The organism is Rothia sp. HMSC062F03 (genome assembly GCF_001836905.1).
Taxonomy (GTDB): Bacteria; Actinomycetota; Actinomycetes; order Actinomycetales; family Micrococcaceae; genus Rothia; species Rothia mucilaginosa_A.
The window spans coordinates 65,016-122,686 of sequence record NZ_KV830898.1 but is presented as its reverse complement, the minus strand read 5'-3'; the positions used below and the strand labels follow the sequence as shown (position 1 = coordinate 122,686).

At 62.2% G+C, this 57,671-nt stretch carries 44 protein-coding genes (1 of these 44 only partly in view); 3 read left to right on the top strand and 41 right to left on the bottom strand.

What is annotated here, in order from left to right:
• The 23 genes from hemW to pyrR all read right to left on the bottom strand — a co-directional run.
• Window positions 1-415, bottom strand: partial view of a radical SAM family heme chaperone HemW gene (gene hemW / locus HMPREF2674_RS08090; protein WP_070825389.1) — the start only. 869 nt of this gene lie to the left of the window's left edge; only the first 415 of its 1,284 coding nucleotides appear in the window; it begins with the start codon at window positions 413-415; its stop codon lies off the left edge, out of view.
• 311 nt (window positions 416-726) lie between these two features.
• Complete coding sequence (locus HMPREF2674_RS08085; RefSeq protein WP_168168041.1) at window positions 727-2,625, bottom strand: DUF262 domain-containing protein; 1,899 nt, start codon at window positions 2,623-2,625, stop codon at window positions 727-729.
• A gap of 225 nt (window positions 2,626-2,850) precedes the next feature.
• A complete protein-coding gene (gene lepA / locus HMPREF2674_RS08080) occupies window positions 2,851-4,692 on the bottom strand; it encodes a translation elongation factor 4 (RefSeq protein WP_371441261.1) in 1,842 nt (613 codons plus the stop codon).
• Window positions 4,693-4,788: 96 nt separating this feature from the next.
• Window positions 4,789-5,811 carry a PAC2 family protein gene (locus HMPREF2674_RS08075; protein WP_070825386.1) on the bottom strand — a complete coding sequence of 341 codons (1,023 nt, stop codon included), beginning with the start codon at window positions 5,809-5,811 and terminating at the stop codon, window positions 4,789-4,791.
• A gap of 508 nt (window positions 5,812-6,319) precedes the next feature.
• Window positions 6,320-6,583, bottom strand: coding sequence for a 30S ribosomal protein S20 (gene rpsT / locus HMPREF2674_RS08070; protein WP_049346199.1), 264 nt, complete (start codon window positions 6,581-6,583; stop codon window positions 6,320-6,322).
• Between the two features lie 272 nt (window positions 6,584-6,855).
• Window positions 6,856-7,491, bottom strand: coding sequence for a type II toxin-antitoxin system PemK/MazF family toxin (locus tag HMPREF2674_RS08065; protein ID WP_070825385.1), 636 nt, complete (start codon window positions 7,489-7,491; stop codon window positions 6,856-6,858).
• A 15-nt stretch (window positions 7,492-7,506) separates the two neighbouring features.
• Window positions 7,507-8,541 carry a DNA polymerase III subunit delta gene (gene holA / locus HMPREF2674_RS08060; protein ID WP_070825384.1) on the bottom strand — a complete coding sequence of 345 codons (1,035 nt, stop codon included), beginning with the start codon at window positions 8,539-8,541 and terminating at the stop codon, window positions 7,507-7,509.
• Between the two features lie 48 nt (window positions 8,542-8,589).
• Window positions 8,590-10,614: a ComEC/Rec2 family competence protein gene (locus HMPREF2674_RS08055; RefSeq protein ID WP_084824467.1), complete on the bottom strand. Its 2,025-nt coding sequence runs from the start codon at window positions 10,612-10,614 to the stop codon at window positions 8,590-8,592.
• Window positions 10,614-11,792: a ComEA family DNA-binding protein gene (locus HMPREF2674_RS08050; protein ID WP_070825382.1), complete on the bottom strand. Its 1,179-nt coding sequence runs from the start codon at window positions 11,790-11,792 to the stop codon at window positions 10,614-10,616. The genes HMPREF2674_RS08055 and HMPREF2674_RS08050 overlap by 1 nt, the downstream gene beginning before the upstream one ends.
• A 405-nt stretch (window positions 11,793-12,197) precedes the next feature.
• The gene (whiA, locus tag HMPREF2674_RS08045; RefSeq protein ID WP_049346692.1) at window positions 12,198-13,163 is read right to left on the bottom strand and encodes a DNA-binding protein WhiA; all 966 of its coding nucleotides are present in this window, start codon (window positions 13,161-13,163) and stop codon (window positions 12,198-12,200) included.
• Window positions 13,164-13,263: 100 nt separating this feature from the next.
• A complete protein-coding gene (yvcK, locus tag HMPREF2674_RS08040) occupies window positions 13,264-14,316 on the bottom strand; it encodes a gluconeogenesis factor YvcK family protein (protein ID WP_049343726.1) in 1,053 nt (350 codons plus the stop codon).
• A 97-nt stretch (window positions 14,317-14,413) separates the two neighbouring features.
• The gene (gene rapZ / locus HMPREF2674_RS08035) at window positions 14,414-15,325 is read right to left on the bottom strand and encodes an RNase adapter RapZ (RefSeq protein WP_049334253.1); all 912 of its coding nucleotides are present in this window, start codon (window positions 15,323-15,325) and stop codon (window positions 14,414-14,416) included.
• A gap of 275 nt (window positions 15,326-15,600) precedes the next feature.
• Window positions 15,601-17,022 (bottom strand): bifunctional phosphopantothenoylcysteine decarboxylase/phosphopantothenate synthase, encoded by a 1,422-nt coding sequence (locus HMPREF2674_RS08030; protein WP_070825381.1) that lies wholly within the window; start codon window positions 17,020-17,022, stop codon window positions 15,601-15,603.
• Between the two features lie 38 nt (window positions 17,023-17,060).
• Window positions 17,061-17,519 (bottom strand): DNA-directed RNA polymerase subunit omega, encoded by a 459-nt coding sequence (gene rpoZ / locus HMPREF2674_RS08025; RefSeq protein WP_049334255.1) that lies wholly within the window; start codon window positions 17,517-17,519, stop codon window positions 17,061-17,063.
• 212 nt (window positions 17,520-17,731) lie between these two features.
• Complete coding sequence (gmk, locus tag HMPREF2674_RS08020) at window positions 17,732-18,289, bottom strand: guanylate kinase (protein WP_049334256.1); 558 nt, start codon at window positions 18,287-18,289, stop codon at window positions 17,732-17,734.
• A 45-nt stretch (window positions 18,290-18,334) separates the two neighbouring features.
• On the bottom strand, window positions 18,335-18,715 hold the full coding sequence (gene mihF / locus HMPREF2674_RS08015) for an integration host factor, actinobacterial type (protein ID WP_049334257.1): 381 nt from the start codon (window positions 18,713-18,715) through the stop codon (window positions 18,335-18,337).
• A 345-nt stretch (window positions 18,716-19,060) separates the two neighbouring features.
• Window positions 19,061-19,918: an orotidine-5'-phosphate decarboxylase gene (gene pyrF / locus HMPREF2674_RS08010; protein WP_070825380.1), complete on the bottom strand. Its 858-nt coding sequence runs from the start codon at window positions 19,916-19,918 to the stop codon at window positions 19,061-19,063.
• Entirely contained in the window at window positions 19,918-23,244 is a 3,327-nt protein-coding gene (gene carB, locus HMPREF2674_RS08005; RefSeq protein WP_070825379.1) for a carbamoyl-phosphate synthase large subunit, read from the bottom strand. Before carB ends, pyrF begins: the two co-directional genes overlap by 1 nt.
• Window positions 23,245-24,432, bottom strand: a complete 1,188-nt coding sequence (gene carA, locus HMPREF2674_RS08000; protein WP_070825378.1) for a glutamine-hydrolyzing carbamoyl-phosphate synthase small subunit — start codon at window positions 24,430-24,432, stop codon at window positions 23,245-23,247.
• 195 nt (window positions 24,433-24,627) lie between these two features.
• Entirely contained in the window at window positions 24,628-25,185 is a 558-nt protein-coding gene (locus HMPREF2674_RS07995) for a PH-like domain-containing protein (RefSeq protein WP_070825377.1), read from the bottom strand.
• Between the two features lie 161 nt (window positions 25,186-25,346).
• Entirely contained in the window at window positions 25,347-26,648 is a 1,302-nt protein-coding gene (locus tag HMPREF2674_RS07990; RefSeq protein WP_070825376.1) for a dihydroorotase, read from the bottom strand.
• A 30-nt stretch (window positions 26,649-26,678) separates the two neighbouring features.
• Window positions 26,679-27,680 carry an aspartate carbamoyltransferase catalytic subunit gene (locus HMPREF2674_RS07985; RefSeq protein ID WP_049350073.1) on the bottom strand — a complete coding sequence of 334 codons (1,002 nt, stop codon included), beginning with the start codon at window positions 27,678-27,680 and terminating at the stop codon, window positions 26,679-26,681.
• Window positions 27,677-28,372, bottom strand: coding sequence for a bifunctional pyr operon transcriptional regulator/uracil phosphoribosyltransferase PyrR (pyrR, locus tag HMPREF2674_RS07980; RefSeq protein WP_084824466.1), 696 nt, complete (start codon window positions 28,370-28,372; stop codon window positions 27,677-27,679). The genes HMPREF2674_RS07985 and pyrR overlap by 4 nt, the downstream gene beginning before the upstream one ends.
• Before the next feature lie 225 nt (window positions 28,373-28,597).
• On the opposite strand from pyrR, the gene HMPREF2674_RS07975 reads away from it, so the two are divergent.
• Window positions 28,598-33,541, top strand: coding sequence for a DEAD/DEAH box helicase (locus tag HMPREF2674_RS07975; RefSeq protein ID WP_070825375.1), 4,944 nt, complete (start codon window positions 28,598-28,600; stop codon window positions 33,539-33,541).
• Between the two features lie 1,166 nt (window positions 33,542-34,707).
• On the opposite strand, the gene nusB is transcribed toward HMPREF2674_RS07975, so the two are convergent.
• The 17 genes from nusB to HMPREF2674_RS09590 all read right to left on the bottom strand — a co-directional run bounded on the left by nusB (window position 34,708) and on the right by HMPREF2674_RS09590 (window position 53,531).
• Window positions 34,708-35,118 carry a transcription antitermination factor NusB gene (nusB, locus tag HMPREF2674_RS07965; protein ID WP_005505934.1) on the bottom strand — a complete coding sequence of 137 codons (411 nt, stop codon included), beginning with the start codon at window positions 35,116-35,118 and terminating at the stop codon, window positions 34,708-34,710.
• Window positions 35,118-35,681: an elongation factor P gene (gene efp, locus HMPREF2674_RS07960; RefSeq protein ID WP_005505932.1), complete on the bottom strand. Its 564-nt coding sequence runs from the start codon at window positions 35,679-35,681 to the stop codon at window positions 35,118-35,120. Before efp ends, nusB begins: the two co-directional genes overlap by 1 nt.
• 200 nt (window positions 35,682-35,881) lie before the next feature.
• The gene (aroB, locus tag HMPREF2674_RS07955) at window positions 35,882-37,006 is read right to left on the bottom strand and encodes a 3-dehydroquinate synthase (protein WP_070825373.1); all 1,125 of its coding nucleotides are present in this window, start codon (window positions 37,004-37,006) and stop codon (window positions 35,882-35,884) included.
• A 38-nt stretch (window positions 37,007-37,044) separates the two neighbouring features.
• Window positions 37,045-38,472 carry a shikimate kinase gene (locus HMPREF2674_RS09170; RefSeq protein ID WP_246826207.1) on the bottom strand — a complete coding sequence of 476 codons (1,428 nt, stop codon included), beginning with the start codon at window positions 38,470-38,472 and terminating at the stop codon, window positions 37,045-37,047.
• Window positions 38,472-39,689 (bottom strand): chorismate synthase, encoded by a 1,218-nt coding sequence (aroC, locus tag HMPREF2674_RS07945; RefSeq protein ID WP_049343754.1) that lies wholly within the window; start codon window positions 39,687-39,689, stop codon window positions 38,472-38,474. The genes HMPREF2674_RS09170 and aroC overlap by 1 nt, the downstream gene beginning before the upstream one ends.
• A 119-nt stretch (window positions 39,690-39,808) precedes the next feature.
• A complete protein-coding gene (locus tag HMPREF2674_RS07940; RefSeq protein WP_070825372.1) occupies window positions 39,809-40,744 on the bottom strand; it encodes a shikimate dehydrogenase in 936 nt (311 codons plus the stop codon).
• Window positions 40,745-40,876: 132 nt separating this feature from the next.
• Window positions 40,877-42,082: an endolytic transglycosylase MltG gene (gene mltG, locus HMPREF2674_RS07935; RefSeq protein WP_049346317.1), complete on the bottom strand. Its 1,206-nt coding sequence runs from the start codon at window positions 42,080-42,082 to the stop codon at window positions 40,877-40,879.
• Complete coding sequence (ruvX, locus tag HMPREF2674_RS07930; protein WP_049346314.1) at window positions 42,079-42,642, bottom strand: Holliday junction resolvase RuvX; 564 nt, start codon at window positions 42,640-42,642, stop codon at window positions 42,079-42,081. The genes mltG and ruvX overlap by 4 nt, the downstream gene beginning before the upstream one ends.
• A 2-nt stretch (window positions 42,643-42,644) precedes the next feature.
• The gene (alaS, locus tag HMPREF2674_RS07925) at window positions 42,645-45,332 is read right to left on the bottom strand and encodes an alanine--tRNA ligase (RefSeq protein WP_070825371.1); all 2,688 of its coding nucleotides are present in this window, start codon (window positions 45,330-45,332) and stop codon (window positions 42,645-42,647) included.
• 165 nt (window positions 45,333-45,497) lie between these two features.
• Window positions 45,498-45,983 carry a hypothetical protein gene (locus HMPREF2674_RS07920; protein ID WP_049343760.1) on the bottom strand — a complete coding sequence of 162 codons (486 nt, stop codon included), beginning with the start codon at window positions 45,981-45,983 and terminating at the stop codon, window positions 45,498-45,500.
• Window positions 45,983-46,372, bottom strand: coding sequence for a DUF948 domain-containing protein (locus tag HMPREF2674_RS07915; RefSeq protein WP_049334273.1), 390 nt, complete (start codon window positions 46,370-46,372; stop codon window positions 45,983-45,985). The genes HMPREF2674_RS07920 and HMPREF2674_RS07915 overlap by 1 nt, the downstream gene beginning before the upstream one ends.
• 297 nt (window positions 46,373-46,669) lie before the next feature.
• Window positions 46,670-47,302, bottom strand: a complete 633-nt coding sequence (gene rpsD / locus HMPREF2674_RS07910; RefSeq protein WP_049334274.1) for a 30S ribosomal protein S4 — start codon at window positions 47,300-47,302, stop codon at window positions 46,670-46,672.
• Window positions 47,303-47,996: 694 nt separating this feature from the next.
• A complete protein-coding gene (locus HMPREF2674_RS07905) occupies window positions 47,997-49,595 on the bottom strand; it encodes a replication-associated recombination protein A (RefSeq protein ID WP_070825370.1) in 1,599 nt (532 codons plus the stop codon).
• A 216-nt stretch (window positions 49,596-49,811) separates the two neighbouring features.
• Window positions 49,812-50,246: a D-aminoacyl-tRNA deacylase gene (gene dtd / locus HMPREF2674_RS07900; RefSeq protein ID WP_070825369.1), complete on the bottom strand. Its 435-nt coding sequence runs from the start codon at window positions 50,244-50,246 to the stop codon at window positions 49,812-49,814.
• A gap of 107 nt (window positions 50,247-50,353) precedes the next feature.
• A complete protein-coding gene (locus tag HMPREF2674_RS07895; protein ID WP_070682025.1) occupies window positions 50,354-50,881 on the bottom strand; it encodes a P-loop NTPase family protein in 528 nt (175 codons plus the stop codon).
• A 215-nt stretch (window positions 50,882-51,096) separates the two neighbouring features.
• The gene (gene aspS / locus HMPREF2674_RS07890) at window positions 51,097-52,869 is read right to left on the bottom strand and encodes an aspartate--tRNA ligase (protein ID WP_049346328.1); all 1,773 of its coding nucleotides are present in this window, start codon (window positions 52,867-52,869) and stop codon (window positions 51,097-51,099) included.
• Window positions 52,870-53,288: 419 nt separating this feature from the next.
• Window positions 53,289-53,531, bottom strand: coding sequence for a hypothetical protein (locus tag HMPREF2674_RS09590; protein ID WP_246826206.1), 243 nt, complete (start codon window positions 53,529-53,531; stop codon window positions 53,289-53,291).
• A gap of 204 nt (window positions 53,532-53,735) precedes the next feature.
• On the opposite strand from HMPREF2674_RS09590, the gene HMPREF2674_RS09585 reads away from it, so the two are divergent.
• Window positions 53,736-54,197, top strand: coding sequence for an endonuclease domain-containing protein (locus HMPREF2674_RS09585; RefSeq protein WP_246826205.1), 462 nt, complete (start codon window positions 53,736-53,738; stop codon window positions 54,195-54,197).
• 279 nt (window positions 54,198-54,476) lie between these two features.
• On the opposite strand, the gene hisS is transcribed toward HMPREF2674_RS09585, so the two are convergent.
• Complete coding sequence (hisS, locus tag HMPREF2674_RS07880) at window positions 54,477-55,838, bottom strand: histidine--tRNA ligase (protein WP_070825367.1); 1,362 nt, start codon at window positions 55,836-55,838, stop codon at window positions 54,477-54,479.
• A gap of 499 nt (window positions 55,839-56,337) precedes the next feature.
• Here hisS and HMPREF2674_RS07875 point away from each other — a divergent pair, with 499 nt between their 5' ends.
• A complete protein-coding gene (locus tag HMPREF2674_RS07875) occupies window positions 56,338-57,606 on the top strand; it encodes a DUF349 domain-containing protein (RefSeq protein WP_049343778.1) in 1,269 nt (422 codons plus the stop codon).
• Window positions 57,607-57,671: the final 65 nt, after the last annotated feature.

The following is a 57,671-nucleotide window of genomic DNA, read 5'->3' as shown; positions in this document are numbered from 1 at the left end:
CCTCGCGGGTCACGGAGTCGGGGTTGGCTTCGGTGGTGACTTCTGCCCCTTCGACGAGGCCGAATACGTCAATGGCGGCTTGCAGGATGCGTACGAGGTCGCGGGCGGGCAGTTTGGTGGGGGTGCCGCCTCCGAAGAAGACGGTGTGCATGGGGCGTTTTGCGACGCCGGATGCCTCGAGGGTGCGGGCGGCGAAGAGGATTTCTGCGATGGCATCGTCGGCGTAGGTGCTGAGGCCGATGCCGTCGCCGAAGTCTTCGGTGGCGTAGGTGTTGAAGTCGCAGTAACCGCAGCGTACAGAGCAGAAGGGGATGTGTACGTAGAGGCTGAAGTCGCGGGTTTCGCATCCTGCCGCGCTGGTGGCGGGGATACGCCCGTCGCGGGGTGCGGGGGCGCCGGTGGGCTGGGCGGGCATTCTGCCTCCTGGAACTAGGTATACGAGTAGAGAATCAACAATAGGAGGTTGATTGTACTGGCTTGACATGATATCACCACGCAGAAGCCTAAAAGAACATTATAAGGTGGGAGATGTAGAGTAAATTAAATTTACCTTCATCCATATTATCTATATTAGGCAATTTAGTGACCAGTCTATATATCCTTTGTCCTAATTGAAAATATTTCACGCCATTCAGCAACGAAAATTGAAGCGTATTGATGCACTTGAGGACATCAATACGCTTCAACACTTTCACATATATAATTAACTAGAGGATATACAGGGAATTATTTACTATTTTTTGAATTATTGTCGGATAAAATTTTATCGTAAACAAATTCTGCCATACGCTTATTTCTATCTTCAACATGCCGAAGAATCTTCTTAAGAGTCTTTTCATCCGCATTTTCTATAGACATATTTTCCATCTCAAAAATCTCTTCAGGGAGAGTATTTGCGTAATCTAAGGTCCTGAAAAATGCAATTTTTTCATTGATATCTTTAGTACCAATGCGTTCATTATCCTTATTCCTCAGGAGAATCAAATTGCCTGGAGAGTCAATTATCTTTCTAATCTGCTCCTTCTCTTCGACGGTAGCTTTAGGGCCTGCAATTTTTCCAACACTAGAGCGAGGAATAATATGTTCAGCAGTCAAAATATTTCCAGGTTTACGTAGAGTTTCTGACTGATATTTCTCTAAGAAATACCTCACTTCAGGATAATACTTCCCGTAGTCCATCTTATCCACAAATTCATTTACAAAGACTTCTTTAGTTATATTCTTCATAAGACCCTGATATTTTTTCTTGAGTCGCTCTTGAATATCAGTAATTTTATTGTTGCCGACGGATTTTCCAGAAGCCTTTGAAAGATTAAACACTTCTTTTGCCATTGAGTTATAGGTATTTGTAAATTTATTTCCAGGCTCACCATGAATAACAGTAAGTACAAAATGAGAATCTTCCATCAGCGAGAAAATATCATTGATTACGGTAGTACCTACAGCTTTATCGCTATCATCGAAATATCGCCTTAAAATTGCGAGTATAAGCGGATGAGGCTGGCTAAGACCAAAGATGTTCAAGGCTTTTAGAGATTCTTCCCAAGTCGCGTGGTTCCTCTTACGTTGGGATTCGCCAGGAATTTTATATTCGGGATCGAAGATAACCCGATATAGGTTAATTTCATAGGCTAGGCGTGTTAGGAGTTTATCTGCATCCTCCGGAGTTTTAACCATCTGCTCATACTCAGCAAACGTCCCCTTCTTGGCTTTTGGTGCACTTCCCCGAGAAACAAGATAGTGGTAAAAGAAATCATCTTCCGAAATTTTTATAGAACCTTCTTTACTGTTATTCTCTGTAATCGATTTGACAAAATCTTCCCATTTTTTTCTGTTTAGGTCGACGCCGTCTTTATGATGGAGATGGCCTAGTATATGACTTTTAATGAGGTCTGACTGCTTCAAATCCATTCCGCGAGAATTCAAAGTATTAAAAACCTTATAGGCTTCTACTATATTCTTCATATTAATATCTACAAATTTTACTTGAAGGATTTTTTTCAGGAGTAATCTAATTTTAATTTCCTGGGGGTTATCTGAAGAGAAATCAGTTTCGTAATCTTTCATTTTTTCTGCAGGTATTTCTTCAGAGACAATCTTCCTAATCTCATCTTTGAAAAAATTATATGATTCAATAACTTTGCGTCCAGCTTCCGTATTCTTTTTAAAACCGGCTTCTCGCTCACTGGATTCCTTATCTTCAACAATCAGTCTATAGTTATCCATGAAGCATTCATCTCCGGTTTCTTGAGATATTTTATAATATTTTTCTCCCATATAATCATTCGGAGTAAGGTACCTTTGGATAGAATTTTTTAAATTGCTTTCACGAGAGATTGTTTCAACATAAACATCCCTTAATGCGGCAAGAAGGATTGATATGGAAGTCAATCGCTGTTGACCGTCGATGATGTCCCATTTAGATTCATTATGCTTTTCGCAACGAATGATTGCCCCTATAAAATGGCCATCACTCTCACCTTTTGAGTTTTCAATATCGCTAATAAGTTCTTTTAGATTTTCCTTATTCCATGAATATGGACGCTGATAGCGAGGGATAAAAAGCTCTTCTCCTGCGTTACTTAAGAATTTTCCAATGGTATTTCCATTTGCAGAAATATCCATATATTTCTCCTTTGAATGTAAAACCGTAGGTGTAATCATCGATGCTACACCCACGCTAACTCTACTCTTTCATGCAGTACCTTGACAAGGAGTAACACACATTACACCCTAATGAATATCAAAATAATGCTGATTACCTACCCCGGTTTAGATACAGCAAAGGCGGCATGCCCCTCCCCCACTTAGAGGTAGAGCACGCCGCCTACATTGGAAGAGCTGAGAAGGCTACTTCTTCTTTTCCTTCTCCTCGCCCGAAGACAGTGCCGCAATGAAGGCTTCCTGCGGAACCTCCACACGACCGACCATCTTCATGCGCTTCTTGCCTTCCTTCTGCTTCTCCAACAGCTTACGCTTACGCGAAATATCGCCACCGTAACACTTCGAAAGAACGTCCTTACGCATCGCTCGGATATTCTCGCGGGCAATAATACGCGAACCGATAGCCGCCTGAATCGGCACCTCAAACTGCTGACGAGGAATCAGCTCACGCAGCTTAGAAGTCATCATCAGGCCGTACGAGTACGCCTTATCGCGGTGAGTAATGGCGCTGAACGCATCCACCTTCTCACCCTGCAGTAGGATGTCGACCTTCACCAGGTCGGCCTCTTCCTCACCGTCGAACTTCCAGTCCAGCGACGCGTAACCGCGGGTACGGGACTTCAGCTGATCGAAGAAGTCGAACACAATCTCTGCCAGGGGCAGGCGGTAACGCATCTCCACACGGTCGGCAGAGAGGTAATCCATGCCACCAATCTGGCCGCGGCGAGCCTGGCACAGCTCCATAATCGCGCCAATGTACTCGCTCGGGGCAATAATCGTACACGCCACCATGGGCTCGCGAATCGTCGCAACCTTACCCTCGGGGAACTCGCTCGGGTTGGTCACGCGCTTAGCGTTACCGGCCTCGTCCACCACGTCGTAAATAACGTTCGGTGCGGTCGAAATCAGGTCCAGGTTGAACTCGCGTTCCAGGCGCTCACGCACAATCTCAAGGTGCAACAGACCCAGGAAGCCACAGCGGAAACCGAAGCCCAGAGCGGCAGAAGTCTCCGGTTCGTAAATCAGCGCGGCGTCGTTGAGCTTCAGCTTATCCAGCGCGTCACGCAGGGCCGGGTAGTCCGAACCGTCAATCGGGAACAGGCCCGAGAACACCATCGGCTTGGGGTCCTCGTAACCGCCCAGGGACTGTTCGGCGGGCTTCGCCGCGGAAGTAACGGTATCGCCCACACGGGACTGGCGCACGTCCTTCACACCGGTAATGAGGTAACCCACCTCGCCCACGCCCAGGCCCTTCGACGGGACAGGCTCCGGCGAAATCACACCGATTTCAAGCAGGTCATGCTCAGTACCGGTGGACATCATCTTAATCTTCTGACGCGGCTGCAAGCTACCGTCCACAACACGCACATAGGTGACCACGCCGCGGTACGAGTCGTACACCGAGTCAAAAATCATGGCACGCGCCGGGGCGGATGCGTCACCCTGCGGGGCGGGAATCGCCTCCACAATACGGTCCAGCAGAGCCTCAACACCCTCACCGGTCTTACCCGATACGCGCAGAACCTCGTCCGGCTCGCAACCAATCAGGTTCGCCAGCTCCTCAGCGTACTTATCGGGCTGAGCCGCGGGAAGGTCAATCTTGTTCAGCACCGGGATGATGGTCAGATCGTTCTCCATCGCCAGGTACAGGTTCGCCAGGGTCTGAGCCTCAATACCCTGAGCGGCGTCCACAAGCAGAAGCGCACCCTCACACGCAGCCAGGGAGCGGGACACCTCATAGGTGAAGTCCACGTGGCCGGGGGTGTCAATCATGTTCAGCGCGTAGGAGGTGCCGTCAACGTCCCAGGGCATGCGCACAGCCTGAGACTTAATGGTGATACCGCGTTCACGTTCAATGTCCATGCGGTCCAGGTACTGCGCCTTCATATCGCGCGGGGCAACCACGCCGGTGGCCTGCAGCATGCGGTCCGCGAGGGTGGACTTACCGTGGTCAATGTGAGCGATAATGCAGAAGTTGCGAATAATCGCGGGGTCGGTCGCCGCCGGAACGGGCGGGTTCTTCGACATGGGTGCCAATCACATCATCCTTTCGAGATGCTGGCTGCGGGTATGGGCATAGTTACCTATCATTTTCCCATACCCGCGCCATATGTGCGAACGGACCTAGCGTTCCGAAGAATCCTCCGCAGAATCCGCACCATCATCGGCAGGATTTACGCCCTCGGAGGCGCCGCTGAGGGAATCCAGGTAGCCCTCAATATCCTCGGCAATCACCTCGCCGGAGACAGTGCGCAGGGTCGAATCCATCTTCTGCTCAATCTCACGCACCAGCTCAACCTTCTCGTAGTCCTTCGCCATTTCTTCGGCGAGCTCCGCCTCCCACTCATCAGCGTGGGTGCGCAGGCGGTCGTACTCCTCCGACTCGACCTTGATACCGAGGATGACCTCCAGCGCCTCGATCAGGCTCACAACCGCGCGCGGGTTCTGCTGGTCAAAGCTCAGATACCCCGGGATGCTCATACGTAGCATGACCGATGAGGGCAGGCCGTGCTCGGCGGCGAGCGCAGACATCGCCATCGTCACCGAGGTAGAACCGGTGAAATACTCGTGCAGAATACCGGGGATAGCCGCCAGCTTCTCGTCGTGAGTGGTCAGCGTGTACGGGTACGGGCGGGTGTGCGCCACCTGATCCTCGAAGGTCTCGACGAAGATCGCGTGGTCCACGTGGAGTTTCTTCACGTACTTGAAGAAGCGGGTCATGAACCGCTGCAGGCACAGGCTCGGGGCGGGTCCGGTCACCACGAGCAGGCGCAGGCGGCGCTTCGGAATGGTGACCATGTTGTAGAACATCTTGGGCCACACCAGGACCGTGGATTCGGAGTCGTCGTTGTTCAGCAGCTGCGGGGCGACGGAACCGTAGTCGTAGAAGTCGTCCATATCGAAGCCGGGGCTCTCATCGCACGGGTCGAAGGCACGGTGAATCACGTCGAGGGCGTCTTCACCGTTGCCCGGGGGTTCCTTGGCGGAGTTGAAACCGACCAGCATGACGGTCGTGTAGTTGTCCTCTTCGGAGGATTCGCCCAGGCCCAGCTTGCCGAGCAGTCCCTTCTTCGCGGGCTGTTCTGTGGAGGCGGGCTTGGCGAAAGCGTCAAAGAGTCGGGCGGGTGGGAAGTTCGGCTGGCTCATCGTTGGTCCTTAGCTCGTGGTCGGTGGTTGTGTGGTGTGTATCGGCGGTGCTCACTCCCCCGGTGCCGTCTATACGGCACTATTGCTAGGGCGTGGGCGGTGTGCGGTACCGTCGATAGTTCCCACTATACGGGCTCCCGCGCGACCCGCAAGCGGTTTCGTCACCGGGCGGGCGCCTCCCCCCCCCCAAAAAAATCCGGGCGCCATAAAACCACGGCGTGCGGGTATAGCAAAAGGCACCCCGCCACTTAGCAGGATGCCTTTCACAAAAGTTATGAGGAGTTAACCGGTGGTGCCTCCGGTGTCTTCTAGACCGAAGCATAAAGCCGCGGCCGCCCGAGCGTTATTGCCACACCAATAGGTGAGGCTCAGGGTTTCAGAGGGGTCGTTTAACTCCTTGAACCCAAGTATACACGAAAAAGAAACCCCCTGCGTTCCCCTTAGAGGAGGGGGAACACAGGGGGTCTCTGCCCTTAAACCAGAGAGGTACTCACGCACCCCGCAAGTTTTAGAAAGCCTTGTTTACCAGCGCAGCAAGACCGGACTTCTTGTTTGCAGCGGTCTTCTTGTGCAGAACACCCTTGGAAACAGCCTTGTCCAGCTTACGGTTCACAAAACGCAGAGCCTCAACAGCAGCTTCCTGGTTCTGTGCCTCAACAGCAGCCTTGACCTTGCGGGTCGCGGTCTTCAGCTCGGACTTTACAGCGTTGTTACGCAGGCGAGCCTTCTCGTTGGTGAGGATACGCTTCTTCTGAGACTTAATGTTAGCCACAATTAAACTTTCTGTTTTGTCTTATTGGTCGGTGAGGGCGACGCTGGCCGATCATCGACTGAGCGGCGTGGGGATGCCTATGGCAACCGGCCAGCAGTGCCCGATGACCATCGGACACTCAACCACACATATTACCAGATGAACAGCCTCCACGACAGACCCCCGCGGAGAGAAAAATACTGTGAAAACCGCTACACGCGGCCCCTACATCCGGCGCAGACCGCGTCGGCTTCTTCCGCACCGGTCGCCGGTGAAACTACCTGCACAGGGCGTTAGCCGTTATGGCGAGTCCACGCACGCTCAATCAGGCGGAACGTATCCTCCGGCATAATCGCACCCTCGCGGCGCATCGAATCCGGGCGAACACGAATTACACGGTTCAGCTTCACCTCAGAGGCACGGCCCTGCGGATCCCACGGACCCGAACCAATATCAAGGTAGTTCGGGTCAGCGTGCTCACGGTTATTGTGGTCCTTGCTGGTCATCATCAGCGCCAGCAGGTACTCACCGTCACGACCCACCAGAAGCACCGGGCGGTCCTTACCCTGCGAGTGGTCCTCCTCGAAGGGAACCCACGTCCACACGATTTCACCCGGGTCAGCGTCGCCGTCCAGGGAGGGCGAGTACTCAAAGTTGATCATGTCGCGGTAATCACCCGGGTAGTCCGAACCGTCGGATGCGACGGTCGAAGCCGGTGCGGAAGGCTTGGGCGCGCTGGACTTTGCCGAGGAAGGCTTCGGAGCGCTCGGCTTGGGCGAAGACTGCGAGGACGCGCGGCGTTCCTCGCTCTTCGATTCGTGCGAGCCGTCGGAGCCCTTAGAGGAGGCCGCCTCGTTGAGCATGTCCTCCGCCGCCTTCTGCAGGTGGGGCAGCAGGGCAAAGAAAATTTTCTTCAGGAATTCAAGCATGCGCACCATTATGCACTAGTCGCGGGCGGGCAGTGCAATCGCCAGCACCGCGCGCTCCACGGCGTACACCGCATCCTGCGATTCTCCCTTGAGCTGAGCGTCGGCATCGGCCAGAAGCTGCACGATATGCGCCAGCTGCGCGCCAGTAAAGCGGCGGCCGTCTCGCTGAGCCTGCTCAACCTGCCACGGCGCCATGCCCACCTCGCGCGCCAGCTCGTTGGCGCTCATGCGCACGTGGTGCACGCGGGCAATATTGCGGATGCGCATGGCGAGCGCGCCGAGCATCGGAATCGGCTCCGTGCCGGTGGCCAATGCGTGGCGGAGCAGGCGCAGGGCCTCGGGAGCGTTACCCGAGATGGCGGCGTCACTTACTCGGAAGGCGGTGACCTCGGTGCGGCCACCGTAATAGAGGTTTACGGATTCCTCGGTGATTTCGCCAGAGATATCGGCGAGCAGCTGCTGGCAGGCGGCGGCCAGCTCGGCGGTGTCCGATGCGGCAGCGGTCAGCAGGGCCAGCGCTCCCCCGGTGATGGGTCGGTGGGCGGCCGAGAACTCGCTGGCCAGGAACTCGCCCTTCTCACGGTCGGTTTTGAGCGCCTTGCAGTTGACGAGGGTGAACTGTGATCGCACCAGGTCGATGAGCTTCTTGCCTCGGTTGCCGCCCGAGTGGTTCAGAATCAGCATGATGTCCGGCTCGGGAGCCTTCAGGTAGGCCAGGGTATCGGTGAGGAAGTCCTCGCTCATGGAGGCGAGGTTCTCCACCTCAATGATTTTGGCCGAACCGAAGAGTGAGGGGGACGCCTGCAGGGTCAGCTCCCCCGCCGTGTAGGTTGCGGCGTTCATCTGCACGCGGTCCACCTCGGGGTGCGCCTCGCGGAAGAGCTCGCGCAGGCGTGCCGCGGCGCGGGAGGCGAAGTACTCCTCGGGGCCGTAGAGCATGACGGCCGGCGCGGGCGTGACAGTACGCCAGGCGGTGTCGAGGGCCGGGCCACCGCGGCGGCTGTATCCTCCTCGGCCACGCTGGGGTGTACGCTGACCTGCCACGCTCATCACTCGCCTTCTGTTGGGTTTATCTCGCGGGGTTCCGCTGAGTATCCATCATAGCCTCTCCGCGCCGGTTGCCTCCTTTCTGCCGGTGATATTTCCGCCTGTACCTCGCGTGCCGGTGCTCCGCGCGACGACCCGCAGGTAGCGGCGGTGGGTTACGGTGCGGTAGCGGCGCGCATCCGCCCACCAGAGCAGTGCGCTAAGCCCCGCAACGGCCGTGATGCTCAGGAGCACCGCCGGGAGGTTGTTCCCCGGTTCCCAGGGGTTTCCGGGGGCTTGGGCCGCGGTGAGGGCGATGCGTTCGATGCCCGCAGCCGCGAGACCCCCGACGCGCAGGCAGAGGTCGGCCAGGGGCGTTATGCCCGTTGCGAGGAAACCCAGGGCGGCCAGCCCAGCGAGCATGCTCACGGGGGCGAGGGGTGCCGCCGCGAGGTTGGCCGGGACCGCGTAGAGCGGCACCTTACCGCTCATCGCCAGAATCAGCGGGGTGCACCACATGGAGGCCACGATGGGGGTTGCGAGCGCGTGCGCCCAGAATCCCGGCAAGGCCCGCATGAAAAGGCGTGCCAGGGGCGGGCCCAATAGGATGAGCGCGGCGGTGGCCGTGACTGAGAGGGCGAATCCGGCGTCCAGGGCGCGATGAGGTGCCAAGAACAGGCAGGCCAGCACGGTAACCTGCAGCGCGGCCAGCGATTGGCGACCCGAGCCGCGCAGCAGGGCGTAGGCACCGAGCAGACCCATGGCGAGGGAACGTACGACCGATCCCTCGTTCTCCAGGAGCGTGGCGTAGGTGAGTACCGCCGCGATGCCGCAGAGCACCACGGCCCGGCGCGGGACGCTCAAGAGGCTCAGCCTGCGTACGAGCGGAGGGAGGGTGGCGCTCGGTGCCGGGTCGGTGGAGGTGACCGTCACGTGCCTAGCGCCGTCGTGCCTCCTCGGACGGGTGCGTGCACCACCCCGCCCGGCGATACCGTGCCGCAACTCTCCCAGCCTCCTCAGCCGCTCGACCCAGGAGCGGTAGTGCAGGTAGCCGGTGGCGATGCGGTAGGGCCGCACGTGTAGCATCAGGCGGTAGGCGGCGGCAAACATGAGGGCGATGTTCGCCCCGGAAACCGCCGTCAGGTGGCTGAGCCCGCTGAGCTTGTACTCTTCACGGATTGTGGCGCTCATGAGGGAGTCGTCGCCGTAGGCCGTGCCCAGAACGATCGCTGTCGAGTCTGCCCCGAGAACCTCCCGGCCGTGGGCTCGTAGCCGCTCCTTAAGGCCGGTCAGCATGCCTCGGGGGTCTGCGCCACCGGGGTTACCGCTCGTTGAGCTGTTGTTCTGTGCGAAGAGCGTTCCGCGCAGGCGAGCCGTCGCGGTGAACGGGCCCTCGCCGAACTCCACGGTGCCGATGGCCGTCACCCTCGTTCCGGGTGGCAGCTGCCGATTCCCCGAGCCTCCCTTCGCGTCTTGGCGGGCCTTGCCGGAGGTCGCACGCGCGTACACCCGCACCCGCTCGTTGACCGCGGCCCGCACGGCACGGCCCTGTACCTCCTCCAGCCTGATGACCGTCAGGGTGGTGCGCGGATCGATAGGGCGCACCTGTTCCACGACGCCGCTCAGGCGAATGGACCGGCCCTGAGCCTGGTGCAGGGTGGCGCGGGAGGCATCCACCCCCGTGGCGCAGAGCAGCACCGCCTGCGCGACGATGACGCAGGCAACCAGCACCCCCTGGCCCGCAAGGCGGAAGAGGAAGGGCCCCCGTGCCTTCGCGAGGCGCGAATCCGCCCCACCTCTCGGCGCCAGCAAGGCTATAGCCAGGCACCCCAGCACCCCAATCAGAACGCACGCCGCCGGGTGGAGTACCGACCATGTTCCACGGTTCAGGGCCAACGCGGTGAACCCCCAGAGGGTAAGCGTGGCCGGGATGAGACGCAGGTCCAGGTGGATAAGGCTCCCCTGGGCCCTCAGCTCCTCGCTGCCTCGGCGTTCTGCCCACCGCTCGGCCTGCACCGCCCAGCCGTGCCGAAGGCTGCCGTAAAGGCCACGCATCCAATTGCCTCCGCGGGCCGGGGTGCGCAAAGTACGAGCCATCAGACCGTCACCAGCGGACGCAGGGTCTCGAGCAGGGTCGGGCCGATGCCGGGCACCGCATCCAGCTCATCCACGCTACGGAAGCCGCCGTGGGCCTCACGCCAGGCGATGATGCGCTGGGCCATGGCCGGGCCGATACGCGGCAGGCTCTGCAACTGCTCGGCGGTCGCGGTGTTGATGTTGACCGGGGCTGAGGCGGCGGAATTACCCGTGCCGCCGGAGGGGGTGAGGGTGCGCTGAGGCTGTGAGCCTCCTCCCCGAGATGCGCCCTGAGCCCCTCCCGGCGCGGTGTTGGGTTGAATGGGCGCCGGAGCGGCGGTTTCCCCTCGGCGCGGAACGTAGAGCTGCATGCCGTCGGTCAGCTCGCCGGCGAGGTTCACCCGATCCAGGTCGGCATCGGCGGCGGCCCCGGATGCGGCGGCGATGGCGTCCACGGCGCGGCCGTTCGCCGGGAGGGTGTACACGCCGGGGTTATTGACGGCCCCGGCCACGTGCACCCGCACCTCGGCCGCCTGACTGGGCTGGGGCGTCGGATGCTCGCTCTCCGCCCCCTGCCCGCTCCCCTGCGCGGTGCCCGAAGCCGGTGCGGGCACCTGGGCTACCGGCTCGCTACGGGGCGCCGCCGAGAACTGCGAGACTCCCCAGATGACGACCGCCAGGACGATGAGCGCCACGAGTACCAGGGCGCGCGGCGAGATGCCCCAGCGCGTTCTGCGGGTGGTGCCGGGCGCATCGGCCTCTTCCCAGTCCTCCCAATCGTCCCACTCTTCCAGGGCCTCTGGCTCTTCCAGAGCGCCCGATTCGTCGGGGGCCTCCGGGCTATCCTCGGCGCGGGATGCGCTGCCCAGGCGCACGGTGTCTTCCCGGTCGCAGTCCGGAATTGCCTCGGCGCGCCCCGAAGGATTGGGCCCGACGGGCCCACCGCTTTCGGGGGCCGCGGGGTTCGCGGGTTCCGGGGCGCGCCCGGGCGTGCGGTACAGGCCGTTCATGAGTTCGCGCGCTGTGCGCGGCGGCACCCCGGTCGGCGTGGTGACGCCCGGTGAATCTGCCACGTGGTACCCGTATTCGGCGGGGACGTCTTCGTCGGCGAACTCGTTGAAAGCCCGCTCGGACGAGGAATCTTCCCGCGGCGGGAGATTCTGAAAGGAAGTGCGGTGGTTGGGGGTCATGCTCGTCATACCTCCACACTAGGCTTGCGCGCGCGGCTATTCCGGAGCGCAGAAAAGCCTGTGGATAACGTCCCTTCCCCGGCGGGAAAAGGCGCAATCCACAGGCTTCTTTTTGAAAAAATCTACCCTTTTATTCAAATATGCACGGCGTGCACACGTAACACGGGGGTCAAAACGTGGCGGCTAGGTCGCGGGTTTTCGGCGTTCTTAAAACCTTCCGCACCCACAAAATAGTTCGGAGTCCTCACGAGTTCCTGGATATCCACGGGAGCCCCCGTGAGAGCACGGTTTCCGTTACGGCGCTCCCAGGCAATTACTCGGCATCCACGCTGGCTCCGGCACCCACAAAATAGTTCAACACCCGTGAAATCGTCCGGCGCCCCCTATCGGCTCGCGGCCTTAGCCAGCCACGCCCTAGTCCTCGCGCGGCAGCTCGGTACCGGGAATACCTAGCTCGGCGGCGCGCTTATCGGCCATGACCAGCAGGCGGCGAATACGGCCCGCAATCGCGTCCTTCGTCATGGGCGGCTCGGCCAGGCGACCCAACTCGTCCAGAGAGGCGTGCTTGTTCACCACACGCAACTCTCCCGCGTAACGCAGGTGTTCGGGGGCCTGATCGCCCAGAATTTCGAGGGCGCGCTCCACGCGGGCGCTGGCCGCCACGGCGGCCTGGGCGCTACGGCGCAGGTTAGCGTCATCAAAGTTGGCCAGTCGGTTGGCGGTCGCGCGCACCTCCTTGCGGGTGCGGGCCTCACGCCAGGTGGTGAGGGTGCCGGTCGCGCCCATGCGCTCGAGCAGTTGCGCAATGGTCTCGCCGTCGCGCACCACCACGCGGTCGGTACCGCGCACCTCGCGGGCCTTCGCAATGATCTCGAGGCGACGGGCGGCACCCACGAGAGCCAGGGCGGCCTCGGGGCCGGGGCAGGTAAACTCCAGTGCGGAGGAACGGCCCGGCTCGGTCAGGGAGCCGTGCGCCAGGAATGCGCCGCGCATGACGGCCTCCGCATCCTGCAGGGAACCGTTGACCACGGCCGGCGGCAGGCCGCGCACGGGGCGACCGCGCACATCCAGCAGACCGGTCTGACGGGCCAGGGCCTCGCCGCCCTGATCCACGCGCACCACGTAGCGGCCACCGCGGCGCAGGCCGCCACCGGTGACGCTGGTGAGCTCGGAGTCGTGACCGTAAATCTCAGAGATGATGCGGCGCATGCGGTGGGCGGTGGGCTCGTGATCTACCTCAGATTCCACCACGATTCGCCCCGAGACAATGTGCAGACCGCCGGTGAAGCGCAGAATCGTTGAAATCTCGGCCTTGCGGGCAGAGATTTTCGGCGCGTCATAGCTGGCGAGTTCGTCTTTGACGAGGGTGGTCAATGCCATAGGTCGGTGTCCTTCTGGGCGGGTAGTCGGCACGGGTGGCCGGAAAAGTTCAGTCTGGTAAAGTTCGGGTCGCCGCTTCCTGAGCGGGCGAAGAGAACCTCTAAGCGCTCAGCTCGAAGGTTTCGTTGTACGCGGAGGCGAGCTTCAGCGGATCGTGCACATCCGGCCGGGTGCTCGAACGCAGGTGCGCCCACACGACCTTCGCACCCATCGAGGCGGCCTCGCGCTCGAGTCCCGCGCGGTGGTCGGCCTGCATGTCGGCGTCGGCAATCACGGCGTCCAGGTGCAACTTGGACGCGTACTGACGCAGAAGCTCCAGGTGGGTTGCCGGGGTAAACCCCACGGTCTCCTTGTCGTCGGAGAGGTTCATGACCACGCATCGTCGCGCCTCCGTGCGAATAATCGCCTCGCGCTGGGCGTCCAGCAGCAGGTGCGGCAGAACCGAGGTGCGCCACGAGCCGGGGCCGAGCACAATCCAGTCGGATTCCTCAATAGCGGAGAGCGCCTCCGGGCAGGGACGCGCGTGCTCCGGGGACAGGCCAATATCGTGCACGCGCTCCTCCTTGGAGAGGTTCACCTGCCCCACGACCTTGACCCGCTCGATTCCGCCACCGGAGTGCTCGCGCAACACGGTACCGTAAATCACCATGGGGTCCAGCGCCATGGGGAGCACGCGGCCGCGGGCGTTCAGCAGGGCGCCCGCCCAGTCCAGGCCGGCCACAGGGTCGTCCAGCAGCTGCCAGAGCGTCGCGATGAGCAGGTTGCCAAGCGCGTGATAGTCCAGGGGAAACTCCCCCTCGTAGCCTTCGGGCGCGGCGAAACGGTGCTGCATGACGTCGCGCCAGGTGCGGCCCCAATCGGTGTCGTCGCAGAGCGCCGAGAGCGCCATGCGCAAATCTCCGGGAGGAAGAATACCCATCTCCTCACGCAGGCGACCCGAGGAGCCGCCGTCGTCCGCCACGGTTACCACGGCCGTCAGGTCGGGGGTCACGTGGCGCAGAGCCGAAAGGGATCCGTACAAGCCGTGCCCGCCGCCCATGGCCGTCACCTTCGGTGAACGGTGCGTGGTCTTCAGCAGACGCAGAGCCTGGGTCGGGAGCGCGGGTAGGCGGGGAATCCCCTGAGTGTCATAACTGGTTGAATGAGTGTTCATAGTCTGTATCTCACATACCCGGAAGCGGCCGGCCCTCCGCTCGGTGTGCGAAGGGCGACCGGTAGCTGATTATGGGTTGCCGGTCAGTACTGCGAGGCTATTCGCGGCCCTTGTCGCGGTGCTGCACGTTCACGTTGACATCGGGGAAGGCGGAGAGGCGGCGGGCCAGCTCCTCGGTCACGGCCACCGAGCGGTGCTTACCACCGGTGCAACCAATCGCGATGGTGGCGTAGTACTTACCCTCGCGGCGGTAGCCCTCCAGCACGGGACGCAGGGCGGCCAGGTAGTTGCTGATGAACTCCTCGGTGCCGGCGTGCTCCAGCACGTAGTCGCGCACGGGGGCGTCCTGGCCGGTCAGCGGGCGCAGTTCGGGTACCCAGTGCGGGTTCGGAATAAAGCGCATGTCGGCCATGTAGTTGGCGTCCGAAGGCGCACCGTACTTGAAGCCGAAGCTCATGACGGTCAGGTTCAGCTTCTTGTCCGCACCCTCGGCGAACATCTCGCGCACGGTGCGGGCCAGCTCGTGAACGTTCATGCCGGTCGTATCAATCGTGCGGTCCGAGGCCAGGCGCAGGCCCTCGAAGAGGGTGCGCTCGGCGCGGATGCCGTCGAGCACGCGACCCTCACCCTGCAGCGGGTGCGGGCGGCGCTGAGCCTCGTAACGGGCGATGATGGTCTCGTCCTTGGCATCCAGGAAGAGCATGGAGAAGTCAATATCGGACTTGCGCAACGTCTCGATGGCGGCCGGCAAATCAGAGAACAGCGCGCGGGCGCGCACGTCAATACCGAGAGCCACCTTCGGCACGCGAGCGCCGTCGCGGGTCACCAGCTCGGCCAGGGAACCGAGCATCTGCGGAGGGATGTTATCGATAACGTACCAGCCCTCGTCCTCGAGCACGTTAGCGACGGTGCTACGGCCCGCACCGGAGATACCGGTAATCACCAGAATCTGCGGGCGCTCATCGCTCTGGACGGAATGTGCGGCGGCATGGTGCTGATTGTCTGCCATGGTGTCTCTTCCCCTTTGACGCGAACTACTCTATAAGCCATGATACAAGACCTTGATTAGACGGTCCGGGCCCGTGCTCACATATTTCAGGACATGACAAAAAAGAGTCGCCCCTCCCCCATCTCCCCCGAGCGTTAACGCGAAACGACCCGCCGCAAAGAATGCGACGGGTCGAATGTTCCGCTCGTGAAAAGCGCCGTAAAAATGTTATGAAAACGTTGTGAAGAGCGCTACGAATGTGCTGCGGATGCGTCTGCCGCGGGAACGGCCGCGGGCTAGGAGCAGTCCGGCCCGAAGAAGCCGCTCACGTACTCCAGCAGGCGCACCGAAACGTCCTTCTTCGAGCCAATCAGCACCGGCTCCTCATCGGTCAGCGCAGAGAGCAGGGTAATCGTGTTCTCGTCCGTACCGAAGCCCAGGTTCACGCCCACCGTGTTCACGGCCAGGAAGTCGGCGCCCTTGCGCTGCATCTTCTCGCGGCCCAGCTCCAGCGGGGTCTTTTCTGCCGAGCCGGTCTCCGCGGCGAAACCCACAATAATCTGCGGGCCCATGCAGGTCTGACCGGCCTCCCGAGCCTGAGCGCGACGCACCACAACCTCGCGCAGGATATCGGGGTTGCGCACCAGGTTGATGACCGGCGCATCCTCGGAATCGGCGCTCTTCTTAATCTTGAACTCGGCGAACTCGGCGGGCCTGAAATCGGCCACCGCCGCGGACATCACCAGAACGTCCGCGGATGCGCTCACCTCCAGGACGACCTCGCGCAGCTCTAGGGCGCGCTCAACGCGGGTCACCCGCACGCCCTCGGGGGCGGGCACCTCGATATTTGCGGCAATCAGGTGCACGTGCGCGCCCAGGTCGCGGGCCGCCTCGGCCAGGGCCACGCCCTGCTTGCCGGTCGAGCGGTTACCCAGGTAGCGCACGGGGTCGAGGGGCTCGCGGGTGCCGCCGGCGGTAATCACCACGGTGCGGCCGGCCAGCGGACCGGATGCGGCGGGCACCTCCCGGGCCGCGCCCTCGACGGCCTCGGGGCCGCCATGACCGTCGATGCTCACCGAGCCCAGGGTCGCCAGGCGTGCGGCGGCCGCGCGCTCCTGCTCCGTATCGGCGTACAGGGGGTGGGTCGGGGCGTAGCCGGGCGTGTACACCGGGTGCGTGGAACGCTTCGGGAACCGCGCAATAACCTCCTGCGCCAGGCGGAAGATGTCCTCGGGTTCGGGCATGCGGCCGGGGCCGGAGTCCGGGCCCGTCAGACGGCCAATCGCCGGCTCAATCACGTGGTAGCCCCACGAACGCAGGGTCTGCACGTTCGCGCGGGTCGCCGGGTTCTCCCACATCTGCGTGTGCATGGCCGGGGCCAGAATCACGGGCGCGTGCGTGGTCAGCACGGTCGCCGACAACAAATCGTCCGCGCGTCCGGCAGCCAGGCGGGCCAGCAGGTCAGCGGTGGCCGGGGCAATCACCACGGCGTCGGCCTGCTCGGCCTGGCGCACGTGGTTCACCTCGGGCACGCGCTCGAACACGTCGGTCGAAACGGGGTTGCCGCTCAGCGCCTCCAGGGTGGGTACCCCCACGAACTTGGTCGCGTTCGGGGTGGGCATGGCGATAACCTCGTCACCATTCTTCGCAAAAAGGCGAAGGAGCATCGCCGCCTTGTACGCGGCGATGCCCCCTCCCATACCAACGATAATGCGCATGGTACGTCAGATAATCCTTAAACTAGCCGGTCGGCTCGTTACTCGGCGTGGTCGTCGAGGATGACCTCTTCAATCGCGATGACCTCGTCGCTACCGGCGGGAATGTACTCTTCCTCGATAGCGTCGGGGTACTCGGTGACGCTGAAGTCAATCAGAGCGTTCGGCTCTTCAGCGATCGGGTAACCGTCCTCGTTGAACTTGGTGCCGGGCTGGTGCTCAGCCTCAACGCGGTCGGTAATGATTTCGCGCATAGCAACCGACAGGGACTTCTCAGTCGAGTCAGCGTCGACCAGCGGGCCGATGTGAGGGTTCTTGGAATCCTGCAGGTTAGCGTAGTACGCGTTGATCTGGCGGGCGCGGCGGGCACCGAAAATCACCAGGCCGTACTTGGACTCTGCCTTCTCGATCAGCGAGTCTGCGCTGGGGCGCACGATGCCCTCGGGAGTAACGCCGTCAACGAAGTTGTAGTCCTCGTGTTCCTTGATTTCGTTTGCCACTAAAAACTCCAAAAATCTTGATGGATGTACGTACCGAACGCCCTTCGCGGGGTGCCCACGCTCGGATTCGGGCGGGCGCGGGAAGGGCTCGGTCAAAACTAAAGAACTATTCTACCCTCTCGGCGGCTAAAAAGCACGTACCGGATGGTGGAGAAGACGCAAAGGGGCGGGTCACGCTATTTTTGCGTGACCCGCCCCTCACGGCGGGAGACCTACGCGGCGCCAATCAGCTCGGCAATTTCCCGAGCCGCACGCTCCACGCTGTCGTTCACCACCGTCACGTCAAATTCCTTCTCGGCGGCCAGCTCAACCTTCGCGGTTTCCAGACGGCGAGCCTGCTCCTGCTCGCTCTCGGTACCGCGGCCCTTCAGACGCGACACCAGCTCATCCCAGCTCGGCGGGGCCAGGAAAATCAGGCGAGCGTCAGGCATGGTCTCACGAATCTGGCGAGCGCCCTGCAGGTCAATCTCCAGAATCACCGGGTGACCGGCGTCCAGAGCCTCCTGCACCTTAGCGCGCGGGGTGCCGTACTTGTTCTTTCCGTGCACCACCGCGTACTCCAGCATCTGGCCGTCGGCAATCATCTGATCAAACTCGTCCATAGAGACAAAGTAGTAGTGAACGCCGTCGACCTCACCGGGGCGAGGATCGCGAGTGGTTGCGGACACCGAGAACCACACCTTCGGATAGTTCTCGCGAATGTACTGGCACACCGTACCCTTACCAACGGCGGTGGGGCCGGCCAGAACGGTCAAAGTCGGCTGAGACATAGCTTCCTTCCAGATGCGCCGCCGCACGCGCGGGGCGCAAACACTTTAGGACTGAGAAGATTCAGAAGACTGAGCAGCAGTCCTGCGACGTGCGCGGTTGAGATACCGCGAATTACGGTTGAAGTACTCCACCATCTTGCGACGCTGGTGAACGCCAAGACCACCCAGACGGCGGGTCGGCGCAATATGAAGTTCTTCAATGATGCGTTCTGCTCGAACGGCACCAATGCCCGGAAGTGCGCGCAGCATCTGCCCCACCGGCATTTTAGCCAGTGCAGGGTCGGAATCGACCATATCGAGAACCTGACGTACGGAAAGCTCACGTTCACTCAGTGCACGCTTAATTTCCTGGCGGTGTGCTCGGGCAAGTACTGCCTTCTCGCGGGCGGAGGCGCGCGCATCCTCGGTTAGCGGAGTCAGCGGCATGGTTGGGTCCCCCATTTCTGCGAGTATTGAATTTTACTTATCAACTAATGTATCACGAATGTCTCGGGAGGCCCCGCTCCATTCGCGGTGCTCCCCACGCACCAACAATGCGTCTACGCACGTCAGCACGTAAATTCCGGAAGCACTCTTTCTAGCATAGCGGAGTCATCGCCCGATCAAAAGCCACGCACGGGCGGGACCGATACTGTTTGGTCACACTGCCGGATGCGCGGCCCCTCCCCCACCCCGGCGGACACAGAAAAGGGCACGCACCCCGGCCGGGCTCCCGAAGGAACCGACCGGGGTGCGCGCCCCATCTAGGCTTAGCTATACGCTGAGCGCGGACTATGCGCCGCGGGCAGCCAGCAGGTCGTCGCGAGCCGCCTGCGCTGCCTGCGCCAGAGCCTCAACCGACGGGCCCGCAGAGAGCACACCGCGGCTGGAGTTCACCAGCACCTGCGACTCCACACCCGCGAACACGCGGTACAGGTCAGCGGCCGAAGCACCCTGAGCGCCGTAACCGGGCGACAGAATCGGGCCGTTGAAGGAACCCAGGTCAATGCCCAGGTCAACCAGCGCCTGGCCGACGGTCGCACCGACCACCAGGCCGCACGGACCCATCTGCTCCCACTGACGGGAGGTGTTCTCGGCTACCGCCGCGGCAATAATGCGCTTGGCCACCGCGCCCTCGGACTCCGAGGCGCCCACGTGCTGCACGCTCTTACCCTCGGGGTTCGAGGTCAGCGCCAGTACGAAGGTTCCGCGGTCGTTCTGGGCGGCCAAATCCAGCGCCGGACGCAGCGACTCAAAACCCAGGTACGGGCTCAGCGTCACCGAATCGGCACCCAGCGGCGAGGAGGAGCCGAGCCACGCATCCGCGTAGGCCTTCATGGTCGAGCCGATGTCGCCGCGCTTCGCGTCAGCCACAATCAGCACGCCGTCGGCGGCGGCGCGGGCGAACAGCGCTTCCAGCACGGCCAGGCCGGCAGAGCCGTGACGCTCGAACAGCGCCACCTGCGGCTTCAGCGCGGCCGCGAAGGGTGCGCAACCCTCGTACACGGCCTCGGTGAAGGCGGCCAGACCCTCGGCGGAATCCTCCAGGCCCCACTGCTCCAGCAGGTTCGGGTGCGGGTCAATGCCCACGCACAGCGGGCCGCGCTCGGCCATCGCCTTCGCCAGGCGGTCACCAAAGGAAGCGGACATTACGCCTCGCCACCCTCGGAAGCCAGGCGAGCGTCCACGGCGGCGGCCAGCTTGACGTCGTGCTCCTGCAGGCTCATGATGTCCCAGCTGTGCTCGCGCAGAGCGGTAATCGCCTGAACGGCGGCGGCGAACTCGGAGATGGTGGTCATCACCGGGCAGCCGACCGACACGGCGGCGGCACGAATCTCGTAGCCGTCGCTACGAGCGGCACCACCGGCGGGGGTGTTCAGAATCAGGTCGATGTCACCGTTGCGGACCATGTCCACAATCGAGTGGTCGCCGTTTGCCTCGGCAAACTTCGAAGCCACCAGAATCGAGTTCAGGCCGTTGCGGCGCAGAATCTCGGCGGTACCACCGGTCGAAACGATCTCGAAGCCCAGCGACTCCAGCATCTTCGCGTAGATGATGACGTTACGCTTGTCGTGGTTAGCCACCGAAATGAAGACCTTACCGGAGGTCGGCATCGGCGAACCAGCACCAGCCTGAGCCTTCGCGAACGCGGTGTCGAAGTGCTGATCCAGGCCCATGACCTCACCGGTCGAACGCATCTCCGGGCTCAGCAGCGAATCGACCACCACACCCTCCGGGGTGCGGAAACGAGCGAACGGCAGAACCGCAGCCTTCACAGCAATCGCGGTCTCCTGCGGCAGGGATGCGCCGTCCATGTGCTGCGGCAGGTAACCCTCAGCCTTCAGCTCAGCAATGCTCTTGCCCAGACCAATCAGCACAGCAGCCTTAGCCATCTGCACGCCGGTAGCCTTCGACACGAACGGAACAGTACGGGACGCGCGCGGGTTCGCCTCAATCACGTACAGGTTCTCAGACACGTACGCGAACTGAATGTTAATCAAGCCGCGCACACCGGTGCCGCGAGCAATCTTCTCGGTAGCGTCCTTCACCTTGGCGATGATGTCCGGGCCGAGGGTAATCGGGGGCAGAGTACAGGAGGAGTCACCGGAGTGAATACCGGCTTCCTCAATGTGCTCCATGACGCCGCCCAGGTACAGCTCCTCGCCGTCGAACAGGGCGTCCACGTCAATCTCGATGGCATCCTCAAGGAACTTGTCAATCAGAGCCGGCTGCGAGGGCGAAACCTCGGTAGCGTTCTCCAGGTAGCGGGCCAGGTTAGCCTCGTCGTAGACGATTTCCATGCCGCGGCCGCCCAGCACGTACGAGGGGCGAACCAGAACCGGGTAACCGATTTCGTCGGCGATGCGCTTAGCGCCCTCGAAGGTGAACGCGGTGCCGTTCTTGGGCGAAATCAGGCCGCCCTCCTCCAGCACGCGGGAGAACTCGCCGCGGTCCTCGGCCAGGTCGATGGCCTCGGGGGTGGTGCCCAGAATCGGCACGCCCGCATCCTTCAGGGCACGAGCCAGCTTCAGCGGGGTCTGGCCGCCCAGCTGCACGAACACGCCCATCAGGCCGCCGGTACGACGCTCCGACTCAACAATCTCGAGCACGTCCTCAAGGGTCAGCGGCTCGAAGTACAGGCGGGTCGAGATATCGTAGTCGGTCGAAACGGTCTCGGGGTTGCAGTTGACCATGACGGTCTCGTAACCCAGCGAACGCAGCACCATAGAGGCGTGCACGCACGAGTAGTCGAACTCGATACCCTGACCGATGCGGTTCGGGCCCGAACCCAGAATCATGATCGAGGGCTTCTCGTGGTGAGCGACCTCGTCCTCCAGGTCGTAGGAGGAGTAGTGGTACGGGGTGAACGCCTCAAACTCGGCGGCGCAGGTGTCCACGGTCTTGAAGACCGGGCGGATACCCAGGGCGTGACGCACGCCGCGCACAACGTCCTCGGAGGAGCCGATAATCTCGGCAATCTGTGCGTCCGAGAAGCCGTGGCGCTTGGCCAGCTTCAGGGTCTCCGGATCCAGGTGGTCACGCTTCTCGTAGACCACGCCGGCCACCTCGTTCAGCAGCACCAGCTGATCCAGGAACCACGGGTCAATCTTGGTGGCCTCGTGCAGCTGCTCCACGGTTGCGCCGGCCAGCAGAGCTTGCTGAACCTGGTAGATACGCTGGGTGGTGGGAACCTTGGTCTTCTCAATCAGCTCGGCCAGCTCCACCTCGGAGAGGGTCAGCGGCTTGAACGAGAAGGAGGCGCCCTTCTGCTCGAGCGAACGCATGGCCTTCTGCAGAGCCTCGGTGAAGTTACGGCCCAGGGCCATGGCCTCGCCCACGCTCTTCATGGTGGTGGTCAGGGTCGGGTCGGCAGCCGGGAACTTCTCAAACGCGAAGCGCGGAACCTTCACGACCACGTAGTCCAGGGTCGGCTCGAAGGAGGCCGGGGTCTTCTGGGTGATGTCGTTCGGAATCTCGTCCAGGGTGTAGCCCAGCGACAGCTTGGTCGCAATCTTCGCGATCGGGAAGCCGGTAGCCTTCGATGCGAGCGCCGAGGAGCGGGACACGCGCGGGTTCATCTCAATGACGATGACGCGGCCGGTCTTCGGGTCGATAGCGAACTGGATGTTGCAGCCACCGGTGTCCACGCCGACCTCGCGAATCACGTTAATTGCGATGTCGCGCAGCTTCTGGAACTCACGGTCGGTCAGGGTCAGTGCGGGGGCCACGGTGATGGAGTCACCGGTGTGCACGCCCACGGGGTCGAAGTTCTCGATGGAGCAGACGACCACGACGTTGTCGTTGGTGTCACGCATCATCTCCAGCTCGTATTCCTTCCAGCCGAGGATGGACTCCTCGAGCAGGACCTCGCTGGTGGGCGAGTACTGAATACCGGCGCCGGCGATGCGGTAGAGGTCTTCCTCGTTGTACGCCATGCCCGAGCCGAGACCACCCATGGTGAAGGAGGGGCGAACCACCATCGGGTAGCCGAGCTCCTTGGCGGCCTCCAGGGCCTCCGGCATGGAGTGGACGATGACCGAGCGGGCCGATTCGCCGCCGGCACGCTCCACGACGCCCTTGAAGGCCTCGCGGTCCTCGCCGAGGTTGATGGCGTCAATGTTCGCGCCAATCAGCTCGACGTTGTACTTCTCGAGGATGCCACGCTCACCCAGCTCAATAGCCGCGTTCAGTGCGGTCTGACCACCCAGGGTCGGCAGGATTGCGTCCGGCTTTTCCTTCGCGATAATCTTCTCGATCACCTCGGGGGTGATGGGTTCAATGTAGGTGGCGTCCGCGAACTCGGGGTCGGTCATGATGGTTGCCGGGTTGGAGTTCACGAGGATGACGCGCACGCCCTCCTCCTTCAGCACGCGCAGCGCCTGAGTGCCGGAGTAGTCGAATTCCGCTGCCTGACCGATGACAATCGGGCCGGAACCGATGACGAGGACGCTGTTAAGGTCGGTACGACGAGGCATTTAGGCTTCCTTTGCAGTCTTGGTTGCGACCATCAGGTCAATGAAACGGTCAAAGAGGTAGGCGGAGTCGTGCGGACCCGCGGCGGCTTCGGGGTGGTACTGAACCGAGAAGGCCGGGATGTCCTTACAGGTCAGGCCCTCCACCACGTTGTCGTTCAGGCCGACGTGGGAGACCATGACCTGACCGAACTCAGCGTTCGGTGCGGTCACATAGTCGCCAATCGGCGCGTCCACAGCGAAGCCGTGGTTCTGCGCGGTGATTTCAACCTTGCCGGTGGTCTTATCCATGACCGGCTGGTTGATGCCGCGGTGACCGAAGAGCAGCTTGTAGGTGCCGAAGCCCAGGGCGCGGCCGAGCAGCTGGTTACCGAAGCAGATGCCGAAGAACGGGGTGCCCTTGCGCAGCACGCCCTGCAGCAGCTCAACCTGCTCGTCGGCGGTTGCGGGGTCACCGGGGCCGTTGGAGAAGAACACGCCGTCGGGGTTGTAGGAGTAGATGTCCTCGAGGGTTGCGTTGGCGGGCAGCACGTGCACGCGCACGCCGCGCTCAGCGAAACGCTGCGGGGTCATCGACTTGATGCCCAGGTCCAGGGCGACGATGGTCGCGACCGGGGGTGCAAACCAGTTGTGCTGGTGCGGCTCGACGGTGTAGGCGGTGTCGACCGAGACGATGTCGGCGAGCTTGCGGCCGGCCATGGGCTCGGAGGCGCGCACCTCCTCCAGCAACTCGGCCTCGGGGCGCTCGGCGTGCTCACCGGAGAACACGCCCGCACGCATCGAACCGCTCGAACGCAGGCGGCGGGTCAGGGCGCGAGTGTCAATGCCCTGAATACCGATGATGCCCTGCTCGATGAGCTCTTCGTCGAGGGTGCGCTCAGAACGCCAGTTGGATGCCACACGTGCGGCGTCACGAACCACGTAGCCGGCAACCCAAATCTTGGGGGCTTCAGCGTCGGTGGTGTTCACACCGGTGTTGCCAATATGGGGAGCGGTCTGAACCACAATCTGACCCGCGTAGGAGGGGTCGGTCAGGGTTTCCTGGTAGCCGGTCATGCCGGTCGCGAAAACCGCCTCGCCCAGGGACGCGCCGGTTGCGCCGTAGCCATAGCCGCGGTAGACGGTGCCGTCCTCCAGGACGAGCAGCGCGCGGTCCGTACGCAGGGCGCCGGATCGTGTCATGTCAGTCATGCTCTCTTTTCCTTTTCTGTGGTGCTCTCCCCCGCGGGCCTTGCGGTGAGTGCCGCTCGGTGCGTTGGGGATAGTCTCTTGCTGCCGGGGCGGGCTGTTCTGCCCGCCCGGGCTAAATCTAGGGTGTCGTGCTGTGTCGTGTTCGGCTTCGGGGCCGAGGTATGTTGCCGGAAGTGCCGGGGTGCGTTGCGCCGCCTACTTGGCCTGCTCGGTGCCCTCGGCGGGGTCTGCCGCCCACTTCTCGGGCGCATCTACCGCGTTCGGGGCGATGCGGCGCAGCTCCTGCAGTACCGCCTGCTTGTCCTCGGCGTAGCGGGTGCGGAAGCCGGTCTGCACGCGGTGACCGTCCAGGGTCCAACCAATCACGACCAGGCCGTTCTTCTCCACAACCTTGCCCGCCATACCGCGGTCGGTGGTGATGACTGCGAGCTTCTTCGCCGGAATCCACAGGTCCTTCGCGCCGTTACGGGTGAAGATGATGCTGTCAGGGTAGACCAGCAGGGTGGACTTACTCTTGAAGCCGAGCGAATCGAATCCCACGCGGTCCAGCCAGTTACCGAAGATCGTGGTGCTGATGTACTCACCCTCGAAGGCGGCGTCGGCGGTCAGACCCTCGTAGCGTTCGGGAACTTCCTTGAGGGAACCGAACATGTTGGACTGGCGGGCCAGGCGCGAGCGCCATCCGTGCCACATGCCGTAGATGCACAGGGCCACGAGGGCCAGGCAGACGATGGCGGTGATGAGCTTTCCCACGTGGGTTCTCTCTTTCGGTTGGTGTCTCGGTCGATTGTCTCGGCCTGGGTTGGTGAGGTTGGGGGCGGTGCTCCCGGCGCGGTTGAACCTCCCGGCGAGGCGGTGGCAGGCGTGAACCTACCACCGCCAGGCACGGTCACCACGTACGTTTGCCTCGCGGGTTACTTGCGCGGGGTGGCCAGCTCGCCGTTCAGCACGGTCGGGTGGCCGGCGTAGAAGGTTGCGCGAATCGAGCCGGGAACCTCCATGCCGCGGTAGGGGTTGTTCTTACCCTTGGTTGCCTGCTCCTCCGGCTTGATCACGCGGGTTGCTTTCGGGTCGACCAGCACAATGTTGGCCGGTTCGCCTTCGGCCAGCGGGCGGCCCTGCTCGGCCTCCAGACGGCCAATCTTAGCGGGCTGCTCGGAGAGGATGCGTGCCACGTCGCGCCAGGTAATCATGCCGGTGTCGACCAGGGTCATCTGGATGATGGACAGCGCCTGCTCCAGGCCGGTCATGCCGTTCGCGGCGCACGCCCACTCACATTCCTTGGTCTCTGCCGGGTGCGGTGCGTGGTCGGTACCGATTACGTCGATGATGCCGTCGGCGACTGCCTGGCGTAGCGCCATGACGTCCTCTTCGGTGCGCAGCGGCGGGTTCACCTTGAACACCGGGTCGTAGGTGCGTGCGGTCTCGTCGGTGAGCAGCAGGTGGTGCGGGGTTGCCTCCGCGGTGACCTGCACGCCGCGGGACTTAGCCCAGCGCACAACCTCAATGGAGCCCTTGGTGGACAGGTGGCAGATGTGCAACTTGGAGTCCAGGTGCTCGGCCAGCAGCACGTCGCGGGCGATGATTGCCTCTTCAGCGACGGCGGGCCAACCGGCCAGACCCAGGTCAGCGGACACCTTGCCCTCGTTCATCTGGGCGCCCTCGGTCAGGCGCGGCTCCTGCGCGTGCTGCGCAATAACGCCGTCGAAGGTCTTGACGTATTCGAGGGCGCGGCGCATCACGGCGGGGTCGTACACGCACATGCCGTCGTCAGAGAACACGCGCACGTTCGCGGTGGAGTTCGCCATGCCGCCAATGTCGGAGAGGCGCTCGCCCTTCAGGCCCACGGTCACGGCGCCGATGGGCTGCACGCGGCACCATGCGGATTCCTTGCCGAGGCGGTCCACCTGCTCAACCACGGCGGCGGTGTCTGCCACGGGCAGGGAGTTCGCCATGGCGAACACCGCGGTGTAGCCGCCCAGGGCCGCAGCGCGGGTGCCGGTCTCGACGGTTTCGGAGGCCTCGTAACCGGGCTGACGCAGGTGGGTGTGGATGTCCACCAGGCCGGGCAGTGCCACCTGGCCTGCCGCCTCGACGACCTGTGCATCCGCGGCGTCAATGTTCTCTGCGATGCGGCTAATCACGCCGTCCTCGATGAGGATATCGGCGACCTTTTCGCCGTAGAGGCTTGCGCCCTTAATCAGGTACTTGCTCATGGTGTTGGTTCCTCTCGTTAGGAAGGTCGTTTAGGATTCGTCGCCGGCGTAGAGCTTGGCGCTGGAGCCGTCGGTCAGAAGCAGGTAGAGCACCGCCATGCGCAGTGCCACGCCGTTGCTGACCTGGCGCAGAACCCAGGAGTTGGCGGCGTCGGCGGCTTCGGTGCAGATTTCCAGGCCGCGGTTCATGGGGCCCGGGTGCAGGATTGCGACCGGCTGCGGCTGTGCCTGCAGGGTTGCGAAGCGTTCGGCGGTCAGGCCCCACAGCTCGGTGTACTCCTCGGCGGAGGGGAAGTACGCGGCGCGCATGCGTTCCTTCTGGATGCGCAGCAGCATCACGGCGTCGGGCTTGGTGGCGATGGCTTCGTCGAAGTCGTGGAAGATTTCCAGGCCGGCCTCTTCAACCCAGGAGGCGGTGTTCAGCGGCAGCAGGGTCGGCGGTGCGACGAAGACGACCTGCGCGCCGAGGGTGTGCAGCAACCAGAGGTTGGAGCGTGCCACGCGCGAGTGCAGGATGTCGCCGACGATGAGCACGCGCATGCCGGACAGGTCGGTGCCGCGGGGGCTGTCGAGGCCGTCGCGTTCTGCCTTGTACTGGCGCAGGGACACGGCGTCGAGCAGTGCCTGGGTGGGGTGTGCGTGGGTGCCGTCGCCCGCGTTGAGCACGGGGATGTCGGTCCAGCCGGCCTCCGCGAGGCGCTGCGGTGCGCCGGAGGCGGAGTGGCGGATCACGAAGGCGTCCGCGCCGATGGCCTTGAGGGTCTGCGCGGTGTCCTTGAGCGACTCACCCTTGGAGAGGGAGGATCCCGAGGCGGAGAAGTTCGTGACGGCGGCGCCCAGGCGCTTCTCGGCGGATTCGAAGGAGAGGCGGGTGCGGGTGGAGTCCTCGAAGAAGAGGTTGACGACGGTCTTGCCGTTGAGCACGTTCAGGGTGCGGTTTTCGGCCTTGACCTGTGCCATGTAGTCGGCGACGTCGAGGATTTCGATGGCTTCTTCGCGGGTTAGTTCGCGGGTGTCGAGCAGATGCTTCATGAGAGCCCTCCCAGCTGGATAATGTCAACTCGGTCTGTTGCGTTGTCGGTTTCGGTGAGTACGACGCGTACGGTTTCGCTGGCGCTGGTGGGCAGGTTTTTGCCCACGTGGTCGGCGCGGATGGGTAGCTGGCGGTGTCCGCGGTCTACGAGGACCGCCAGGCGTACGAGGGCGGGCCGTCCGTGGGCGTTGAGTGCGTCGAGGGCGGCGCGTACGGTGCGGCCGGAGTAGAGGACGTCGTCGACGAGAACCACGGTTTTGCCTTCGATGCCGACGGCGGGCATGAGGCTCTCCCCCGCTGTTTGCGGTTCGGGGGCGTCGCGCTGGTCGTCGCGGTAGGCGGTGATGTCCAGGGCGCCGATTCGTGTTTCTGCGTTGAAGTTCGGCTCGATGGCTTGGATGCGGGCTGCGAGTCGTACGGCGAGGGGCACGCCGCGGGAGCGGATGCCGATGAGTACGAGGTTGTCTACGCCTTTATTGGTTTCGATGATTTCGTAGGCGATGCGGGTGAGGGCGCGGCGAATTTCGTCCTCGCTGAGGATGGTGCGACCGACGGTGGTCGCCTGCTGCGAGTGAGGGGTCGCCGGTTGAGGGCCCCCGAGTGCTGCGGGATGCAGCGCTTCAGGCTGCGCGGTGGTGGCCACGCGGGCAGCCCGGTTCGTACCGGTTGCGGGTACACTTGTCCCCGACATAGCCGTCTCCTTCCCCGCCTCACGGGACGGATTTAAAGGTTTTGTGCTTCTAGTAGGGTACCACAGTTCACAGGCTACGTTCAGGTTCGGCGAGAGCGGGTATAGGGCGGGTGCGAAGCTGGTGCGGAGCGGGCCAGCGGTGACACTCGGGCCCGCAATCCCGGCGCCCCACCGGATAAGATAATGGGGTACGACATCTATCGACTCACACCACTGGGAGAGTTCATGACCGCCTCCGGCACCCCGGCCGACGTTTCGACGAAGACGTCGATGGCCTTTGACAATCTGCTTCACCAGCTTCGAACCACGGCACTCCATACGCGCGATCAGGGTGACCGCCTGGAGCGTCTGACCAAGGAGTTCCTGACTAAGGACAGCATCCAGAGCCGCCTGTATAAGAAGGTGTACCTGTGGAAGGACTGGGATGGCCGCGAGAACTTCGGCGATATTGGCATCGACCTGGTGGCCGAGAACGTTGACGGCGGCGTGACCGCCATTCAGTGCAAGTTCTACGATGAGCACAGCACGATTGCTAAGGAACATATCGATTCCTTTATTTCGGCCTCCGGTCGTAAGCCGTTTACGCACCGCATCATCGTGTCCACGACCGATAAGTGGTCGAAGAACGCGGAGAAGATGCTGGAGGAACAGCGCTTTCCCGTGCAGCGCATGGGCCTGCAGACTTTCCGTGATTCCAATATCGACTGGTCGACCTATTCCCTGGATGACCCGGGCGAGCAGCAGGTCGGTTACAAGCCGCATAAGAAGCTTCGCCCGCACCAGGACATCGCCATTACAAGGACTCTGAAAGGTCTGCAGAAGGACGACCGCGGTCAGCTGATTATGGCCTGCGGTACCGGCAAGACCTTCACCGCAATTCGCCTGGCCGAGAAGTTTGCCGAGCAGAATGGCGGCCACGCCCGCGTGCTCTTCATGGTGCCTTCCCTGGCGCTCATGTCGCAGTCCATTTCGGAGTTCTCGAACGAGATTGAGGGCCCGTTCCACGCTTACGCGGTGTGCTCCGATTCCAAGGTGGGCCGCGAGAAGAAGCGCGGTGGCGCTAACGCCGACCTGGCCGACCTGCGCGTTGAGGATCTGCAGCTGCCCGCGACGACGGACGGTGCCGAGCTGGCCGCCGCAATGAACGCCAACCCGCTGGATGAGGGCCTCGAGGTAGTCTTCTCCACCTACCACTCCATTGACGCGGTGTCTGCGGCTCAGGCTGCGGGTGTTGGCGAGTTTGACCTGATTATCTGCGATGAGGCGCACCGCACGACCGGCGTGACCCTGGCGGACGAGTCGGAGTCGAACTTCGTGAAGATTCACGACGATAAGTGGGTTGCAGGCCGCAAGCGCGTCTACATGACGGCTACCCCCAAGATTTTTAATGAGGACACGAAGTTCCAGGCGAGCGAGAAGGCCGCCGTGCTCTGTTCCATGGATGACGTAGACACCTTTGGTATTCCTTTCTACCGTATCGGCTTCGGCGAGGCCGTGGAGAAGGGCCTGCTGACCGATTACAAGGTGCTGGTGCTGGGCGTTTCCGAATCGCAGATTGCGACCTCCTTCCAGAACCTTCTGGCCGATGAGTCCAACGAGCTCGCCATTGATGACGTGGCGAAGCTGGTGGGCTGTTGGAACGGCCTCGCCAAGCGCCGCAGCGGTGAGCTGGAGGCTTCCTTCGGTGATGACCTCGAACCTATGAAGCGTGCCGTGGCCTTCAGCCGCTCGATTAAGGATTCCCAGAAGATTGAGCGCGAGTTCGAGGACCTCGTGCGCATTAACCTGCGCAACCGCGAGAACGACGACCCGACCGACGACCTGGGCGTGCAGGTTCGCCACATTGACGGCGGCTTTAACGCGCAGAGCCGTGCCGAACTCCTGAACTGGCTCAAGCAGGAGCCGAATGAGGAGGGCCCGATTTGTCGTATCCTGACGAACGCTCGCTGCCTGACCGAGGGCGTGGACGTTCCGAACCTTGACGCGGTGCTTTTCCTGAACCCCCGCAATTCGATGGTGGACGTCATTCAGGCCGTGGGCCGCGTGATGCGCCGCGCCGAGGGTAAGAAGTACGGCTATATTATTCTGCCGATTGCTATTCCCGACGGCATGTCAACCGCTCAGGCGCTGAGCGACAATAAACGCTACAAGGTGGTGTGGCAGGTGCTCCAGGCGCTCCGCGCGCACGATGAGCGTATGGACGCGACGATTCACCAGATTGAGCTGAACGCTTCTGACCCCGAGTCGATTATTGTGCAGACCGTTGACCTGGCCCCGAAGAAGGAGAAGGACAGCATCGGCGCGAACGATACCGAGGCGCCGGAGGATTCGATTACTCCGGGTGAGCAGACGACTCTGACCTTCCCCGCGCAGGAGTGGAAGGATGGTGTGTACGCCAAGATTGTGGACAAGGTGGGTACTCGCGAGTACTGGGACGATTGGTCGAAGGATATTGCGACCATTGCGGGCCGCCACATCACGATGATTCGTCATCTGCTGGATGAGGCGAGCCCCGAAAGCGAACTGCGCACCGTCTTCGCTCAGTTTGTGGAGGGCCTGCAGCAGACCCTGAACCCCGCGATTGACGAGGACCAGGCCATCGAGATGCTGGCCCAGCACCTCATTACCCAGCCTGTCTTTGACGCGATGTTCGCCGGGCACCGCTTTACCGAGCTGAACCCGATTTCGCTGGCCATGCAGAACGTGGTGGACCACCTGAACGCGAACGCGGCCTTTGAGAAGGAGCGCGAGTCGCTGTCGGCCTTCTACGAGTCGGTTCAGCGCCGTGTGAAGGACCTCGATAACGCGGCGGCAAAGCAGCACGTAATTAAGGACCTCTACGATAAGTTCTTCCAGAACGCCTTCCCGCGCATTGCGGAGCGCCTGGGTATTGTCTTCACCCCGGTTCCGGTGGTGGACTATATCCTCCGCTCGGCGGATGTGGCTCTGCGGGAGTCCTTCGGCAAGTCGCTCTCTGATGAGGGTGTGAGCATTATTGAGCCTTTCGTGGGCACGGGTACGTTCATTACCCGCCTGTTGCAGCTGGGTCTGATTCGCCCGGAGGACCTGGAGCGCAAGTACACCCGCGAGCTGTTCGCGAATGAGATTGTGCTGCTCTCGTACTACATTGCGGCGATTAACATCGAGACGGTGTACGGTGAGGTGGCGAAGGAGCACGGTCTGGGCTCGGAGTACGTGCCGTTCAACGGCATGGTGCTGACGGATACCTTCCAGCTCTCCGAGTCTTCGCACCACCTGAACCTGCCGGCGTTCCGCGCCAATAGCGAGCGCGCGGAACGTGAGCTTGAGCAGGATATTCGGGTGATTGTGATGAATCCGCCGTACTCGGCGGGCCAGAACAGCGCCAATGATAATAACCAGAACGAGAAGTACCCCAAGCTGGATGAGCGCATCGAGAATACCTACGTTGAGCGTTCAACTGCGACGCGAAAAGGAAGTCTCTACGATTCCTACATCCGTGCAATTCGCTGGGCATCCGACCGCGTGAAGGATAGCGGCGTGATTGCCTTCGTCTCGAACGGTTCCTTCATCGACGGTAACTCTGCGGATGGCCTGCGCAGGTGCCTGGTGGACGAGTTCTCGAAGCTGTACGTCTACAACCTGCGCGGTAACCAGCGTACCTCGGGCGAGCAGTCGCGCCGCGAGGGTGGCAAGATTTTTGGCTCAGGTTCCCGCACTCCGGTGACCATTTGCGTGCTCGTGAAGGACCCCTCGCACACGGGTGAGGCCGTGCTGCACTACCGCGATATTGGCGACTACCTGAGCCGCGAGGAGAAGCTCGACATTATCGCCCGGGAGGGCTCCATCGCGCACACCGAGTGGGAGGTCGTCGTTCCCAACGCTGAAGCTGACTGGGTCAACCAGCGCGACGAAAACTACGACACCTACCAGCCCATCGGCGATAAGGCGACCAAGGGCAAGCCGAACACCCCGGGCGTCTTCCAGTTTTATTCTCTTGGTCTGGCTACGAGCCGCGACCCGTGGGTGTACAACTTCTCGGCCCGCGCGGTCGAGGAGAACGTGCACCGCATGGTCGAGTTCTACAACTCCGAGGTCGACCGCTACCAGCAGGCCGACGGAGCCGCGAAGAAGATTAAGGTTGAGGACTTCATCGACTTCGACTCGACGCAGTTTAGCTGGGACCGAGTGAACAAGAACGACGTGGCCCGAGGCAAGAAGGGTGCCTTCGACCCCTCGAAGGTACGCACTTCGCTGTACCGCCCCTTCTGCAAGCAGGCCCTCTACTTCGACGCGAGTAACCAGTTCAACAACTGCGTATACCAGCTCCCGAAGCTTTTCCCGACCCCGGCGCACGAGAATATTGCTTTTGGTTTCACCGGACGTGGTGCTACCAAGGAGTTCAGCGTGCTCATGGTCGATACCCTTCCCGACTACGAATTGGTCTCTAAGGCTCAGTGGATGTCTCTCTACACCTACGAGCCGGTCGTTGAGGATGACGGAGGACTCAACCTCAACCTGGGCGGCGGCGAGGTCGTGGACGGCTATACCCGCAAGGAAAACATTACCGACGCCACGCTGGCCGCGTACCGCAGCACCTACGGTGACGAGAGCATCGCGAAGGAAGACATCTTCTACTACATCTACGCGTTGCTGCACCACCCCGAGTACCGCGAGAAGTACGCGGCAGATCTGAAGAAGATGCTCCCGCGCATCCCGCTGGCGAAGGGCTTCTGGGAGTACTCGCGAGTCGGTCGGGCCCTGGCGGAGCTCCACCTGGGTTACGAGAGCGTAGAGCCTTACCCCCTCGATGAGGTGGCCTCCTCCCCCGCACCCGAGGGTCTCGAGGAGCGCTTCGAGTTCTACCGGGTGCAGAAGCTGCAGTTCGGCCCCAAGAAGGATAAGACCCGCATCAAGTACAACGGTCACCTGACTCTCAAGGGCATCCCGGAGGAAGCCAACGAGTACCAGGTAAACGGCAGGTCCGCACTGGAATGGGTCATCGACCGCTACCAGGTGAAGACTGATAAGAAGTCGCTCATTACGAATGACCCGAACGATTACTGCCGCGCCGTCAACAACCCGCGGTACATCGTGGACCTGATTAAGCGCCTGGTGACTGTTTCTTTGGAGACTCTGAAGCTGGTGGGTACGCTCCCCCGCTTCGAGGTTCTGGAGGACAACGCCTAACCATTCCATACCTGCAATAAATACATAATTCGCACTGAGGGCCCTACCGTACAACGTATGGTGGGGCCCTCAGCGCGCCGCAAAATTGGCAAAATATCACCACAAAAATAGATATTTATCTTTGACTAGGGAAATTACATGTAAGTAATCTCTCACACAAGGGGCAAGTTCTTAAAATAAATCAAACAGGATGCTTACATATCAAAACATATGAAAAAAGAAGAAAAACGGTGTTCAAATGCTCTGATATATACATAGTGAAAGCTCAGCGGCGCATTGCTGCTGATAATCACTAAATACAAGGAGCCTAAAATGGCCACCATACTTTCATATGTACGTCCTCTGTTCTGTTTTACATGTTTTATCATTGCCTCGTGCATTCTCGGCATTGTTGACCCTACTGATATGTATAGCCAGCGCCAACACAGCGTACTCAGCACTATACGTGATGAATCTGCCGATTATCTTATGAGTTACCTCTTACAAGAGTGCAGGCGCATGCGGTACAACCCAGCTGGGTACCTCCATCGTTACATTACAGCTCCCCGAAATCTTCGCTTCCATCCCGGAATACTCTATGTCATCGCAATCAGCTCATGCTTCGGATTCTTCGCATGGTACATAGCTCTCATGGCTGCCCACCAAACCCACAGTATGGCTTGCACTACATACAGGGCCGCGTGTTTTATCGGAGCTACACGTCTCGTGAAGTCAGTACTACGCTGGTTCGCTACCATCTCCTACTAGTACTAACCGAAACTGGAGTCTTCTGAACTCCCCATCGGACACGCGGGACGACCGTAGCTGCCCAAAGCGAGTAGCTAACACTGATGGAGGCGAATACCGGGCACGCGGAGCGGGGGCTCCGTCCTCAAGGCGCTCAGCGCCGCAGAGGGGGCACTCCCCCGCCTGCGTTGTCCGGTGAAGCCTCCACCGATGCACCTTAACCGGCGCCTCTCCCATACCCAGCGAGCGCATCCGTACCCAATACGGAACCCCACGCAGAAGCGCACCAACCAAACGCAACCTAGACACAGAAAACCCCCGCCGTCCTGTAGCGAACTACAGTACGGCGGGGGTTTCACGTACGCTCCCCTGCGGGTGCATCCTCAACGGCGGCAAACCAACCCAGCTACGGGCTGGCGGGCAGGCCGCGGCGGGACGTCTTACGCGAGCAGGGTCGGCTTCACCTGACGGAGCTTATCCAGCAGACCGTTCACGAACTTCGGAGATTCATTCGTGGACAGCACACGCGCCAGACCGACAGCCTCAGAAATTGCGACAGCATCCGGAACTTCGTCATTGTACAGAAGCTCCCAAGTGCCAATACGCAGCACGGCACGGTCCACGGCGGGCATACGCTCGAAGGACCAGTCACGGGCGTAAGTCTCCACAAACTCACGGATCTCTTCGTCGTGGTCGCGAACGCCACGAATGATTTCCTCAGAGTAAGCAGAAATCTGCGCTACCGTGTACAGTCGGCGGCGGCGGAGTACCTCAATATAATCTTCGTTGCGCTGATCCGCCTCGAAGAGCACTTCGAGGGCGCGCAATCGGGCTTTAGTACGCGAATTCATTAGTCGTTCACGCGACCGAGGTACTCACCGGTGCGGGTGTCAACCTTGACCTTGGTGCCGGTCTCCAGGAACAGGGGAACCTGGATCTCGTAGCCGGTCTCAACGGTTGCGGGCTTGGTGCCGCCGGTGGAGCGGTCACCCTGCAGGCCGGGCTCGGTGTAGGTGATTTCGAGGACCACGGATGCGGGCAGCTCGATGTACAGGGGGCTACCCTCGTGCATTGCGATGGTTGCGGTCTGGGACTCGAGCATGTAGTTTGCTGCGTCGCCGACAACGGTTGCGGGAACGTTGATCTGGTCGTAGGTCTTCATGTCCATGAAGACGTAGTCGTCGCCGTCCTGGTACAGGTACTGGTAGTCGGAGCGGTCAACGGTTGCGGTCTCAATCTTAGCGCCAGCGTTGAAGGTACGGTCGACGACCTTGCCGGAGGTAACGTTGCGCAGCTTGGTGCGGACGAATGCGCCACCCTTGCCGGGCTTAACGTGCTGGAACTCTACGACGGACCAGAGGTTACCGTCAATCTTCAGGACGGCGCCGTTCTTAATATCGGTAGTGGATGCCATGGGGCTCTCCTTCGTGTCATCGACGCTCACGCCGTAGTGGTACCCGGCGAGGCGCTAAGTTTTCAATGAGCAAAAATATGTCCCGTACATTCTACAGGATGCGCACGAGTTTGCCTAGCAGGGGCGCCACAGTTTTTCTGTGGCACCCCGCCTGGCTGCCGCATGCTGGTGTGCGTGGCGGTGATTGTACGGACTCACGCCTACTCGGAGATGATCTCCTGGTAGGTCATGTACAGGATCGAGTCGTCCGGCACCTCGTAGACGCGCGGGCGAGCCAAACCGTCAAGAATAATGAAGCGCAGCAGGTTGCCGCGTGCCTTCTTGTCGCGGCGCATTGCTTCGAGCAGCTGGGGCCATGCGTCTGCCTTGTAGGAGGTGGGCAGGCCCAGGGATTCGAGGATGTGGCGGGTGCGTGCCACGAGTTCTTCGTCGGCGTGGCCGGTTGCCAGCGCCAGTTCGGCGGCGTAGACCATGCCGACGGACACTGCCGCGCCGTGACGCCACTGGTAGCGTTCGTTGCGCTCGATGGCGTGGGCGAGGGTGTGGCCGTAGTTCAGGATTTCGCGGCGGCCGGATTCGCGCAGGTCCTCGGAGACGACCTCAGCCTTCACGCGCACGCTGCGTTCAATGAGTTCACGCATCACGGCGGACTGCGAGTCGCGCACGGCGTTCGGGTTCGCCTCAATCAGGTCAAGGATTTCGGGGTCTGCGATGAAGCCGCACTTGACGACCTCACCCATGCCGGTCAGCAGCTCATGCTCAGGCAAGGTACGCAGGGTGCCAATTTCGCAGAGCACTGCGGCGGGCGGCCAGAACGCGCCGACCAGGTTCTTACCTTCGGCGGTGTTGATGCCGGTCTTACCGCCCACGGCAGCGTCTACCATGCCGAGCAGGGTGGTCGGAATGTGAATAACGCGCACGCCGCGCAGCCAGGTTGCCGCGACAAATCCGGCAACGTCGGTAATGGCGCCGCCGCCCACAGACACAATCGCGTCGGTACGGGTGAAGTCGTTCTGGCCGAGCACCTGCCAGCAGAACGCCGCCACCTGGTAGTGCTTGGCCTCCTCGGCGTCCGGGATCTCGGCGCTGAACGACTCGTAACCCATCGCGCGCAGGTCCTCCATGACCAGCTCACCCGTGGAACGCAGGGCACGCGGATGAATCACGAGCACCTTCTTCGTGCGGTTGCCGAGAATCTCGGGCAGGGTGCCGAGCAGGTTGTGGCCAATCAGCACCTCGTAGTTCTCGCGCGGGGAGCTGCCGGTCACCGGAATACGGGTGATATCCGCTTCACCGGAAGCGCCGAAGGTAGGCTGAGTGCTCATCGTGTGTCCTTTCACAGAAGAGTGGGGGTAGGAGGGGGTCAGGAGTTGTTCGCCCGCGCCTTGCGGCTGGCGGTGACGTACGCCTGAATCTCTGCGGTCATCTCGGTAATGGGGCGGCCGCCGCGAGCATCCAGGGTGAAGTGCGCCAGCTCCTCGTAGCGGGTGCGGCGACGCTCAAAAATGTCGGTCCAGCGCTCGACCGGGTTCGGCTGCAGCAGCGGGCGGGTCTTATTGCCCGTAATGCGCGGGGTGACGGTCTCAGCATCAACGAGGATGTACACCACGCATTCGTCCTTGAGGAGCTCCGCAACCGAGTCGGTCATGGGCGCGCCGCCGCCGAGCGAAAACACCGTGTTGCGGTACACCGGGGAGGTCAGCACCTCTTCGATGGTCTTGCGTTCCAGCTCGCGGAAGTGCGCCTCACCGAAAATCTCGAAAATTTCGGAGACCTCGCCGTAGCGTTCCACGATCAGCTGGTCGGCGTCGAGGAACTCGTAGCCGTAGAAACGCGCCAGGTGCGTGCCAATGTAGGTCTTACCGGCCGCCATGGGGCCGATGAGCACGATGGGGCGCGACTGCTCGGCAAAGTTCTCGTGCATCTCGCGCACCTGCTGCGGGTGGATGCGGGCGGACTCCTCGATCTCGGCGTTCAGCTCCGCCTCGGATGCGGCGCGCGCCTCAATCTCGGCCGCGGCCTCGGCGGAGTCCACCGCCACGATTTCCTCAGCCACAGACTCAGCCGCAGAAACCTGCACCTTGCCGAATAGCGCCGGGGTCGGACGTAGCGGCTTAGCCACAGCGTGCTTGGGCGCGGGAGCCGCGGAAGTTTCGGTCTGTGCCGGCGCGGGCTGGGGTTCGGCCTTCTGCGCGGGAGCAGGAACGGGGGCAGAGGTTGCGCTCTCCCCCGCCGCGGGCTGAGCCTGCTTCGGAGGTGCCGGCTTAGGCACAGTCGGCTTGGGCGCGGCCGGTTTTGGAGCTGCGGGCTTGGGAACTTCCGCCTTCGCGGGTTCCTCGCGAGGCTCCTCCTCAGCCATGCCCTGCAGGGCGCTGAGCAGCTTCAGGCGCAGGTCCTCGTCCAGGCCGAGCGCCGGGTCGGCATCCTCAGACACCGAGGAGGCGTACAGACGCACGCCCCGCGCGCTCACGGGAGCGGCGGGCAGGGGGCGAACACCCGAACGCATCAGGTCGGCCGGGGTCGGCACGCGAGAAGCCGTGCGCGCAGAGGAAACTGACGCGGAAGAAACCGAGGCGGTGGCCTCACGCGCAACAGTCTCACGAACCTCAGCGCTCGCAGCCTCAACAACCCGCTCAGCCGCGGCAGATACACCGGGTTCCGCACCGGATTCTGCGCCGGTTTCCGGGCGCGGCGAAGCGCCCCCTCGCGCACGCTGCGCAGCCGCAGCAATACGCGCCAGGGGGCTCGACGCGACGGGGTGAACGCCCGCAGGCTCAACCGGAAGGGGCACTACGCGTCCCAACCAGCCACGTTAGACTCCCACGCCAGAGACGCCGGAATGGCCTCCAGGTAGGAATCCATGTTGCGGCGAGTCTCGCCAATGGAGTCGCCGCCAAACTTCTCCAGTGCCGCCTCAGCGAGCACCAGGGCGACCATAGCCTCCGCCACCACACCGGCGGCGGGAACAGCACACACATCCGAACGCTGGTGGTGGGCGCGAGCCTCCTCACCGGTGGAAGTGTCAATGGTCTTCAGGGCCTTCGGCACGGTCGCAATGGGCTTCATTGCCGCGCGCACACGCAGCAGGTCGCCAATGCTCATGCCGCCCTCAATACCACCTGCACGGTTGGTATCGCGGGTTACACCGTTTTCGCCAATGGAAATCTCATCGTGAGCGGCAGTGCCCGGGCGGTCAGCGGTCGCGAAACCGTCGCCAACCTCAACGCCCTTAATAGCCTGAATACCCATCAGCGCTGCGGCAAGGCGCGCGTCCAGGCGGCGGTCCCAGTGCACGTACGAACCCAGTCCGGGAGGCATACCGTACGCGAGCACCTCAACCACACCGCCGAGAGTCTCGCCGTCCTTGTGCGCCTCGTCCACGCGCTGAACCATCGCGTCGGAAGTTGCCTTGTCGAAGCAGCGCAGCGGGTCAGCGTCCAGCTGGTCAACGTTGCGGGGCGAAGGCACCGGGGCACCCTCGGGAGCGTGCACGCCACCCACAGCCACGGTGTGAGAAACCAGCTCAACACCCAGAGCCTTCAAAATCTGGGCGGCAACCACGCCAAGAGCCACGCGGGTCGCGGTCTCACGTGCGGAGGCGCGCTCCAGCACCGGGCGAGCCTCAGAGAAGTTGTACTTCTGCATACCCGCAAAATCGGCGTGACCGGGGCGCGGACGGGTCAGCGCAGCATTACGCGCACGACCCTCAATCAGCTTCGGATCCACAGGGTCGGAGCTCATTACGTCGGTCCACTTGGGCCACTCGGTGTTCGCAATCTCAATCGCGACCGGGCCGCCCTGAGTCAGGCCGTGACGCACACCGCCCAGGATGCGCACGCGGTCCTCCTCGAACTTCATGCGGGCACCGCGGCCGTAGCCGAGACGGCGGCGAGCCAGGGCGTCACGCACCATGTCGCTGGTGAGTTCCACACCGGCGGGAACGCCCTCAATAATGCCGACGAGCGCCTCGCCGTGGGATTCTCCGGCAGTGAGCCAACGAAGAGCCATAGGTTAACCTCTTTTCGTGTCACCCACACCGCAGCGCAGGTGGAAGGAATAATAATTCTTCACGTGTATAAATAGTGTATAAAATGCCTGTTTACTGAGCGAGTGAAAGCACGCTTTTTTCACGAAACGGAAGCACGAGGCGCAAGATCAACCGCCTCGCACATCGCATTCACCAAACCCAGTAGCTCACCCTCAGACAGGGTGCGGTCGGTAAACAGCAGAACCTGCTCGACGGCCTGGTAGAGCAGCATCTCCAGTCCAGAAACCACCGTGCCGCCGTTAGCCTCCCAAACGCTCGCCAGCACCGAAGGCCACGGGTTATACGCAACATCGAGCAGTACCGGCTGGTGCGTCGCGGAGGCGCCCTTCAGCCCGCTCAGCTGGCTCGCCCACTCATCCGCCGCATGGGCAGGAAGAGTAGACACCACCGGGTGATGACCGCGCTCCGCAAGATTCTGCGGCAGCTCGGCCAGGGCAACGGTCGACAGCTGCACGCCCAGGCGGTCCGCCGCCTCCTGCACGCTACCGAGCTTATGCAGCGAACGGGCGTACACGCTCACACGGGAATACCCCAGCTGATGCAGTGCGGTCAGGGCGGAAATCGCAGTCGCTCCCCCACCCACAATCGCGGCAGAATCCTTAAGTGGCTGCGGCTCCAAACCCGCGTGCCGCAGCGCGTTCACGATGCCAATCACATCGGTGTTATCGCCCAGCACCCTCTCGCCGCGCGGGTACACCGTGTTCACCGCGCCGGTCACGCGGGCGGTCTCGCTCAGCTCATCGCAGTACTGAATGACCGCGGTCTTCAGCGGCATGGTCACCGACAGGCCCGCAATATAGGGTGCGTCCTCCGTACCCTTCGGGTGACGCACGCCGCGCATAATCGCCGGCAAATCATCGGGCAGGGTATCGCGACGATCGTACTCGAGGTTCGCCTCGCCCAGGTACGCGTACGCGGCCCGATGCAGCGCGGGCGAGAGCGAATGGGCAATCGGGTGGCCCAGCACGTAGGCGCGGCGAAGATACGGGGCTTCGCGGTACGGTTCAGTCTTCATCGATACTCTTTCGCTCTCAATGCCGGGTCACGGACGGCCGCGGGGGCCACCTCCCATTTTAGCGGGTACAGCAAAGGCGGGCACCGCCCCACTCTCGTGGGAACGATGCCCGCCCTCTACATCAGCTACAGCTTAGTTACAGCGGCCCGGGTGCTTCGAGCACCACTGGTTGTACTCTTCCACGTAACGCTGGTGCTCAGCGTAAGTGCGGGAGTACTTGGTCTCGCCGGAATCCAGGTCGACGGTCACCCAGTAGTAGTACGGGTTCTTCTCCGGAGCGGCGGCGGCCTTGATGGACGCCAGCTGCGGGGAACCAATCGGACCCTTCGGCAGACCCTTGTTCGCGTACGTGTTGTACTTGTTGCTCTTGTCTGCCTTCTGCTCCTCCGTCAGGTGGTAGGAGCGGACACCCAGACCGTAGGTCACGGTTGCGTCCGACTGAATCAGGCCGGAGGTCTCACCATCCGGGTTGTTCAGACGGTTCTCAATGATGCCCGCAACCGCCACGTAGTCCTTCGGCTGAGCCTCAAGCTCCACGATGGAGGCGATGGTCAGCACCTCGAAGGCCTTCTGATCGCCGCTCACGCCGGCTTCCTTCAGGTCGGCCTTGGTCTTATCGACCATGGTCTGAATGACCTTCTTGATGTCGGTGTCCTTCGGGAATCGGTACTCGCCCGGGTGCAGCCAACCCTCAATCGAGGGGAAGTTGCTCGGCACGCCGTACTGCGTGTAGTTCTGCACGGCCTCTTCCACCTGCTTGCGGGTGAACGCGCCGTCAGAACCGGAAACGATCAGGTCGATGGTCTCGGTCACGCGCTTACCCTGCGGAATCGCCAAGTACAGCACGTTACTGTTCGCCTCGATAATCGTGTTGATTGCGCTCGAGCTGCTCATGTGCTGCTGAAGCTCGTAGGTGCCCGGTTGCAGGTACTTGCCGTTGCTTTCCTTGCTGTACACCTCGACGAACTTATCGGCGTCGGCAATCACGCCGGCCGCCTCCAGCTCGTTCGCCACCTGTGCGGTGGACTGGCCCGAGCGGATCGTGAAGGTCACGGTCGTGCCGTTACCGCTGCCGGAGTAGTCGCGCGTCTTGAACGGGTCGTACCGCGTGATGAAAGCAGCAGAAATAATCACCAGGGCCGCCACGAAGAGCGACATGGCGCTCAGCATGATGGCGCGGCGACGGCGCTTGCGAGCACGCAGAGTCGCTACAGAGACAATCTCGTGCTCCAAGGTAATGCCGGTAATGCCTTTTTCCTCATCGGCTTTCGTCGGCCGAAAAAGGTCCAGACCGCTCTCTTCGGGGTGTTCCTCGGAATGTTTATTCTTTTCGGTCACTGAAGGTTCTCCGTTTCATTGACGGCACCAACCGCAGCCCCTTCTAACTCGTGCGATCGGTTCTCTTCGTGGGCCGGATCGCTCACCTTGTACCCGGCTACGGACTGCCCTGCCTTGAGGGCGTCCAGGCTGTACTGCAAAATGTTCACAGCCGCCACCTGGTCAACCATAGTCTTGAAGTCTCGGCTGGATACCCCAGCCTCGTGCAGTGCACGGTGAGCGCTCACGGTGGTGAGTCGCTCATCCACCAGCCAAATGTTAATGTGTGTCTTATTTTCGGCGTCCAGCTCGGAGCGCAGAGCCTGAGCGTATTCCCGAGCCATCTCGGTCGAGGAGGACTCCCCGCCGCGCATGGTCTTCGGAAGCCCGACGAACACCTCGACCACCTCGTTCACCTCAATCAGCTTGCGTAGCACGCGACGATCGGAGTTCTTCTTCTCGTCGCGACGCAGCGTCTTGAGCGGGGTGGCGAGGATGCCGTCGGGGTCGCTGAGGGCGGTGCCGACGCGGGCCTTACCCACGTCAACACCCATCCGCACTCCGCGCTGGAATTCTGCCATGTTTAGGCCTGAGCCTGTGCGATAGCGTCGCGAACGGCGTCCAGAGCGGCACCAATCTTGGATGCGTCCTGGCCACCGCCCTGGGCGACGTCGTCCTTACCGCCGCCGCCACCGCCGAGAACACCGGCAGCAACGCGAACCAGTGCGCCAGCCTTCACGCCGGCGGAGCGAGCGCCCTCGGTGGTTGCCACGAGGATCACGGGACGGCCGTTAGATACGCCGGCCACGGCCACCACGGCGGCCTCGGAACCGAAGCGGGAACGCAGGTCCAGGGCCAGCTCGCGCACGCCGTTGGCGTCCAGTTCGCCGGCGTTGTGGGCCAGAACGCGCACGGAGCCGATGGTCTGTGCGTTCTCCAGAAGCTTGCCGGCCTCGGCCTGCAGCTTCTCGCGACGCAGCTGAGCCAGCTCCTTCTCGGCTGCCTTCAGCTTAGCCAGGGTCTGGTTGATCTTCTCGGGCAGGTCTGCGGAGGACTGAACCTTCATCAGGCCGGTCAGCTGGTTCACCAGGGTGCGCTCAGCTGCCAGGTGGTTGAAGGAGTCCAGACCCACCAGGGCCTCGACGCGGCGGTTGCCGGAGCCCACGGAGCTCTCGGTCAGCAGCGACAGCGAACCAATCTCGGCAGAGGTGCCCACGTGGGTACCACCGCACAGCTCGCGGGAGAAGTCGCCGCCAATCTCAACCACGCGCACCACGTCGCCGTACTTCTCGCCGAAGAGGCTCATGGCACCCAGAGCCTTCGCCTCGGCCAGCGGCATCACGCGGGTAATCACCTCGTGGTTGTCGCGGATGGCGAGGTTAGCAACCTCTTCCACCTCGCGCTTAGCGGACTCGGACAGGCCCTCGCCCCACGCGAAGTCGAAGCGCAGGTAGCCTTCCTTGTTGAAGGAGCCGCGCTGGGTTGCTTCCTTGCCGAGCACCTGGTGCAGGGCAGCGTGGATGATGTGGGTACCGGAGTGTGCCTTTTCACCGTCGCGGCGGCGCTGCACGTCAACCTGTGCCACAACATCGGCACCGACGTGAGCCTCGCCCTCGCGCACGATGGCGCGGTGAACGCTCAGGCCCTTGACGGGTTGCTGAACGTCCTGAACGTCAATGATGAAGCCGTTACCGGTAATCACACCGGTGTCGGCTGCCTGGCCACCGGCCTCGGCGTAGAACGGGGTTTCGTCCAGGACGACCTCAATCTTGTCGCCGGCCTTGGCGGCGGGCACGGACACGCCGTCCACCAGGATGGCGCGCAGCTTGGTCTCGGTGCGCAGCTCGGTGTAACCGGTGAAGATGGAGCCGCGCTCGTCCACGAGCTTACGCAGCTCGGAGAGGTCGGCAAAGGCACCCTTCTTAGCCTTGGCGTCAGCCTGTGCGCGGTGGCGCTGCTCGGCCATCAGCTCGCGGAAGGCCTTCTCGTCAACCTTCACGCCGGCCTCGGCGGCCATCTCGAGGGTCAGGTCAATCGGGAAGCCGTAGGTGTCGTGCAGTGCGAAGGCCTCGGCGCCGGAAACGGAGTTCGAGCCGTCCTTCTTAGCGGCGGCCACAGCCTCTTCCAGGCGCTCGGTACCGGTCTCGATGGTGTGCAGGAACGCCTTCTCCTCGGCGTAGGCAATGCGGGAGATACGCTCGAAGTCGTCAGCCACGTACGGGAACGCACCCTTCATCGCATCACGCGAAGCCGGGAACAGCACGGGCAGGCAGGGCTCGGTCACGCCCAGCAGGCGCATAGCGCGGATCGCGCGGCGCATCAGGCGGCGCAGAATGTAGCCGCGGCCCTCGTTTGAGGGGGTCACGCCGTCGGCAATCAGCATGAGCGAAGAACGGATGTGGTCGGCCACCACGCGCATGCGCACGTCGTCCTCGTAGCCCTCGTCCTCGGCGGACTCGGAGCCGTGGTACTTCTTACCGGAGAGCTTGGACGCCGCATCCAGCACGGGGCGCACCTGGTCGGTCTCGTAGAAGTTCTCGACACCCTGCAGCAGCATGGCCAGACGCTCAACGCCCAGACCGGTATCGATGTTCTTCTTCGGCAGGTCGCCCAGAATCTCGAAGTCGTCCTTGCCGATGCCCTCGCCACGCTGGTACTGCATGAACACGAGGTTCCAGATCTCGATGTAGCGGTCGTCGTCAGCCGCCGGGCCGCCTTCCTTACCGTAGGCGGGGCCGCGGTCGTAGAAAATCTCGGAGTCGGGGCCTGCGGGGCCGGGCTGGCCGGTGGACCAGTAGTTCTCCTTCATGCCCATGCGCTGAATACGCTCAGCCGGGAAGCCCACCTTGTTGTGCCAAATATCGAACGCCTCGTCGTCACCCTCATAAATGGTGACCCACAGGCGCTCCGGATCCAGACCGAAGCCGCCCTGATCCTGCGGGGTGGTCAGCAGCTCGTAAGCGAAAGGAATCGCCTGCTCCTTGAAGTAATCACCAAAGGAGAAGTTACCGGCCATCTGGAAGAAGGTACCGTGACGCGCGGTCTTACCGACCTCTTCGATGTCCAGGGTGCGGATGCACTTCTGCACGCTGGTCGCGCGGGAGAACGGAGGGGTCTCACGGCCCAGGAAGTAGGGAATGAACGGAACCATGCCGGCGATGGTGAACATGGCGCCGGGTTCGTTCGAAATCAGCGATGCCGAAGGCACCACGGTGTGGCCGCGGGAAGCGAAGAAATCGATCCAGCGCTTGGAAATCTCCTGTGAGAGCATCTCGTTCCTTTGAATAATCTGTGCGAAATTCTAAATAGTCTACTGACCTATGGTGCCTCTCCGCGCGCAAAATGGCTAATCGAGGGGCCATTATGGGCCCCTCCAACGCCCTCACGCTACGGGTCGGTCGGTTCGGTAGACGGCGGCCTTTCGGCCAAAGTCTAGTTAGTTGAAGAAGTCGTCCCCGAGCTCGCGGTCGCGGGCGATGCGCTGCTCGCGGGCCTTCTCCAGCGAGGCAATCTGCGACTCCACCTCAATGAGCTCACGCTCGGCAATGCGGCGGTTTGCGGCCTCAATCTCGGTCGTGCTCATGCCCCTCTCCCAGGTGTCAAGGGAACCGGGACGCAGGTCCTGCTTCTGGCGCTCCACCTTGGCGTTGAGCTCCATTTCCTTCTCCTGCATACCCTCGCGCACGCGGGCTGCGAACTCGACGGCCTTCAGCGCGTAGGGCTGCAGGGGCTTGCCAATCGGCGAATCGAAGAATTTTGCCATCTGAGACTCCGGGTTGAGGGCCAGCTCGCCGTGCTCACGCTTGAGCAGGGCGCTACCGGGGGTACGCTGTGCGGGCTCGGAAGAAGAGGCTCGTCGGGAGGCAAGGTAGCCCGCCGCGGCACCGGCACCGAGCAGAAGAACGGAACGGAGCAGACCCATTAGTTCTCACCGCCCGCGGAGGTGCCACCCTGCTGGCCGGACTTGTTGCCGCCGCGGAAGGCCTGGCGCACGCCATAGGAGAAGGAAGCCACCTTAATCAGCGGCTGGCCCACGGTCGAAGTCACCAGCGAGGACAGGGCCGAAACGTTCGCGGAGGCGTCCGAAACGTTCGAGGTGATGTCGTCAACCTTCTCGAGCTGTTCGTTGGTGGTCACCACGGTGCGGGTCACCTCTTCAATGAGCGGCGCGGTGCTCTGGTTGAGCGAACGAATCGTCACAATCAGCTCATCAAACACCTTGGTCAGGCGAATAATGGGAAGGGCCAACAGCGCCACGAGAATCGCGAAAACTCCCGCCGCAATCAGGCCTGCAATATCTCCGCCAGTCATCTGTACCTCATTTCGCGTAACGCATGGTGCTTGTCAATAGTCATACTCACCGGCGCGCCGCCGTGGCGCATCGGTCGGACTGCCTACACAGTTCAATCCCCTATTCTAGTCGAAAATTCCTTCTCGCGCCCCTTAAACTCTCATGAAACTCCCAGGATTGAACAATTCACAGGTTCCCGAATAAGCCGATGCGAAGCCCGCATCCGAGGGGCAGAACCCCAAGCCGGGCCCTTAAACGGGAACAACCCGTCCCCCACCGAAACGGTACGGAACGGGTTGCTTCTCGAAAAATCGAGATTATGCCAGACGCGAGTAGTACTCAACGACCTGCTGCTCGTCGCAGATCACGGGGATCTCTTCACGCTTGGGCTTACGCTCAAGCTTTGCGTGCAGCTTCTCAATCTCAACGTTCAGGTATGCGGGAACCTCGGGCAGAACTGCCTGGTGCTCGCCAGCAGCCGCAGCCTGGAAGGGGGCAGTCTTCTCAGCCTTGGGGTGAACGTGGATCAGCTGGCCGGGCTTGACGAGGAACGAGGGGCGGTCCACGCGAACACCGTCAACCAGAATGTGACGGTGAACAACCATCTGACGTGCCTGTGCAATGGTGCGGGCGAAACCTGCACGCAGAACCAGGGCATCGAGGCGGGTCTCGAGCAGCTCGACCAGGTTCTTACCGGTCTGGCCCTCGGTACGCTTTGCCTCGAGGTATGCGCGGCGCATCTGTGCCTCGCGGATGTTGTACTGAGCGCGCAGACGCTGCTTTTCCTTCAGCTGAGTAGCGTAGTTGGAGTCAGCCTTCTTGCGGGCACGGCCGTGCTGGCCGGGGCCGTAAGGACGACGCTCGAGGTACTTTTCTGCCTTCGGGGTCAGTGCAATGCCCAGGGCACGGGACTGACGCACGGTACGGCGGGTGCGGTTGTGCTTAGCCACAATCTACCTTTCTATGTGAGGCTCCTGCACCCTCACGGGTGGGGCCTCGGTCTGTTTGGATACTGGCCTCCTCGGGTGACCTCGCCGTGGCCCGCGCGCGACCGATTCGGTCGTTGCTGCGCGGCGGTGAGGCGGAGAGCGCGAGGCAGAGTACCTCGCAGCTACATTACTCATGCTCGCACGGATGCGGGCATAGCAATTGCCAGACCCGTCAAGCTTACCGGATGCGCCCCAGCTTTACCAGCCTTTTGGGGAATCTTTAGTTTAAATTGCCGTTCGTGTGGGTTTTTGACATATACCCACACGAACCCCACGGGAATATTTACACCCGTCAGAAGCATTTAGGGGAGCCTTCCTCGCAAAATTGCCGGGTGTAGATGTTGGATTGTAATCATTCCGTTATTTTTAACCTGTGAATCTATGGGATTAGCTTGATTTCGAGCTCTCGCATCGCCTAGACTAGGCATACAAGCTTGGCGTCCGCCCTTCCGGGATTGGCCGACGGTCAAGACATCTATCACAACTCAAACTCTGATGCGGTGCGCAGTACGACCGAGGTACTGCGCATCGCTTTCTGTTTGCGCTCAGCCCTATACTGCTGCTTGCTCTATACGGCTACCTGCCTGCCGAGGCGCGCCACTCCCCCGGTGGTCAGCACTCAAAGTAGTAGACGGCTCGATGGGAGCCACGTATGCTAACGGGTCGTATCCTGCACCGGAGCCGCATCCAAAATACGGCGGATACGCTCACGACGCTCCGTCAACGTACGCTCAAAACCGTGCTGAGTCGGCTCGTAGTACACCGTGCCGCGCAGGGTATCCGGCAAGTACTGCTGCGCCGCCACGTGGCCCGGCGCATCGTGCGCATAAATGTAGCCGTCGCCGTGACCAAATTGCTTAGCCCCCGCATAGTGAGCGTCGCGCAGGTGCACCGGAACCTGACCCGAGGCACCCGCACGCACATCCGCAATTGCGCGGTTAATCGCGTTATACGCGGCGTTCGACTTCGGCGCGAGCGCACAATAAATCACCGCCTGCGAGAGGATAATGCGCGCCTCCGGCATGCCCACCAGCGCCACCGACTGCGCCGCGGCCGTCGCCACCTGCAGGGCCTGCGGATCAGCCAGGCCAATGTCCTCGCTCGCCAGAATCATGATGCGCCGCGCCACGAAGCGCGGGTCCTCGCCGCCCTCCAACATGCGCGCCAGATAGTGCACCGCGGCATCCGCGTCGGAGCCGCGCATGGACTTAATGAACGCGCTCACCACGTCATAGTGCTGGTCACCCGAACGGTCGTAACGAATTGCGGCGCGGTCCACCGCTTCCACGGCGTGCGCCAGGGTGATGCGGACAGGGGCGGCGGGTTTCGGGGACTTCTCCCCCGCCGGTTCATCTGAAGCCTCGGATGAGTTGGCGGTATCGGGGTCGGCGAGGTCAGTCTCTTCAGCCTCGGTTTCTGCAGCGTCGATTTCTGCGGGGCTGGTTTCTGAAGGGTTATTTCCCGCAACTTCAGCCTCGCTAAACGCAATCGCAGCCGCCGCCTCCAGCGAGGTCAGGGAGCGGCGAGCGTCGCCTCCCGAAACCGCCGCGAGGTGGGCGCGCGCATCCTCATCAATGACCGCCGCACCGCCAAAACCGCGCGGATCGGCCAACGCACGGTCAATCAGACGCTCAATATCGGACTGCTCCAACGAATGAACCCGCAACAGTAGCGAGCGCGAGAGCAGCGGCGAAATAATGCTGAACGACGGGTTCTCGGTCGTGGCCGCCACCAGAATCACCCAGCGGTTCTCCACGCCGGGCAGGAGCGCATCCTGCTGAGCCTTCGTGAAACGGTGAATCTCATCGAGGAAGAGCACGGTGGTCGTGCCGTACATGTCTCGGTCGAGCAGCGCCTGATCCATGACCGCGCGAACGTCCTTCACACCCGCGGTAATCGCCGAAAGCTCCACGAACTTGCGGCCCGGCGCGCGCGCAATCACATGCGCCAGAGTGGTCTTACCCGTACCCGGAGGGCCGTACAGAATCACCGAGGACGGGCCTGCTGGGCCGGCGTTCTCCCCCGCCAGCACGCGCAGGGGCGAGCCGGGGGTCAGCAGGTGCTCCTGGCCGAGAACCTCGTCAATGGTGCGCGGACGCATGCGCACCGCCAGGGGTGCGCGGGACGCCGAACGGGCAGAGCGCGCACGCGACGCAGAGGGGCGCGAGGAGGCGGGCTCCTCGGCGGGCGCACCAATCAGGCTCACGCGGTCCCCGTCGTCGGGCAGCTCAAGATCAAAGAGGGAATCAGCCATAGTCTTACTCTATCGTTTCACAGGCTTGAGGTGGGTTCGGGGTGCGGATTTACAGGCGTGGATTTAGCTCGCGGCGTGAAGCCACGGGTTTTATCAACGGGGTTTTCGATAGGTTCGTGCTTCGCCGCGGGTTTATGACCCAGGAGTAAAGTTACAGATCCGGGGCAATCCGCTAGCCCAACGAGGGCGCTGAACTAGCCCCTCGAGGGCGCCGGCTTAGAGGGTCTCGCTGTCGAGAATCAGGGTCACCGGGCCGTCATTGACCAGCTCCACCTGCATGTCCGCGCCGAACACGCCCGTCTCAACGTGCAGGCCACGCTCACGCAGCGCCTGAACATAGTCGTTGAACAGCGGCTCACTCACCGCACCGGGCGCGGCGGCAGACCAGGAGGGGCGGCGACCCTTCTTCGCATCCCCGTAGAGGGTGAACTGGCTGACCGCCAGCACGGGCGCACCCTCATCGAGGAGGGACTTCTCCCCCTCCAGCAGGCGCAGGTTCGCGGTCTTATCGGCCAGCTTCGCGACCTGCGCCGCGCCGTCGCCGTGGGTGATGCCGACCAGTACCAGGTAGCCGGGCCGGTCAATCGCGCCGACCGTCTCGCCGTTCACGCGCACCGCCGCGCGGGTTACGCGCTGAATAACTACTCGCATCGTTCACCTTTCATCATGGAGCCGGCTTTCGCCGGGCTCGAGCATCTCTTTCGATACCATCCGCGGCGGTCGGTTTAGAAGGAGCCGCAGTTCTAGAGCCAGCCGCCTCAGAGCACGCCGCGTAGCTGCACGGCACGCAAAAACTGGTTCGCCGCCCGCGGGGTACGGAACTCAATAAAACGCTTCTGCAGATGCTGCCCGCGAGCCTCCGCCAGCAGCTGGCCCACGTGCGGGTAGCTCCTCCACGTGTACCGAATCATGTTGTCCGGGTCCCGCAGAATATCTTTCAGCGGCGGTTCCACGTTATCAGCCCACAGCTTCTGACCCGTCACCGCACGGCGCACCGTCCGGCGAACCACACGCCACATGACCACCGCACGGCTATAGCGCAGGTAAATCACCACGTCCGCGCGCTCCAGCAGGCGGCCGCGCACCTGCGGATACTGCCACTCCGTAATCCACGCGGGCCGCTCGATGAGCGCCTGAACGTCCGCCTCAAAACTAGGGCGCGGAGTCCAGTTCGGACCCCAGTGCAGCGAGTCCATCTCCGTGTGCGGAATGTCCAGGATGCGCCCCAACCGCGCCGCAAACGTCGTCTTACCGCTACCGCTCGGGCCGGCAATCAGGATGCGCATGCTCCCCTCCCCCCGCTGTTCTCTCGCGTATCCATTGACAAAAAGGTGGGCTGCGACCCTGCACAGCAGAATACACAGCCCACCCTCAACGGCGACCCCGGCAAGACCCGAGCCTCACAGCTCGGAGCTCAAAGCTCAAGACTCAATGCCCCGCCGGGTAATCGCCGCACAGCCCCGCACCCCGCACGGGGTGCAAGACCAAAGACTGGAGAAGATTACTCCTCGTCCTTCTTCTTCGGCTTGAAGTCCACGCCAGCTTCCTTACGCTGCTCCGGGGTAATCGGAGCGGGTGCGGCGGTCAGCGGATCGTAGCCGTTACCGGTCTTCGGGAACGCAATAACCTCGCGGATCGAATCAACGCCAGCCAGCAGAGACACAACACGGTCCCAACCGAACGCAATACCACCCATGGGCGGTGCGCCGTACTTGAACGCATCCAGCAGGAAGCCGAACTTCTCCTGAGCCTCTTCCTCACCAATGCCCATCACGCCAAACACGCGCTCCTGCACGTCGCGGCGGTGAATACGGATCGAACCGCCACCGATCTCGTTACCGTTGCAGACAATGTCGTAGGCGTAGGCCAGAGCCGAACCCGGATCGGTGTCGAAGGTGTCCATGAACTCGGGCTTCGGGGAGGTGAACGCGTGGTGCACAGCGGTCCATGCGGAGTGGCCCAGAGCCACGTCACCGGACTCGGTAGCCTCAGCAGCAGACTCGAACATGGGGGCATCAACAACCCACACGAAGGACCACTCGTCGTCCTTAATCAGGCCGGTGCGGTGACCAATCTCAACACGAGCAGCACCCAGCAGTGCACGGGAAGCCTTAGCCTCACCAGCAGCGAAGAAGATGCAGTCGCCGGGCTTCGCGCCGGTAGCCTCAGCCAGACCAGCACGCTCAGCGTCAGTAATGTTCTTAGCCACGGGGCCGGTCAGCTCACCGTCCTCCTGAATGAGAACGTAAGCCAGGCCCTTAGCGCCGCGCTGCTTAGCCCACTCCTGCCAAGCATCCAGGGTGCGGCGGGGCTGGGATGCGCCACCGGGCATCACCACGGCACCCACGTAGGGAGCCTTGAACACGCGGAAAGTGGTGTCCTTGAAGTACTCGGTCAGCTCGGTCAGCTCCAGGCCGAAGCGCAGGTCGGGCTTGTCCGAACCGTACTTCTCCATCGCGTCCTTGTAGGTCATGCGCTGAATCGGGCGGGGAACCTTCACGTCAATCAGGTTCCACACGGCCTCAACGATGCGCTCGCCCAGGTCAATGATGTCTTCCTGGTCAACGAACGAAGCCTCAATGTCCAGCTGGGTGAACTCGGGCTGACGGTCGGCGCGGAAGTCCTCATCACGGTAGCAGCGGGCAATCTGGTAGTACTTCTCAATACCGCCCACCTGCAGCAGCTGCTTGAACAGCTGCGGGGACTGCGGCAGAGCGTACCACGAACCCGGAGCCAGACGAGCCGGCACCAGGAAGTCGCGTGCACCCTCGGGGGTGGAACGGGTCAGGGTCGGGGTCTCAACCTCAATGTAGCCGTCCTCGGCCAGCAGGTTGCGTGCCGCACGGTTCGCTTCCGAACGCAGGCGCATGATGCGGGCCGGCTCCGGGCGGCGAAGGTCCAGGTAGCGGTAGCGCAGGCGCGCCTCCTCACCCACCTCAACGTGCTCGTCAATCTGGAAAGGCAGCGGGGCCGCGGTGTTCAGCACCTCAACGGTGGACACCTCAACCTCAATCTCACCGGTGGCCAGGTTCGGGTTCTCGTTACCCTCCGGGCGCTTGGAAACCTTACCGGTCACGCGCAGAACGTACTCGTTGCGCAGGTGCTCGAAGTCAGCCTCGTTGTGGAAAACGCACTGGGTGACACCCTCGCGGTCACGCAGGTCAACGAAGGCGACGCCACCGTGGTCGCGGCGACGAGCCACCCAACCGGTCAGGGTGACGGTCTCTCCAATGTTTGCGGCGGTCAGCTCGCCGTTGGTGTGAGTGCGAAGCACAGACATTCCTTTCATAGCGAGCACCTCACGACTATAGACAGTAGCCGGGTACTCGCGGTTGATGATATGCGCACACTGCGTGCGCCTTATCCATTGTAGCCCGTCTTGCCGGGGCATGGACTCTCTCGCGGAAGGAGGTTGGTAGGGGCTGCGAGGGGCGGTTTCGGTTTGTGGGTGGTTTAGTCGCGTTTGGGGTGGTTAAGACCCACCGCAGAAGCGACTAAACCATGTTTCAAGTGACTAAACCACCCACCGGACTACTCAGACCCCGATACTAGATCACCCAGAATCCACCCGACGGGACGAACCCCTCCCCTGTGGATGGGCAACCTTCTTCGTCTTCAGCCGAGTTATCCACAGATTTTGATTTTCGCCACGTGCAACGGCCACGATATGACAGCCTGATGGGTATGAACTCCCTAACCGCCCCCACCCCACGAACCGTCGAACTGTACTCCCTTGTGCTGACCACGCGCATCCTTAAACTGCGGGGAATCGGCGCGAGGGACGTCAACAAACTGATAGCCTCCGGGGCCATCCAACGCATCCAGCGAGGAGCCTACATCTACGCCTCCGATGCTACCGGCCTTCGAGACGATGATCGGCTTCGAGTACGATGCATCGCCGCCCACAAGGCCGGCCTTCGAGGAATCTTCTCGCACGAATCAGCCGCGGTGCTCTGGGGGCTCGACCTGATAGCCGTTCCGGCAAGGCTCAACGTGTGCAGCAACGCTAAAAGTCCCTCGGACCGAGGGCGAATCCGTCGGTACAGATATGCTCTTGACTCCGACGAGGTGACCGTAATTCCGGGCACAGCCATTCCCGTGACAACAGTGACTCGCACGCTGCAGGATTGCGTGCGGACCATGCCTTTTCGGAACGCCGTGGTGCTGACCGACTCCGTGATGCGGCGGGGGCTCCTGACGCCCGAGGCTGTGACCGACGCCCTCACGCACCTTACGGGGCGCGGCCGCTCGAATGGGTCGCTCGTTGTCCGGGCGATGGATGCATCCAGCGAGTCGGCCGGCGAAAGCCTCACCCGATGCCTACTCATGGAGCACGAGCTGCCCTCCCCCGTGACCCAGTACCCGATTGTGTGCGAGGGTCGACGCTACCGAACGGATTTCGCCTGGCCCGAGCTACGGGTCATTCTCGAGTTTGACGGTGAACAGAAGTACGTCGATTACCCGGGCCGAGACCGGCAGGAGGCGGCCCGCGACCGGGCGCTCACCCGCGCCGGCTGGACGGTTATACACCTGACCTGGGCCGATATCTTCCAGAAGGAACCGGAAGTCGTGGCCCACCTGCGGAGGTTGCTTCTGCGGTGAGCCCGGTCGCCTCTCAATGGGTCGCGGTTTCGGTTTGTGGGTGGTTTAGTCGCGTATGGGGTGGGTCTTAACCATCCCAAAAGCGACTAGCCCATCCACCGGGTTACTAAACCACCCACCGGGTTACTCAGCCCTGCCACTAGACCACGCAAAACCCGCCCGGCAGAGAGGCTAACATCCTCCCCACCGGGCGGGTAAACGACAGACTTACAGCGGCCAGATAATACAGCAGCCAAATATTACCGCGGCCAAGCACCGCAGGTATTACAGCCCTACTATTTACAGGCCTTCAGCGCGCACAATCTGAACGTGCAGGTCCTCAGCCGGCGGCATCCACGAATTCGGATCGGCGGGCACCTGCTCACCCGAACGGATATCCTTCACCTCGTGAACCGGGGCACCCGACTCATCCGAAGAGATGAACCACACGAACGGAATACCGCGCTTCTCGGCGTACTTAATCTGCTTGCCGAACTTCGCGGCGTTCGCCGAAACCTCGCAGGCGATGCCGCGGGCGCGCAGTGCATCCGCAACATCATTCGCGGCCGACCAGCCCTCATCATTCGTCAGGGCCACGAACACGGCCGAAGGCACCTTACGGCTCGCCTGCGCAAAACCCTGCGACAGGATGCGAGCCACCACGCGGGTCACGCCAATGGACAGGCCCACGCCCGGGTAGGTCTTCTTACCGTTCGAGGCCAGCGACTCGTAGCGACCACCCGAGCAAATCGAACCCAGCGACTCGTGGCCGACCAGCACAGTCTCGTACACGGTGCCGGTGTAGTAGTCCAGACCGCGAGCAATCGACAGGTCAGCCAGCACCTTACCCGGCGCACGGCGGGCCGCCTCCTCAATGACCTCGGCCAGCTCAGCCAGGCCCTGGTCCAGCAGCTCGTGCTCCACCGAATACTTAGCCGCAAGCGCACGCACCTGCTCCACGAAGGATGCATCCTCGGTACGGATCTGAGCCAGCTCCAGGGCGGCCGCGGCAGCCTCCGCGCTCGCACCGGCCTCGGACTGAAGCTCCTCGGCCACGCGCTCCGGACCAATCTTCTCCAGCTTGTCGATGGAGCGCAGCACGGCCGCGGTGTCGGTCAGGCCCAGGCCCAGGTAGAAGCCCTCGGCCAGCTTGCGGTTATTCACGCGCAGCTTGAAATCGGGAATCGGCAGCTTCGACAGCGCATCGACAACGACCAGCGCGAGGGTCACGTCGTAACGGAACGGCAGCTCGCCGTCGCCAACCACGTCAATATCCGCCTGGGTGAACTCGCGGGCGCGGCCCTCCTGCGGGCGCTCGCCACGCCAGACCTTCTGAATCTGGTAACGCGAGAACGGGAAGTTCAGGTAGCCGGCGTTCTCCACCACGTAGCGGGCAAACGGCACGGTCAGGTCAAAGTGCAGCGCCAGCTTCTCCTTGGCCTTCGCGGAGTCGTCCTCCTGCAGGCGCGAGATGGCGTACACTTCCTTGTCGATTTCGCCCTTGCGCAGCAGCTGCTCGATGGTCTCTACCGAACGAGTCTCAATCGGGGAAAAACCGTGCAGCTCAAAAGTCTCACGCAGGGTGTCGAGAACGTGGTTCTCAACCAGTCGTTCAGCCGGAAGATACTCGGGGAAACCAGACAGCGACGCCTTGCGAGCCATGCGCTCTACTCCTTGATAAAGAACTCGACAACAAAACCCCGGCGCTCTACGGTGCCGGGCATATCTATCATCATACCAACACCCGCACGCACGGCGGGGGTTCCCGCATTCGCCGGATGCGGGGCGCGGGTCGGCGGGAACGCCCAAACGCCCGGTGTGAGTGATGCCGGCGGCGGCCCTCCGCAGGGGCACGTTGGTCGATTCAAGCCGAAGCACCCGCGGGCACGCGTAGCGGCGGGCGGTTCGCATGCGCGGTAACGGAGGCAACGCAGGTAGCGGCTCAACGGAATTGCCGGAGCCCACATGCGCGGCGGCGGGCGGTTCGCCACGAACACAACACGACCGGACACTACTCACGCGAGGCCCGTACCGGCTATGCTTAGGAGGTGCACACGCACAACCCAACGGGTGCCCCGCGGCTGGCCGCGGCCCACGCCTCGGCGAGACGGCGCGAAGGCGCTCCCCGCATCCGGCACCCCCGAGTGAAAGAGTTATAGCGGTGACTACCAAATCCGACGACACTGTAAACCTCGAGAAGGCCCGCCAGTTCGGTCGCGTCTCCGAGGACGGCCACGTCTTCGTCATTGTCGATGGCGAAGAGTACGCCGTAGGTCAGCTGCCCGGCGCATCCGAAGATGAAGCGCTCAGCTACTTCGCCCGTAAGTTTGAAAACGTTGAGGCGCAGGTCGCTCTGCTCGAGTCGCGCCTGGCCAATAACGCCCCCGCCGCGGATCTGCAGAAGGGCATCGCCTCCATCGGCTCGCAGATTGGCGTGCGCAACATGGTCGGCGACTACTCCGGCCTGCAGAAGCGCCTCGTCTCCCTCGCTGAGCAGATCGCCGAGCTTGGCGAGAAGCAGCAGCAGGCCCGCACCGAGAACCGCGAACGTGCCCTGGCCGTGCGTGAAGAGATTGTGGCCGAGGCCGAGCAGATTGCCGGCCAGGACCCCGACCAGATTCACTGGAAGAACTCGCATACCCGCATGAACGAGCTGTTCGAGGCGTGGAAGAAGGCTCAGCGTGAGATTCACCTGGCCAAGAGCGTGGAGGACGAGCTGTGGAAGCGTTTCCGCGCCGCCCGCACCACCTTCGACCGCAACCGCCGCGCACACTTCTCCCAGCTGGACGACCGCAACGCACGCATCAAGCGCGCGAAGGAAGAGCTGATTGCTCGCGCCGAGGAGCTGTCCACCTCGACCGATTGGTCTGAGACCTCCCGCGCGTACGGTGAGCTGATGCGCGCCTGGAAGCAGGTTCCGCGCGGCCACCGTCGCGAGGACGACAAGCTGTGGGCTCGTTTCCGTGCCGCTCAGGACGTGTTCTTCAACGCCCGCCACGAGGCTGAGGCCGCGCAGGACGCCGTCTACGCCGAGAACCTGAAGGTCAAGGAGGCACTGCTGGAGGAGGCCCGCGCGCTCCTGCCCGTTGAGGATATTGAGGCAGCGAAGGCCGCCTTCGAGAAGATTCTGGATCGCTGGGATGCGGCTGGCCGCGTGCCCCGCAACGACCTGCGCCGTATCGACGGCGAACTGCGCCGCATTCAGGACGAAATCAACGGCGCCGAAGAGGCAAAGTGGAAGCGCAACGACCCCGCCAAGGCGGCACGCGCGAACTCCCTGCTCGCACAGATCGAGGACTCCCTCGCCGAGCTGGAGGCAGAGCTGGCCGCAGCTGAGAAGGGCGGCGACTCCAAGAAGATCGCCAAGGCTAAGGAAGCTCTGGAGGCGCGCCGCGCCTGGGCAGCAACCCTGCAGGGCTTCGGCAACTAGGGTCTAGCCGACGGTCTAAATAACGGTCTAATTAACGCCGAGAAGCCACATGTGTTTCGAAAAGC

Excerpts from the sequence above, each read along its gene's own strand:
- HMPREF2674_RS08085 (WP_168168041.1), bottom strand. The coding sequence starts at position 2,625 with ATGGATATTTCTGCAAATGGAAATACCATTGGAAAATTCTTAAGTAAC.
- mihF (WP_049334257.1), bottom strand. The coding sequence starts at position 18,715 with ATGCCGCTGACTCCGCTAACCGAGGATGCGCGCGCCTCCGCCCGCGAG.
- HMPREF2674_RS08055 (WP_084824467.1), bottom strand. The coding sequence starts at position 10,614 with ATGGCTCGTACTTTGCGCACCCCGGCCCGCGGAGGCAATTGGATGCGT.
- efp (WP_005505932.1), bottom strand. The coding sequence starts at position 35,681 with ATGGCATCCACTACCGATATTAAGAACGGCGCCGTCCTGAAGATTGAC.
- HMPREF2674_RS07985 (WP_049350073.1), bottom strand. The coding sequence starts at position 27,680 with ATGAAGCATCTGCTCGACACCCGCGAACTAACCCGCGAAGAAGCCATC.
- lepA (WP_371441261.1), bottom strand. The coding sequence starts at position 4,692 with ATGTCGAAGAACCCGCCCGTTCCGGCGGCGACCGACCCCGCGATTATT.
- ruvX (WP_049346314.1), bottom strand. The coding sequence starts at position 42,642 with ATGGCAGAATTCCAGCGCGGAGTGCGGATGGGTGTTGACGTGGGTAAG.
- aroC (WP_049343754.1), bottom strand. The coding sequence starts at position 39,689 with ATGGCTCTTCGTTGGCTCACTGCCGGAGAATCCCACGGCGAGGCGCTC.
- rapZ (WP_049334253.1), bottom strand. The coding sequence starts at position 15,325 with ATGGCAGACAATCAGCACCATGCCGCCGCACATTCCGTCCAGAGCGAT.
- HMPREF2674_RS07940 (WP_070825372.1), bottom strand. The coding sequence starts at position 40,744 with ATGAAGACTGAACCGTACCGCGAAGCCCCGTATCTTCGCCGCGCCTAC.
- HMPREF2674_RS08030 (WP_070825381.1), bottom strand. The coding sequence starts at position 17,022 with ATGCGCATTATCGTTGGTATGGGAGGGGGCATCGCCGCGTACAAGGCG.
- HMPREF2674_RS07920 (WP_049343760.1), bottom strand. The coding sequence starts at position 45,983 with ATGGGTCTGCTCCGTTCCGTTCTTCTGCTCGGTGCCGGTGCCGCGGCG.
- HMPREF2674_RS07990 (WP_070825376.1), bottom strand. The coding sequence starts at position 26,648 with ATGAGCAAGTACCTGATTAAGGGCGCAAGCCTCTACGGCGAAAAGGTC.
- nusB (WP_005505934.1), bottom strand. The coding sequence starts at position 35,118 with ATGAATTCGCGTACTAAAGCCCGATTGCGCGCCCTCGAAGTGCTCTTC.
- gmk (WP_049334256.1), bottom strand. The coding sequence starts at position 18,289 with ATGTCTCAGCCGACTTTGACCGTTCTGGCCGGCCCCACCGCCGTTGGT.
- carA (WP_070825378.1), bottom strand. The coding sequence starts at position 24,432 with ATGACTGACATGACACGATCCGGCGCCCTGCGTACGGACCGCGCGCTG.
- HMPREF2674_RS08065 (WP_070825385.1), bottom strand. The coding sequence starts at position 7,491 with ATGCTTGAATTCCTGAAGAAAATTTTCTTTGCCCTGCTGCCCCACCTG.
- HMPREF2674_RS07975 (WP_070825375.1), top strand. The coding sequence starts at position 28,598 with ATGACCGCCTCCGGCACCCCGGCCGACGTTTCGACGAAGACGTCGATG.
- HMPREF2674_RS08075 (WP_070825386.1), bottom strand. The coding sequence starts at position 5,811 with ATGAGCCAGCCGAACTTCCCACCCGCCCGACTCTTTGACGCTTTCGCC.
- pyrF (WP_070825380.1), bottom strand. The coding sequence starts at position 19,918 with ATGTCCGCTTCCTTTGGTGACCGCCTGGCGAAGGCGATGGCCGAGCGC.
- pyrR (WP_084824466.1), bottom strand. The coding sequence starts at position 28,372 with ATGTCGGGGACAAGTGTACCCGCAACCGGTACGAACCGGGCTGCCCGC.
- carB (WP_070825379.1), bottom strand. The coding sequence starts at position 23,244 with ATGCCTCGTCGTACCGACCTTAACAGCGTCCTCGTCATCGGTTCCGGC.
- yvcK (WP_049343726.1), bottom strand. The coding sequence starts at position 14,316 with ATGAACACTCATTCAACCAGTTATGACACTCAGGGGATTCCCCGCCTA.
- HMPREF2674_RS09585 (WP_246826205.1), top strand. The coding sequence starts at position 53,736 with ATGCCTTTTCGGAACGCCGTGGTGCTGACCGACTCCGTGATGCGGCGG.
- hisS (WP_070825367.1), bottom strand. The coding sequence starts at position 55,838 with ATGGCTCGCAAGGCGTCGCTGTCTGGTTTCCCCGAGTATCTTCCGGCT.
- alaS (WP_070825371.1), bottom strand. The coding sequence starts at position 45,332 with ATGCTCTCACAGGAGATTTCCAAGCGCTGGATCGATTTCTTCGCTTCC.
- HMPREF2674_RS07895 (WP_070682025.1), bottom strand. The coding sequence starts at position 50,881 with ATGCGCATCCTGATTGCCGGCCCGAGCGGTAGCGGTAAGACGACGTTT.
- holA (WP_070825384.1), bottom strand. The coding sequence starts at position 8,541 with ATGAGCGTGGCAGGTCAGCGTACACCCCAGCGTGGCCGAGGAGGATAC.
- HMPREF2674_RS07915 (WP_049334273.1), bottom strand. The coding sequence starts at position 46,372 with ATGACTGGCGGAGATATTGCAGGCCTGATTGCGGCGGGAGTTTTCGCG.
- dtd (WP_070825369.1), bottom strand. The coding sequence starts at position 50,246 with ATGCGAGTAGTTATTCAGCGCGTAACCCGCGCGGCGGTGCGCGTGAAC.
- HMPREF2674_RS08050 (WP_070825382.1), bottom strand. The coding sequence starts at position 11,792 with ATGACGAGCATGACCCCCAACCACCGCACTTCCTTTCAGAATCTCCCG.
- HMPREF2674_RS07905 (WP_070825370.1), bottom strand. The coding sequence starts at position 49,595 with ATGGCTGATTCCCTCTTTGATCTTGAGCTGCCCGACGACGGGGACCGC.
- aroB (WP_070825373.1), bottom strand. The coding sequence starts at position 37,006 with ATGAGCACTCAGCCTACCTTCGGCGCTTCCGGTGAAGCGGATATCACC.
- whiA (WP_049346692.1), bottom strand. The coding sequence starts at position 13,163 with ATGGCATTGACCACCCTCGTCAAAGACGAACTCGCCAGCTATGACGCG.